60 protein-coding genes (1 of these 60 running past the window's edge) are annotated in these 54068 nt (G+C 68.3%); 39 read left to right on the top strand and 21 right to left on the bottom strand.

Annotation, left to right across the window (positions count from 1 at the left end; translation table 11 throughout):
• The first annotated feature begins 233 nt into the window (after positions 1-233).
• The 14 genes from rplN (at position 234) to ACYVKA_RS02265 (ending at position 10954) form a co-directional block, all read left to right on the top strand.
• On the top strand, positions 234-602 hold the full coding sequence (rplN, locus tag ACYVKA_RS02330) for a 50S ribosomal protein L14 (RefSeq protein ID WP_394277687.1): 369 nt from the start codon (positions 234-236) through the stop codon (positions 600-602).
• 1 nt (position 603) lies between these two features.
• On the top strand, positions 604-975 hold the full coding sequence (gene rplX, locus ACYVKA_RS02325) for a 50S ribosomal protein L24 (protein WP_394277688.1): 372 nt from the start codon (positions 604-606) through the stop codon (positions 973-975).
• Positions 975-1604, top strand: coding sequence for a 50S ribosomal protein L5 (rplE, locus tag ACYVKA_RS02320; protein ID WP_394277689.1), 630 nt, complete (start codon positions 975-977; stop codon positions 1602-1604). The genes rplX and rplE overlap by 1 nt, the downstream gene beginning before the upstream one ends.
• Before the next feature lie 11 nt (positions 1605-1615).
• Entirely contained in the window at positions 1616-1801 is a 186-nt protein-coding gene (locus ACYVKA_RS02315; protein ID WP_394277690.1) for a type Z 30S ribosomal protein S14, read from the top strand.
• 185 nt (positions 1802-1986) lie between these two features.
• Positions 1987-2394: a 30S ribosomal protein S8 gene (gene rpsH, locus ACYVKA_RS02310; RefSeq protein ID WP_394277691.1), complete on the top strand. Its 408-nt coding sequence runs from the start codon at positions 1987-1989 to the stop codon at positions 2392-2394.
• Between the two features lie 27 nt (positions 2395-2421).
• Complete coding sequence (gene rplF, locus ACYVKA_RS02305) at positions 2422-2964, top strand: 50S ribosomal protein L6 (RefSeq protein WP_394277692.1); 543 nt, start codon at positions 2422-2424, stop codon at positions 2962-2964.
• A 2-nt stretch (positions 2965-2966) separates the two neighbouring features.
• A complete protein-coding gene (gene rplR, locus ACYVKA_RS02300; RefSeq protein WP_460702660.1) occupies positions 2967-3350 on the top strand; it encodes a 50S ribosomal protein L18 in 384 nt (127 codons plus the stop codon).
• Positions 3351-3373: 23 nt separating this feature from the next.
• Entirely contained in the window at positions 3374-3985 is a 612-nt protein-coding gene (gene rpsE / locus ACYVKA_RS02295) for a 30S ribosomal protein S5 (RefSeq protein WP_460702658.1), read from the top strand.
• Positions 3985-4167: a 50S ribosomal protein L30 gene (gene rpmD, locus ACYVKA_RS02290; RefSeq protein WP_394277695.1), complete on the top strand. Its 183-nt coding sequence runs from the start codon at positions 3985-3987 to the stop codon at positions 4165-4167. Before rpsE ends, rpmD begins: the two co-directional genes overlap by 1 nt.
• 1 nt (position 4168) lies before the next feature.
• Positions 4169-4609, top strand: coding sequence for a 50S ribosomal protein L15 (rplO, locus tag ACYVKA_RS02285; protein ID WP_394277696.1), 441 nt, complete (start codon positions 4169-4171; stop codon positions 4607-4609).
• A gap of 275 nt (positions 4610-4884) precedes the next feature.
• Positions 4885-5868 carry an ABC transporter permease gene (locus ACYVKA_RS02280; protein ID WP_394277697.1) on the top strand — a complete coding sequence of 328 codons (984 nt, stop codon included), beginning with the start codon at positions 4885-4887 and terminating at the stop codon, positions 5866-5868.
• Between the two features lie 10 nt (positions 5869-5878).
• The gene (locus tag ACYVKA_RS02275) at positions 5879-6883 is read left to right on the top strand and encodes an ABC transporter permease (RefSeq protein WP_394277698.1); all 1005 of its coding nucleotides are present in this window, start codon (positions 5879-5881) and stop codon (positions 6881-6883) included.
• On the top strand, positions 6880-9015 hold the full coding sequence (locus ACYVKA_RS02270) for an ABC transporter ATP-binding protein (RefSeq protein WP_460702656.1): 2136 nt from the start codon (positions 6880-6882) through the stop codon (positions 9013-9015). Before ACYVKA_RS02275 ends, ACYVKA_RS02270 begins: the two co-directional genes overlap by 4 nt.
• 232 nt (positions 9016-9247) lie before the next feature.
• Positions 9248-10954 carry an ABC transporter family substrate-binding protein gene (locus tag ACYVKA_RS02265; RefSeq protein ID WP_460702654.1) on the top strand — a complete coding sequence of 569 codons (1707 nt, stop codon included), beginning with the start codon at positions 9248-9250 and terminating at the stop codon, positions 10952-10954.
• A 72-nt stretch (positions 10955-11026) separates the two neighbouring features.
• Here the strand turns inward: ACYVKA_RS02265 and ACYVKA_RS02260 are convergent, their stop codons facing one another.
• From ACYVKA_RS02260 to ACYVKA_RS02235, 6 genes are all read right to left on the bottom strand, one after another.
• Positions 11027-11641 carry a hypothetical protein gene (locus ACYVKA_RS02260; RefSeq protein ID WP_460702652.1) on the bottom strand — a complete coding sequence of 205 codons (615 nt, stop codon included), beginning with the start codon at positions 11639-11641 and terminating at the stop codon, positions 11027-11029.
• Positions 11642-11682: 41 nt separating this feature from the next.
• The gene (locus ACYVKA_RS02255; protein WP_460702650.1) at positions 11683-12708 is read right to left on the bottom strand and encodes an ABC transporter ATP-binding protein; all 1026 of its coding nucleotides are present in this window, start codon (positions 12706-12708) and stop codon (positions 11683-11685) included.
• The gene (locus ACYVKA_RS02250; protein ID WP_460702648.1) at positions 12701-13738 is read right to left on the bottom strand and encodes an ABC transporter ATP-binding protein; all 1038 of its coding nucleotides are present in this window, start codon (positions 13736-13738) and stop codon (positions 12701-12703) included. The genes ACYVKA_RS02255 and ACYVKA_RS02250 overlap by 8 nt, the downstream gene beginning before the upstream one ends.
• Positions 13739-13741: 3 nt before the next feature.
• Positions 13742-14722 carry an ABC transporter permease gene (locus ACYVKA_RS02245; RefSeq protein ID WP_460702646.1) on the bottom strand — a complete coding sequence of 327 codons (981 nt, stop codon included), beginning with the start codon at positions 14720-14722 and terminating at the stop codon, positions 13742-13744.
• On the bottom strand, positions 14715-15644 hold the full coding sequence (locus ACYVKA_RS02240; protein WP_460702644.1) for an ABC transporter permease: 930 nt from the start codon (positions 15642-15644) through the stop codon (positions 14715-14717). Before ACYVKA_RS02240 ends, ACYVKA_RS02245 begins: the two co-directional genes overlap by 8 nt.
• An 81-nt stretch (positions 15645-15725) precedes the next feature.
• On the bottom strand, positions 15726-17366 hold the full coding sequence (locus ACYVKA_RS02235) for a peptide ABC transporter substrate-binding protein (RefSeq protein WP_460702642.1): 1641 nt from the start codon (positions 17364-17366) through the stop codon (positions 15726-15728).
• Between the two features lie 345 nt (positions 17367-17711).
• Between ACYVKA_RS02235 and secY the strand changes: the two genes are divergently transcribed.
• From secY to ACYVKA_RS02205, 6 genes are all read left to right on the top strand, one after another.
• Entirely contained in the window at positions 17712-19034 is a 1323-nt protein-coding gene (gene secY, locus ACYVKA_RS02230) for a preprotein translocase subunit SecY (RefSeq protein ID WP_394277048.1), read from the top strand.
• A complete protein-coding gene (locus ACYVKA_RS02225) occupies positions 19031-19606 on the top strand; it encodes an adenylate kinase (protein ID WP_394277049.1) in 576 nt (191 codons plus the stop codon). The genes secY and ACYVKA_RS02225 overlap by 4 nt, the downstream gene beginning before the upstream one ends.
• Positions 19606-20445: a type I methionyl aminopeptidase gene (map, locus tag ACYVKA_RS02220; RefSeq protein WP_394277050.1), complete on the top strand. Its 840-nt coding sequence runs from the start codon at positions 19606-19608 to the stop codon at positions 20443-20445. Before ACYVKA_RS02225 ends, map begins: the two co-directional genes overlap by 1 nt.
• A gap of 100 nt (positions 20446-20545) precedes the next feature.
• Positions 20546-22252, top strand: coding sequence for a formate--tetrahydrofolate ligase (locus ACYVKA_RS02215; RefSeq protein WP_460702640.1), 1707 nt, complete (start codon positions 20546-20548; stop codon positions 22250-22252).
• 76 nt (positions 22253-22328) lie between these two features.
• Positions 22329-24431, top strand: coding sequence for a prolyl oligopeptidase family serine peptidase (locus ACYVKA_RS02210; RefSeq protein ID WP_460702638.1), 2103 nt, complete (start codon positions 22329-22331; stop codon positions 24429-24431).
• A gap of 9 nt (positions 24432-24440) precedes the next feature.
• Positions 24441-24818 carry a DUF1707 SHOCT-like domain-containing protein gene (locus ACYVKA_RS02205; RefSeq protein WP_460702636.1) on the top strand — a complete coding sequence of 126 codons (378 nt, stop codon included), beginning with the start codon at positions 24441-24443 and terminating at the stop codon, positions 24816-24818.
• Positions 24819-24851: 33 nt separating this feature from the next.
• On the opposite strand, the gene ACYVKA_RS02200 is transcribed toward ACYVKA_RS02205, so the two are convergent.
• Complete coding sequence (locus tag ACYVKA_RS02200) at positions 24852-25142, bottom strand: YciI family protein (RefSeq protein ID WP_460702634.1); 291 nt, start codon at positions 25140-25142, stop codon at positions 24852-24854.
• A 188-nt stretch (positions 25143-25330) separates the two neighbouring features.
• Here ACYVKA_RS02200 and infA point away from each other — a divergent pair, with 188 nt between their 5' ends.
• The 9 genes from infA to ACYVKA_RS02155 all read left to right on the top strand — a co-directional run bounded on the left by infA (position 25331) and on the right by ACYVKA_RS02155 (position 31148).
• Positions 25331-25552, top strand: coding sequence for a translation initiation factor IF-1 (gene infA / locus ACYVKA_RS02195; RefSeq protein ID WP_094763903.1), 222 nt, complete (start codon positions 25331-25333; stop codon positions 25550-25552).
• Positions 25553-25650: 98 nt separating this feature from the next.
• Positions 25651-25764 (top strand): 50S ribosomal protein L36, encoded by a 114-nt coding sequence (gene rpmJ, locus ACYVKA_RS02190; protein WP_002514836.1) that lies wholly within the window; start codon positions 25651-25653, stop codon positions 25762-25764.
• Positions 25765-26086: 322 nt separating this feature from the next.
• Positions 26087-26461: a 30S ribosomal protein S13 gene (rpsM, locus tag ACYVKA_RS02185; RefSeq protein ID WP_394277058.1), complete on the top strand. Its 375-nt coding sequence runs from the start codon at positions 26087-26089 to the stop codon at positions 26459-26461.
• A gap of 47 nt (positions 26462-26508) precedes the next feature.
• Positions 26509-26916, top strand: a complete 408-nt coding sequence (rpsK, locus tag ACYVKA_RS02180) for a 30S ribosomal protein S11 (protein WP_394277059.1) — start codon at positions 26509-26511, stop codon at positions 26914-26916.
• A gap of 31 nt (positions 26917-26947) precedes the next feature.
• Complete coding sequence (gene rpsD, locus ACYVKA_RS02175; protein WP_394277060.1) at positions 26948-27553, top strand: 30S ribosomal protein S4; 606 nt, start codon at positions 26948-26950, stop codon at positions 27551-27553.
• 127 nt (positions 27554-27680) lie between these two features.
• On the top strand, positions 27681-28700 hold the full coding sequence (locus ACYVKA_RS02170; RefSeq protein ID WP_460702632.1) for a DNA-directed RNA polymerase subunit alpha: 1020 nt from the start codon (positions 27681-27683) through the stop codon (positions 28698-28700).
• Positions 28701-28734: 34 nt separating this feature from the next.
• Entirely contained in the window at positions 28735-29286 is a 552-nt protein-coding gene (rplQ, locus tag ACYVKA_RS02165) for a 50S ribosomal protein L17 (RefSeq protein WP_394277062.1), read from the top strand.
• Positions 29287-29376: 90 nt separating this feature from the next.
• Positions 29377-30525 (top strand): glycosyltransferase, encoded by a 1149-nt coding sequence (locus ACYVKA_RS02160; RefSeq protein WP_460702630.1) that lies wholly within the window; start codon positions 29377-29379, stop codon positions 30523-30525.
• Positions 30525-31148 (top strand): hypothetical protein, encoded by a 624-nt coding sequence (locus ACYVKA_RS02155; protein WP_460702628.1) that lies wholly within the window; start codon positions 30525-30527, stop codon positions 31146-31148. Before ACYVKA_RS02160 ends, ACYVKA_RS02155 begins: the two co-directional genes overlap by 1 nt.
• 105 nt (positions 31149-31253) lie before the next feature.
• Here the strand turns inward: ACYVKA_RS02155 and ACYVKA_RS02150 are convergent, their stop codons facing one another.
• The 8 genes from ACYVKA_RS02150 to ACYVKA_RS02115 form a co-directional block, all read right to left on the bottom strand.
• Complete coding sequence (locus ACYVKA_RS02150; protein WP_460702626.1) at positions 31254-32498, bottom strand: ubiquitin-like domain-containing protein; 1245 nt, start codon at positions 32496-32498, stop codon at positions 31254-31256.
• 197 nt (positions 32499-32695) lie between these two features.
• Complete coding sequence (locus ACYVKA_RS02145) at positions 32696-33298, bottom strand: superoxide dismutase (protein ID WP_460702625.1); 603 nt, start codon at positions 33296-33298, stop codon at positions 32696-32698.
• A 192-nt stretch (positions 33299-33490) separates the two neighbouring features.
• Positions 33491-34180 carry a hypothetical protein gene (locus ACYVKA_RS02140; RefSeq protein ID WP_460702623.1) on the bottom strand — a complete coding sequence of 230 codons (690 nt, stop codon included), beginning with the start codon at positions 34178-34180 and terminating at the stop codon, positions 33491-33493.
• Positions 34181-34250: 70 nt separating this feature from the next.
• Entirely contained in the window at positions 34251-34880 is a 630-nt protein-coding gene (locus ACYVKA_RS02135; protein WP_460702620.1) for a class I SAM-dependent methyltransferase, read from the bottom strand.
• The gene (gene truA, locus ACYVKA_RS02130) at positions 34877-35746 is read right to left on the bottom strand and encodes a tRNA pseudouridine(38-40) synthase TruA (protein WP_460702722.1); all 870 of its coding nucleotides are present in this window, start codon (positions 35744-35746) and stop codon (positions 34877-34879) included. Before truA ends, ACYVKA_RS02135 begins: the two co-directional genes overlap by 4 nt.
• Positions 35747-35756: 10 nt before the next feature.
• On the bottom strand, positions 35757-36554 hold the full coding sequence (gene trmB, locus ACYVKA_RS02125; RefSeq protein WP_460702618.1) for a tRNA (guanosine(46)-N7)-methyltransferase TrmB: 798 nt from the start codon (positions 36552-36554) through the stop codon (positions 35757-35759).
• A gap of 9 nt (positions 36555-36563) precedes the next feature.
• The gene (locus tag ACYVKA_RS02120) at positions 36564-37280 is read right to left on the bottom strand and encodes an MOSC domain-containing protein (RefSeq protein ID WP_460702616.1); all 717 of its coding nucleotides are present in this window, start codon (positions 37278-37280) and stop codon (positions 36564-36566) included.
• Positions 37277-38644, bottom strand: a complete 1368-nt coding sequence (locus tag ACYVKA_RS02115; protein WP_460702614.1) for a glycoside hydrolase family 125 protein — start codon at positions 38642-38644, stop codon at positions 37277-37279. Before ACYVKA_RS02115 ends, ACYVKA_RS02120 begins: the two co-directional genes overlap by 4 nt.
• 119 nt (positions 38645-38763) lie before the next feature.
• Between ACYVKA_RS02115 and treZ the strand changes: the two genes are divergently transcribed.
• The 5 genes from treZ (at position 38764) to ACYVKA_RS02090 (ending at position 44258) form a co-directional block, all read left to right on the top strand.
• Positions 38764-40539 (top strand): malto-oligosyltrehalose trehalohydrolase, encoded by a 1776-nt coding sequence (gene treZ, locus ACYVKA_RS02110; RefSeq protein ID WP_460702612.1) that lies wholly within the window; start codon positions 38764-38766, stop codon positions 40537-40539.
• A gap of 141 nt (positions 40540-40680) precedes the next feature.
• On the top strand, positions 40681-41124 hold the full coding sequence (gene rplM / locus ACYVKA_RS02105) for a 50S ribosomal protein L13 (RefSeq protein ID WP_394277073.1): 444 nt from the start codon (positions 40681-40683) through the stop codon (positions 41122-41124).
• 44 nt (positions 41125-41168) lie between these two features.
• Positions 41169-41696, top strand: coding sequence for a 30S ribosomal protein S9 (rpsI, locus tag ACYVKA_RS02100; RefSeq protein ID WP_394277074.1), 528 nt, complete (start codon positions 41169-41171; stop codon positions 41694-41696).
• Between the two features lie 131 nt (positions 41697-41827).
• Positions 41828-43180, top strand: a complete 1353-nt coding sequence (glmM, locus tag ACYVKA_RS02095; RefSeq protein ID WP_460702610.1) for a phosphoglucosamine mutase — start codon at positions 41828-41830, stop codon at positions 43178-43180.
• A gap of 76 nt (positions 43181-43256) precedes the next feature.
• Positions 43257-44258: a bile acid:sodium symporter family protein gene (locus tag ACYVKA_RS02090; protein WP_460702608.1), complete on the top strand. Its 1002-nt coding sequence runs from the start codon at positions 43257-43259 to the stop codon at positions 44256-44258.
• Positions 44259-44265: 7 nt separating this feature from the next.
• Here the strand turns inward: ACYVKA_RS02090 and ACYVKA_RS02085 are convergent, their stop codons facing one another.
• The 5 genes from ACYVKA_RS02085 to coaA form a co-directional block, all read right to left on the bottom strand.
• Positions 44266-44721, bottom strand: coding sequence for a hypothetical protein (locus tag ACYVKA_RS02085; RefSeq protein WP_460702607.1), 456 nt, complete (start codon positions 44719-44721; stop codon positions 44266-44268).
• Between the two features lie 293 nt (positions 44722-45014).
• Positions 45015-45545: a M15 family metallopeptidase gene (locus tag ACYVKA_RS02080; RefSeq protein ID WP_460702605.1), complete on the bottom strand. Its 531-nt coding sequence runs from the start codon at positions 45543-45545 to the stop codon at positions 45015-45017.
• A complete protein-coding gene (locus tag ACYVKA_RS02075) occupies positions 45521-45844 on the bottom strand; it encodes a hypothetical protein (protein WP_460702603.1) in 324 nt (107 codons plus the stop codon). The genes ACYVKA_RS02080 and ACYVKA_RS02075 overlap by 25 nt, the downstream gene beginning before the upstream one ends.
• A complete protein-coding gene (locus ACYVKA_RS02070; protein WP_460702601.1) occupies positions 45844-46158 on the bottom strand; it encodes a hypothetical protein in 315 nt (104 codons plus the stop codon). The genes ACYVKA_RS02075 and ACYVKA_RS02070 overlap by 1 nt, the downstream gene beginning before the upstream one ends.
• Positions 46159-46238: 80 nt before the next feature.
• Positions 46239-47234, bottom strand: a complete 996-nt coding sequence (coaA, locus tag ACYVKA_RS02065; RefSeq protein ID WP_460702720.1) for a type I pantothenate kinase — start codon at positions 47232-47234, stop codon at positions 46239-46241.
• A gap of 133 nt (positions 47235-47367) precedes the next feature.
• On the opposite strand from coaA, the gene glmS reads away from it, so the two are divergent.
• The 4 genes from glmS to ACYVKA_RS02045 all read left to right on the top strand — a co-directional run bounded on the left by glmS (position 47368) and on the right by ACYVKA_RS02045 (position 51590).
• On the top strand, positions 47368-49215 hold the full coding sequence (glmS, locus tag ACYVKA_RS02060) for a glutamine--fructose-6-phosphate transaminase (isomerizing) (RefSeq protein WP_460702599.1): 1848 nt from the start codon (positions 47368-47370) through the stop codon (positions 49213-49215).
• Between the two features lie 105 nt (positions 49216-49320).
• Positions 49321-49818, top strand: coding sequence for a hypothetical protein (locus ACYVKA_RS02055; protein ID WP_460702597.1), 498 nt, complete (start codon positions 49321-49323; stop codon positions 49816-49818).
• 3 nt (positions 49819-49821) lie between these two features.
• A complete protein-coding gene (locus ACYVKA_RS02050; RefSeq protein WP_460702595.1) occupies positions 49822-50178 on the top strand; it encodes a holo-ACP synthase in 357 nt (118 codons plus the stop codon).
• Complete coding sequence (locus ACYVKA_RS02045; RefSeq protein WP_460702592.1) at positions 50175-51590, top strand: NAD(P)H-hydrate epimerase; 1416 nt, start codon at positions 50175-50177, stop codon at positions 51588-51590. The genes ACYVKA_RS02050 and ACYVKA_RS02045 overlap by 4 nt, the downstream gene beginning before the upstream one ends.
• Positions 51591-51665: 75 nt before the next feature.
• Here ACYVKA_RS02045 and ACYVKA_RS02040 read toward each other — a convergent pair whose 3' ends face one another.
• Entirely contained in the window at positions 51666-52811 is a 1146-nt protein-coding gene (locus ACYVKA_RS02040) for a glycosyltransferase family 4 protein (protein WP_460702590.1), read from the bottom strand.
• A gap of 756 nt (positions 52812-53567) precedes the next feature.
• Between ACYVKA_RS02040 and ACYVKA_RS02035 the strand changes: the two genes are divergently transcribed.
• A protein-coding gene (locus ACYVKA_RS02035; protein ID WP_460702588.1) for a DEAD/DEAH box helicase crosses the window boundary here: on the top strand, positions 53568-54068 show its 5' end (the start). 1872 nt of this gene lie beyond the right edge of the window; the window shows 501 of its 2373 coding nt (coding positions 1-501); it begins with the start codon at positions 53568-53570; its stop codon lies beyond the right edge, outside the window.

Genomic DNA, 54068 nt, shown 5'->3' with positions numbered 1-54068 from the left:
ACCCTCGATTGGTGCTCAAGTCCCGTCTGGTTTAGACTTGAGAAGTTGGCTTGGAGACTGTCGTGCCCAAATTTCCCTCGGGGATTCGGGTCCTCGATCTCTCGGCCCAGGGCCTGGGGCCCATTGCCTGCGGGCTTCGGCCCGGGGTTGTCCACCCCTCCTGGCAAAATCCAGGGGGACCAGATCAAGCTTCATCAGGCCCTCACGGGAACCGGTGAAGCGAAGGAGAATCAATGATCCAGCAGGAGTCGCGGCTCAAGGTCGCCGACAACACTGGTGCCAAGGAACTCTTGTGCATCCGTGTTCTCGGTGGCTCGAAGCGCCGCTACGCCGGTCTCGGCGACACCATCGTGTGCACCGTCAAGGATGCCATCCCCGGCGGCAACGTGAAGAAGGGTGACGTCGTCAAGGCCGTCATCGTTCGCACCGTCAAGGAAGCCCGTCGCGTCGACGGTTCCTACATCAAGTTCGACGAGAACGCGGCCGTGATCCTGAAGAACGACGGGGAGCCCCGCGGCACCCGCATCTTCGGCCCGGTTGCCCGTGAGCTGCGCGACAAGAAGTACATGCGCATCGTCTCGCTCGCCCCGGAGGTGATCTGACATGAAGTCGCTCCACGTCAAGAAGGGTGACCGCGTCAAGGTCATCGCTGGCAAGGACAAGGGCACCATCGGCGAGGTCATCGCCGTCGATGTCGAACGCGAGCGCGTGACCGTCGAGGGCGTCAACATCGCCAAGCGTCACCTGCGCGACCAGGCCAATGCGGCCGGCCAGCAGACCAAGGGCGGCATCATCGCGTCCGAGGCCCCCATCCACGTCTCCAACGTCCAGCTGGTCATCGGTACCGGCAAGGACGCCCAGGTGACCCGCGTCGGCTACAAGCGCGTCGAGGTCTCCAAGCGTCGTCCCGACGGCTCGGAGTACACGACCACCCGCAGCGTCCGCATCGCTCGCAAGACGGGGGAGGAGATCTGATGAGCACCGAGACCACCACCACCCGTGAGCTGCCTCGCCTGAAGCAGAAGTACCGCGAGGAGATCCGCCCCGCGCTGCAGGACGAGTTCGGCTTCGCCAACCCGATGCTGATTCCCGGCCTCACCAAGATCGTGGTGAACATGGGTGTCGGCGACGCCGCCAATGACTCCAAGGTCATGGACGGCGCCATCCGCGACCTGACCGCCATCACCGGCCAGAAGCCGCAGGTGACCAAGGCCCGCAAGTCGATCGCCCAGTTCAAGCTGCGTGAGGGCCAGCCCATCGGCTGCCACGTCACGCTGCGTGGCGACCGGATGTGGGAGTTCGCCGACCGTCTGCTGACGCTGGCCCTGCCGCGAATCCGCGACTTCCGCGGCCTCAACGGCAACCAGTTCGACGGTCTGGGCAACTACACCTTCGGCCTCAACGAGCAGGTCATGTTCCTGGAGATCGACCAGGACAAGATCGACCGCGTTCGTGGCATGGACATCACCTTCGTGACGACCGCCTCGAACAATGAGCAGGGCAAGGCGCTGCTCAAGCACCTCGGCTTCCCCTTCAAGGAGGTCGACGACCCCAAGGCCAAGAAGGTGCGTCGCGGTCCGGCGTACTACAAGAAGAAGAAGTGAGGCGCTGAACCATGGCCAAGACAGCCCTGAAGGTCAAGCAGGCTCGTACCCCCAAGTTCGGCGTCCGCGCCTACACCCGCTGCCAGAAGTGCGGTCGACCGAAGTCGGTCTACCGCAAGTTCGGTCTGTGCCGCGTGTGCCTGCGCGAGATGGCCCACGCCGGCCAGCTGCCCGGCGTGACCAAGTCATCCTGGTGACGCTGAACCGCTGAACCCGGCGCCGACGGTGGGTTTCGACCCACCGTCGGCGCACACCGCGCATGGCCTCGCCGAGGCACAGTGCGCACCAGATCTTCCCGGCCGCCGGTCGGGACAAAGCGCGAAAGGTCATGTCTGGGTGTACCCGGGCATGAAACCGTCGCGAGAAAGAAGTGCAAACAGCCATGACAATGACTGATCCGATCGCAGACATGCTCACGCGTCTGCGCAATGCCAACCAGGCATTCCACGACGAGACCTCGATGCCGAGCTCGAAGATCAAGGTGGGTATCGCCGAGATCCTCAAGGCCCAGGGTTACATCAGTGACTTCGAGGTCGTCGAGCCCGGTGAGGGCGAGGTCGGCAAGACCCTCAAGATCACCCTGAAGTTCAGCGAGGACCGCAAGCGCGCCATCGCTGGGCTCCGTCGCATCAGCAAGCCCGGCCTGCGCGTCTACGCCAAGTCGACTGCGTTGCCCAAGGTTCTGGGTGGGATGGGCATCGCCATCATCTCCACCTCGCAGGGTCTGCTGACCGACGGCGAAGCACATGCCAAGTCCGTGGGCGGCGAAGTCCTCGCCTACGTCTGGTGACCCGGCGAGACTGATAAGGAGAATTTGATGTCACGTATTGGCAAGCTCCCGATCACCGTCCCGTCCGGTGTCGAGGTGAAGCTGGATGGCCAGAACGTCGAGGTGAAGGGTCCCAAGGGAACCCTGAGCCACGTCGTCCCCGAGCCGATCAAGATCACGAAGAATGACGAGGGCCTCCTGGAGGTCGCTCGCCCCAATGACGAGCGTGAGAGCCGCTCGCTGCACGGCCTGACCCGCACCCTGGTGAACAACATGGTCATCGGTGTCACCGAGGGCTACGAGAAGAAGCTCGAGATCGTTGGCGTCGGCTACCGCGTCATCTCCAAGGGTCCCAAGCAGCTGGAGTTCGCGCTCGGCTTCTCGCACCCCGTCATCGTCGATGCCCCCGAGGGCATCACCTTTGCCGTCGAGAAGCCCACCGCCTTCAGCGTGCAGGGCATCGACAAGCAGGTGGTCGGCGAGGTCGCGGCCAACATCCGCAAGCTCCGCAAGCCCGAGCCGTACAAGGGCAAGGGCGTGCGTTACGCCGGCGAGCAGGTTCGCCGCAAGGTCGGAAAGGCTGGTAAGTGACCATGGCTATCTCTCTGGCAGTCCGCAAGGGACTGGCTCCGAAGACTGCGTCGCGTCTGCGTCGCCAGGCTCGTGGCCGCAAGAAGATCGCAGGTTCGGCCGAGCGTCCGCGCCTGGTCGTCACCCGTTCTGCGCGCCACATCGGCGTGCAGGTGATCGACGACGTGAAGGGCCACACGCTGGCCCAGGCCTCCAGCATGGAGGCTGCCGTCCGCGGTGCGGAGGGCGACAAGTCGGCCAAGGCCAAGAAGGTCGGCGAGCTGATCGCCGAGCGTTCCAAGGCTGCAGGCATCGACCAGGTGGTCTTCGACCGCGCCGGCAACAAGTACCACGGCCGCATCGCTGCGCTGGCTGACGCCGCGCGCGAGGCTGGCCTCGGGTTCTGATCACGACTGAAAGGCAAAAGACGATGAGTGAAACTCAGCGCCGCGGTGGCGGTGCAGGAGGCGGCGAGCGTCGGGGTCGTGAGGACCGTCGAGGCAACAACCGCCAGCAGGAGGTCAAGTCCGAGTACCTGGAGCGCGTGGTTGCGATCAACCGTGTCGCCAAGGTGGTCCAGGGTGGCCGTCGCTTCAGCTTCACCGCACTGGTTGTGGTGGGCGACGGCGAGGGCACCGTGGGCGTCGGCTACGGCAAGGCCAAGGAGGTGCCCGCGGCGATCGCCAAGGGTGTCGAGGAGGCCAAGAAGCACTTCTTCAAGGTGCCGCTGGTCCAGCGCACGATCCCGCACTCCGTGCAGGGCGAGAAGGCTGCCGGTGTCGTGATGCTGCGTCCGGCTTCGCCCGGTACCGGTGTCATCGCCGGTGGCTCGGTCCGCGCCGTGCTGGAGTGCGCTGGCGTGCACGACATCCTGGCCAAGTCCCTGGGCTCGCCCAATGCCATCAATGTGGTCCACGCCACGGTCGAGGCACTGCAGAGCCTGGAGGAGCCCGAGCAGATCGCGAAGCGTCGCGGCATGTCCGTCGAGGACGTGGCCCCCGCCGCCCTGCTCAAGGCCCGCAAGGAAGGGGCGTCCAACTGATGGCTCGTCTCAAGGTGACCCAGCTGAAGTCTGGCATCGGCAGCAAGCAGAACCACAAGGAGACCCTGCGCACGCTGGGTCTCAAGAGGATCGGCGACGTTGTGGTGAAGGAAGACCGCCCCGAGATTCGTGGCATGGTCAAGTCCGTTCAGCACCTCGTGGCCGTGGAAGAGGTGGAGTGACATGGCGTTGAAGGTTCATCACCTGCGTCCTGCCCCCGGCGCGAAGACCGCCAAGACCCGTGTTGGCCGCGGTGAGGGCTCGAAGGGCAAGACCGCTGGCCGCGGTACCAAGGGCACCGGTGCACGCAAGAACGTGCCCGAGTCCTTCGAGGGTGGCCAGATGCCGATGCACATGCGTCTGCCGAAGGTCAAGGGCTTCAAGAACCCCTTCCGCACCGAGTACCAGGTCGTCAACGTCGGCACCATCGGCGAGCTCTTCCCCGAGGGTGGAGCCGTCACGGTGGCCGACCTCGTGGCCAAGGGCGCTGTCCGCAGCGGCCGTCTGGTCAAGGTCCTGGGCAGCGGCGACCTGCAGGTTGCCGTCCAGGTGAGCGCTGACGCGTTCACCGGCTCGGCCAAGGAGAAGATCGAGAAGGCGGGCGGTTCGGTCACCGAGCTGTGACCCTCGCCGTCTGACGCAGCGGGGCAGCACCTTCGGGTGCTGCCCCGTTCTGCATGCCCGGTTGCGCAGCTCATGCCGGTGGGGCAGTGGTGGGACGTGAAGGTTCCACGGGATCAATCCTTGTGAGGGGCTCCTGCGGCAAAGGTCATTCTTCGGTCACAACTGGGTCACCGTTGCCCCAATTCCTTGACTGGTGCTCGAAGCGGGAGGCAATGTTGCCGACGCGACGAGGGTCCATGCCGGTGGGCCACGTGCACCTCACAGAAAGGACGTCCGTGCTCCGCTTCCTGCTTCGGCGTCTTGCCAACTACGCGGTGCTGCTGTTCATCGCAGTCTCGTTGGCCTACCTGATGGCGTCGGTCACGATGGACCCACGCAATGCCTTCGACTGGTCGAATCCCGACCTGAACCGTGATGCGGTCAACGCCACGCTCACGAGTTACAACATCAACCCGGACACCTCGCCGCTGCTGCGCTACAGCCGCTGGCTGAAGGAGGTCTTCGGCCACTGGAACTGGGGCTACACGCCCAAGGGTGAGGCGGTCAACGAACTGATGTCCACGAAGGTGTGGGTCTCGGTGCGCCTGGTGAGCATCGGCACCCTGCTGGGCATGGTGGTCGGCGTCAGCCTGGGCGCCTGGACTGCGGTGCGCCAGTACTCCTTCGCCGACCGCGGCTTCTCGCTGCTGGCCCTGCTGCTGATCTCCACGCCCACCGTCGTGCTGGCCGTGACGCTGCAGATGATCGCCACCTGGATCAACACGGCCGCGGGCTACCCGGTCTTCGAGTTCATCGGCGAGACCGGCCAGTCCGCTCCCGGCTTCTTCCCGCGCCTGCTCGACCGCCTGCAGCACCTGCTGCTGCCGACGCTCTCGCTCTCCCTGATGCAGATGGCCAGCTACTCCCGCTACCAGCGCAACCTGATGCTGGACACGCTGGGTGCCGACTATGTGCGTACCGCTCGAGCCAAGGGCCTGCGCAAGGGCAAGGCCATCCGCCGTCACGCCTTGCGCAATGCCATCATTCCGATGGCCACGCAGCTGGCCTTCAGCGTCGCCCTGGTCTTCACCGGCGCGGCCATGACGGAGAAGATCTACGGCTGGCACGGCATGGGTGCCTACTCGGTGGAGGCCATCGGCGCCCAGGACATCAACGGTTCGGTTGCCGTGGCTGCCTTCTCGGGCGTGTGCGTGCTCACCGGCGCCGTGCTGTCCGACATCCTCATCGCCGCCATCGACCCGCGCGTGCGCACGAACTAGGAGCTCCGACATGACGAACATGGAACCGGAAGTCGGCCCCAAGTCCGAGGTGGATGCCACCGCCAAGACGGCCCAGCTGCTGGGCGATGTCGAGAAGCACGAGATGCGCAAGCCCGACGACGAGCAGCCGGTGCTCGACAAGGGCGAGAAGCAGATGTCGCGCGGCCGACTCATCATGAAGCGCTTCTGGCGCCCGTTGAGTGCCAAGCTCGGCGTCATCGGGCTGGGCTTCATCCTGCTCCTGGCCCTGGTCGGGCCCCACATCGGCCAGTGGAAGTACGACGACGTCGACAGCGACTGGTTCCTGTCACCTCCGTCGAACCTGCACTGGTTCGGCACCACCCAGGGCGGACGCGATGTCTTCGCGATGAGCATGGAGGGCCTGCGCAAGTCACTGATGATCGGCTTCAGCGTCGCCATCCTGCAGGTGATCATCGCCTCGCTCGTGGGGGCCTCGGCCGCCTACTTCGGCAAGCGTGTGGAGAAGACCATCCTGTGGATCATCGACCTGATGCTGGTGATCCCCTCCTTCCTGCTGATTGCCATCCTGAGCCAGACCCTCGGCGGCCGCCAGGGTGCGACCTGGGTCTTCATCCTGATGCTGGTGGCCTTCAGCTGGATGCTGAGCGCCCGTGTGGTGCGCGCGATGACGCTGAGTGTGGTGAACCTGGACTATGTCAACGCGGCCAGGTTCATGAACGTCCCCTCCTGGGTGATCATCACCAAGCACGTCATCCCGAACATCTCCTCCTACCTGATCATCGATGGCACCCTCGCGGTGGCCTACGCGATCATCAGCGAGACGGCGCTCAGCTACTTCGGCTTCGGCGTCCAGCCCCCCGACACCTCGCTCGGCACCCTGCTGGCCGAGGGCAACCAGACGGCCACCACCTTCCCGTGGGTCTTCCTGGCGCCCGCAGCCCTGCTGGTGCTCACCCTGGTGTCGGTCAACTTCATCGGTGACGCCCTGCGCGACGCCATCGATCCGTCCTCGAAGTCCGGAGGCAAGGCATGAGCCACCCCGCACCCACCACGAATCCCTCGGCCACCCAGGTGGGAGGGCACGACCTGCCCACCGCCCAGGCTGGGGTCCCGGTCCTCAAGGTCAGCGACCTGAACGTCCGCTTCCCCTCCGAGGACGGCATCGTGCATGCCGTGCGCGGGGTCAACCTGTCGGTCAACAGCGGCGAGGTGCTCGGCATCGTCGGTGAGTCCGGTTCCGGCAAGTCCGTGACCTCCATGGCGGTCATGGGCCTGCTCGACGAGAACGCCCGCATCGACGGTTCGGTCCAGCTGCACGGCACCGAGCTGGTCGGCCGTGACGACAACTGGATGAGCAACATCCGCGGCCGCAAGGTGGCGATGGTCTTCCAGGACCCGCTGTCGGCGCTGACCCCCGTCTACACGATCGGGGACCAGATCGTCGAGGCACTGCAGATCCACAACAAGATGTCGGACGCCGACGCCCACGCCAGGGCGCTGGAGCTGCTCGGCATGGTCGGCATCCCCAATCCGGAGGTGCGCGCCAAGGCCTTCCCGCACGAGTTCTCCGGCGGCATGCGCCAGCGCGTGGTCATCGCCATGGCGATCGCCAACAATCCTGACCTGATCATCGCCGACGAGCCCACCACTGCCCTCGACGTGACCATCCAGGCCCAGGTGATCGACCTGCTGAAGGTGGCCCAGCGCGAGACGGGCGCCGCGGTCGTCATGATCACCCACGACCTGGGCGTCGTGGCGGGCATGGCCGACAAGGTGGCCGTGATGTATGCCGGGCGGATCGTCGAGGCCGGCACGGTGGACGAGATCTTCTACCGATCCCGCCACCCGTACACGATCGGCCTGCTGGGTTCGCTTCCGCGTCCGGACCAGAGCCGCGACGAGATGCTCACCCCGGTGGATGGGAACCCGCCGTCGCTGCTGAACCTGCCGCAGGGCTGCCCCTTCGCGCCCCGTTGCCCGATGGAGACCGAGCGCTGCCGGGTGCAGGAGCCGGCCTTGGCGAGCACCGACGAGCCGGCACACCTGGCGGCCTGCGTGCGGACCCACGAGATCGCCGAGCAGGACCTGCACTATGCCGAAATCTACCCAATTCCGAAGAAGCGGGCCCACTCCCTGCTGGAGATCCCGCGCGAGGAACGCGAGGAGGTCCTGCGGGTCGAAGGGCTGGTCAAGACCTTCCCGTTGACCAAGGGTGCGGTCTTCAAGCGCCAGGTGGGCACGGTGCACGCGGTCGATGCCATCGATCTGGACATCCGAGCCGGTGAGACCCTGGGGCTGGTGGGGGAGTCAGGCTGCGGCAAGACCACCACCATCATGAGCATCCTGGGCCTCAAGGCGCCCGAGCAGGGCAAGGTGGTGGTACTGGGCAAGGACGTCGCCGAGCTCAACGGTGCCGGACGCAAGCTGGTTCGCGAGGACCTGCAGGTGGTCTTCCAGGACCCGATGGCCTCGCTCGACCCGCGCATGCCGATCTTCGACATCCTGGCCGAGCCGCTGAAGTACAACGGCTACCCGAAGGACAAGATCCAGGCCCGGGTGCGGGAGCTGATGTCGCTGGTGGGGCTGGAACCGGCACACGCCAACCGCTACCCGCGCAACTTCTCCGGTGGTCAGCGCCAACGCATCTGCATCGCCCGCGCCCTGGCGCTGGAGCCCAAGCTGCTGGTGCTCGACGAGCCCGTCAGCGCCCTGGACGTGTCCATCCAGGCGGGTGTGCTGAACCTGCTCGAGCAGTTGCGCTCCGAGCTGGGCCTGAGCTACCTGTTCGTCGCCCACGACCTGTCGGTGGTGCGCCACATCGCCACCCGCGTCGCGGTGATGTACCTGGGGCACATCGTGGAGATCGGCGATGTCGACGACGTCTTCGACGCCCCGCAGCACCCCTACACCGCGGCCCTGCTGTCGGCGATCCCGGTGCCCGATCCGGCCAAGGAGCGCCAGCGTGACCGGATCGTGCTGAAGGGGGACCTGCCCAGCCCGGCCAACCCGCCCGCGGGCTGCCCCTTCCACACCCGATGCCCGCGCTACCAGACGCTGGATGCCGCGAACCAGAACCGGTGCAGCCAGGAGCGGCCGGCGCTGCTGGTGCAGGGCGCAGACCAGGAAGTGGCCTGCCACTTCCCGAAGGCCCTGCAGGTCTTCTGAGTGCCGCCGGAGCCCGTAGCCGGACGTGAGCGAAGGCCGGTGCGGGATCACATGATGTGATCCCGCACCGGCCCCTCGTCGTCCTTGCACAGACCTCCCGCCCGTCACGGTGAGATAACGATGTGGTATCGGCGGTGAGACAGCCATTCCCGACCACTGGAAATTGGCATAGCTTTCGAGCAACCGGATGTCCCCACCGTGGTTGGACATCGATGAACCCTCGGAGGTCACTGTGCGCAAGTCCGCATCGGCGGTTGCCGTCCTCGCCGTGGGAGCCCTCGCCCTCTCGGCCTGCGGCGCCCCCAAGTCCAGCTCCGGCACTGAGTCCGGCAACGGCTCCGGCCCCACGCTGTCGGATCTGAACATCAAGCCGCGTTCCGAGCTCAAGGAGGGTGGCTCGGTCCGCTTCTCCGTGAGCCAGCTGCCCACCAACTGGAACTACCACGTGGTGACCGGCACCTCCGTGGACCAGGACCGCATCATGCAGTTCACGATGCCGCGCAACTGGATCTACGCCGAGGATGCGTCCTTCAAGGAGAACCCGGACTACATCGAGAGCTACGAGGTCACCGAGCCCAAGGACGGCAAGGGCCAGGTGGTCACCCTCCACCTGAACCCGAAGGCCAAGTGGAACTCCGGCCGTACCATCGACTGGACCGACTACGAGGCGACCTGGAAGGCCTGCAACGGCACCAACAAGGCCTTCGACGTCAGCTCCACCGACGGCTTCAACGAGATCGTCAGCGTCACCCAGGGCGAGAAGCCCACCGACGTGGTGGTCACCTTCAAGGCGGCCTACCCGGACTGGTCGAGCGCGCTCAGCGATGTCTGGCCCAAGGAGGGCATGAGCGACCCCGAGGTCTTCAACAAGGGCTGGAGCACCTTCAAGCCCGAGTGGCACACCGGCCCCTTCACCTTCGACAAGATCGACACCTCGCAGAAGGTGCTGCACCTCAAGCGCAATGACAAGTGGTGGGGCGACAAGGCCCTGCTCGACAAGGTGAGCTTCCGCCAGCTGGAAACCCCGGCCGATGTCAATGCCTTCGCCAACAACGAGATCGACGTCGTCGACGCCATGATCAACTCCACGGCCGTCAACACCGCCAAGAAGCGTTCTGATGCCGAGATCCGCTCCGCCGGCTCCCGTCAGTGGCGCCACTTCACCTTCAACTCCAAGGCCGGTGCCCTGGCCGACCTGAACGTGCGCCAGGCCATTGCCAAGGCCGTCAACCGTGAGGCCATCGCCAAGTCCGACCTGGTCGGCCTGCCGATCAACCCCACTGAGCTGATGCTCGGCAACCACTTCTACCTGCCGGGCCAGGAGGGTTACAAGGACAACTCCGCGGACTTCGCCTACGACCCCGAGGCCGCCAAGAAGCAGCTCGAGGAGGCGGGCTGGAAGCTCCCCGAGGGCAAGACGATCCGCGAGAAGGACGGCAAGCCGCTCAGCATCAAGTACACGATGCTCACCGGTGTCCCCACCAGCGAGAACGAGGGCAAGCTGCTGCAGAAGGACCTCGCGGCGGTCGGCATCGAGGTCAAGATGGTCAACACCGCGCCCGATGACTACCAGAAGGTGCTGCAGGCACGCTCCTTCGACGTGATCGCCTTCACCTGGCAGGGCACCAACTACCCGGTGGCCAATGTCCGCCAGATCTACGGCGCGAAGGTGGAGGGCTCGAAGGAGCCCTCGGGCTCGAACTACGCCCAGCTGATCAATCCCGAGATCGAGAAGCTGATCCCGCAGATCGCCCGTGAGACCGACAAGACCAAGCGTGCGGAACTGGGCAACCAGGCCGACAAGCTGATCTGGGACGAGGTGCACACGCTGCCGATCTACCGCCGGATCGACTACACCGCGACCCCGAAGAACCTCGCCAACTACGGCTCGGCCACCTTCCAGACGGTCGACGCCGAGGACATCGGCTACACCAAGTGAGCTGACAGGCTCCACGCGCACGAGGCCCCGCCTGGCATCAGGCGGGGCCTCGTGCGGTCTGCGGCGCGGCGGTCACAGGGTCGTGACGGCGCACAGGACGGCCAGCGCGACCAGCACACCGAGGCGTCCCCAGTGCAGGGTGCGCTGCACGCTGGCTCCCGCATCATCCTGGCGCGGGGAGCGCAGCGGCAGCTCCTGGCGGATCAGCTCTGCAGCGGCACCAGCCCCGAGGCTCAGGTGCACGGCGGGGCTGTCGGGCGAGCGGGATCCGAGTTCGGGGGCGTTCTCGAGGGAGAGGCCGCCCATCACGGTCGTGTGTCCGTCGAAGGACGTGGAGACCATGGAGTGGCCGGCCTTGGAGGGCACCGCCCAGGCGCGCACCTCACGCCCCGCGGCCTCCACCACCAGTCCCCATTCGGCACGGGCGCCGGTGACCTGGGGCCACGGCAGGGTGGTGCGGGTCAGTGGGTTGTCCACGACCAGCCGGTCGGCGAACAGCCGGACGCTGGACAGTCCCCACAACAGCCAGCAGGCCATTGACACGACCCCCAACCAGGCACCCGAGCGCAGCATCTGCCCGGCGCCGCCAGTGATGCCCTCCACCACGAGCAGGGCGACGGCGAGCACGGAGACGGCGATGGCACCCCAGCGGGACCGGCTGGGGCGCAGGACGATGGCGGGGCGCATGGGGACATTCTTCCCCATGCGCCCCACCCGTGGTTCGAGCGTCAGTCGGCTGCCAGCACCTGCCGCACCTCGGCGTGGTGGCAGGCGCTGGCGTGGGTGTCCACACCGTCCGGACGCGCCTCCAGCAACGGCTCCTGCTGGGAGCAGAGCTCGGTCGCCTTCCAGCAGCGGGTGTGGAAACGGCAGCCCGACGGCGGGTTGGCGGGGCTCGGGACGTCACCGGTCAACACGATCTGGTCGCGTTGGCCGCGCAACTGGGGATCGGGCAGCGGCACCGCAGACAGCAGGGCCTGCGTGTAGGGATGGGTGGGGCGTTCGTAGATCTGTTCCTCGTCGCCCACCTCGACCATCCGGCCGAGATACATGACGCCCACCCGGTCGGAGATGTGGCGCACCACGGCCAGGTCGTGCGCGATGAAGACATAGGCCAGGCCCAGCTCATTCTGGAGCCGTTCGAGCAGGTTGACCACCTGGGCCTGCACCGAGACGTCCAGCGCGCTGACCGGCTCGTCACAGACCAGCACCTTCGGATTGAGGGCGATGCCGCGGGCAATCCCGATTCGCTGCCGCTGCCCGCCCGAGAACTGGTGCGGGTAGCGGTTGATGTGCTCCGGGTTGAGCCCCACCAGCTCCAGCAGCTCCTGGACGCGGGCCCGCCGCTTGGCCTTGGGCAGCACGTCGGGGTGGATGGCAAAGGGCTCGGCCACGATGTCACCGACGGTCATGCGGGGGTTCAACGACGTGTACGGGTCCTGGAAGACGATCTGCACGTCGCGTCGCAGCCGCCGCATGGCAGCACCCGACTTGTCGTGCACGCTCTCACCCTGGAAGTGCAGGGTGCCCTCGGTGGGCTCCTCCAGGCGCATCAGCAGCCGCCCCAGGGTCGACTTGCCGCAGCCGGACTCGCCGACGATGCCAAGCGTCTCGCCCGGGTACAGGTCCAGGTCCACGCCGTCGACCGCCTTGACGTGGCCCACGGTGCGTCGGATCACCCCGCCCTTGATCGGGTAGTGCTTCTTGAGGCCCCTGGCGCTGAGGATCGGGGTGCCGGGGATCGTCTCAGCCATGGAAGACCTCCAGTACGTGGTGGCAGGCGCTGGTGCGCCCAGGGGTGGCGGCCTGATCGGGCACCGGCAGCAGGGCCGGGGGAGCCCCGGTCCGGCAGACCTCCGTGGCCCGGGGGCAGCGGGGATGGAAGGCGCACCCGTCGGGCATCGCCAGCAGGTTGGGCGGCAGCCCGCCGATGGCCTGCAGGGTCTGGCCCTTCTGGTCGAGGCGGGGGATCGAGTCGATCAGGCCCCGGGTGTAGGGGTGCGCCGGCCGGGAGTAGATGTCGTGCACGTCGGCCTGCTCCACCATGCGACCCGCGTACATCACGTTGATCCGGTCCGCGACGTCGGCGACCACCCCGAGGTCGTGCGTGATCAGGATCAGGCCCATGCCGCTGTCGCGCTGCAGGTCCTTGAGCAGGTCCATGATCTGGGCCTGGACGGTGACGTCAAGCGCCGTGGTGGGCTCGTCGGCGATCAGCACCTTCGGGTCGAGCGCGATGGCCATCGCAATCATGATGCGCTGGCGCATGCCGCCCGAGAACTGGTGCGGGTAGGCGTCGACGCGCTCCCGGGCGGCGGGGATGTGCACCCGGTCCATCAACTCGATGGCGCGCTTCTTCGCCTCACCGCGACCGAGGCCGCGGTGGATGCGGAACATCTCGGCGATCTGCCAGCCCACCGGGAAGACCGGATTCAGCGAGCTGAGGGCGTCCTGGAAGATCATCGCGATCTCGGCCCCGCGCACCTTCTGCCGCTTCTTCTGCGGCAGGGTGAGCAGGTCGGTGCCCCGGTAGAGCACCTGGCCGGACGGGATCCGCGCCGGCGGGGAGTCGAGGATTCCCATGATCGCCTGGGCCGTCACTGACTTGCCCGAGCCGGACTCGCCGAGGATCGCGAGGGTCTCGCCCTCGTCGAGGTGGAAGTCGACGCCATTGATGGCATGGGCGATGCCGCCGCGGGTGTGGAAGTCCACGTGGAGGTCACGCACCTCCAGCAGGTGCGAGCCGGCATCGGAGAGGGGAGCCTGGCTGGTTCTCGTGCTCATGGGTCACCGCAGCTTCGGGTCGAGGGCGTCCCGGATGACCTCGCCGAGCATGATGAAGGCCAGGACGGTCAGGGACAGGAAGAGTGAGGGGAAGGCCAGCATCCACGGGGCGGAGGCGATGTAGCCCAGGCCGGAGGCCTCGCTGATGGCGATGCCCCAGCTGATCACCGGCGGGCGCAGGCCGATGCCGAGGAAGCTCAGCGTGGCCTCCACCGCGATGTAGCTGCCCAGGTTGATGGTGGCCACCACCAGGACCGGTGCCAGGGCATTGGGCAGGATGTGCTGGGTGATGATCCGCCACGGGCTGGCGCCCAGGGCGCGGGCCGCCTGCACGTACTCGTTGGGCTTGACCTGCAGCACCGAGGAACGCATCAGTCGCGCGATGCTCGGCCAGCCGAGCACCACCAGCGCGGCCACCACCTTGGCGACGACCACGAGGTAGGGCGTGCTGCTGGTGCTGGGGTAGGAGTAGAGGATCACGATGCCGCCCAGCAGCAGCGGGATGGCGAAGAAGACCTCGCCGAGGCGTGAGAGCAGCGTGTCGACCCATCCGCCGGCGTAGCCGGCGATGATGCCGATCACCGAGCCGAGCAGGGTGGTGCCGAGCGTGGTGAGCAGGCCCACCAGGATCGAGGACCGGGCCCCGTGGATGGTACGCGCGTAGACGTCGCAACCCTGCAGGTCGGTGCCGAAGACGTGCCCGGCGCCGGGTGCCTGGCGTGAGATGGCCATGTCGCAGGCATAGGGATCGGTGCGGGTGAACAGCCCCGGCACCAGGGCCATCGCCACCAGCACCGCGATCAGCAGGACCGAGAACCAGAACAGGGGGCGGTGGCGCATCTCGTACCAGGCATCGCGCCACAGCGAGTTGCCGCGGTCTGTAGTGGCCTGGGCGCCGGTCTGGTCGGCGGCCGGGAGCCCGTCGGCGGCCATGGCGCCGGCGGCACCCTCAACCGTGAAGGGATTGGTGGTGGGTTCAGTCATGGGAGATCCTTGGGTCCAGGACGCCGTAGAGGATGTCCACGATCAGGTTCATCAGCAGGTAGACCAGCACGAGGCAGGTGACGGCGCCGACGACCGAGATGCCGTCGCGTTGGTTGATGGAGCGGAAGATGAAGCCGCCGATCCCGTTGATGTTGAAGATGCGCTCGGTGACGATGGCCCCGCCCATCAGGGCGCCGAAGTCGTAGCCCATGAAGGTGATCACGGGGACCAGCGAGTTGCGCAGCGCGTGCACGCTGATCGTGCGGCTGGGCGTCAGCCCCTTGGCCTTGGCGGTGCGCACGTAGTCGGCGCGCAGGTTCTCCACCAGGTTGGTACGGGTCAGGCGGGCCACATAGGCCACCGACAGTGAGCCGAGGACCAGTCCGGGCAGGATCAGCTCCTTGAGGGTCCCGGTGCTGGCAGTGACCGGGATGACGTCGTTGGCGCCGCTCTTGAGCACGGCGAACTGGGCCATGCTGCCGATGACGAAGACCGGGACCGAGATGACCACCAGGGTGGAGACGGTGACGAGGCTGTCGATGAAGCGGCCCCGGCGGATGCCGGCCAGCACACCGGCAGCGATACCCACGACGGCCTCGAAGACGAGGGCCACCAGGGCGAGCTTCAGCGTCGTCGGGTAGCGCAGGGCCAGTTCAGAGGCGACGGTGTTGTTGTAGAAGTTGGTGCCGAGGTCGCCCTGCAGCAGCTTGCCCAGGTAGAGCACGTACTGGACCAGGACCGGCTTGTCGAGGTTGTACTCGGCCTTGAAGGCGGCGATGTAGGCGGGGGTGCAGTCGCGCTCCCCGCAGCGCCCCACCCAGGGGTCACCGGGCAGGGCGAAGACGAGCAGGTAGAGCAGGAAGGTGGCGCCGATGATGACCGGCACCATCTGCACCAGCCGTCGCAGGACGTACTTGAACATGGTTCTCCTTGGACCACGGCCCGGTGGCGCCCCCGTGCAGGGGTGCCACCGGTCGAGGAGTGGGTCAGGTGGTCTGGAGGATCACTTGAGTGTGATGGCGCTCAGGTCGAGCGTCCCGAAGGGGGTCACCTTCACGTTTGTGACCTTCGAGGACCAGGCCGCCGGGGTGGACTGGCTCCACAGCGGGATGGCCGGCAGGCCGTCATTGAGCATGGCCTCGGCCTGCTGGTACTGCTGGTTGGCCTCGGCAGGGGTCTTGGCGGCGGCGGCCTTGACCAGGAGGGCGTCGAAGGCGGGGTTGTCGTACTTGCCGTCGTTCGAGGCAGCTCCCTTGGTGTAGATGGGGGTCAGGAAGTTCTCGATCGACGGGTAGTCCATCTGCCAGCCGGAGCGGAAGGCGCCCTTGAGCTCCTGGGCCTTGATCTGGGTGCGCAGGGTCTTGAAGTCGGGCGTGGTGTTCACCTGGCAGTTCATGCCGAGGTTGGTCTTGAGCTGGTTGCAGACGGCATCGGCCCACAGCTTGTGGCCGCCGTCGCCGTTCACCGAGATCTGGAAGACGCCCTTGTAGCCGCCGGCGGCGTCGTAGGTCTTCTTGGCGGCCGCCGCGTCGAAGGTGCAGGCATCGGTGCAGGCGCCGGCCTTGTAGCCGTCCACCACGGGGGCGACCCAGCTGTTGGCGGGGGTGCGGGTGCCGTTGAAGACCTTCTCGGTGATGGTCTTGCGATCAATGGCCTGTCCGATGGCCTTGCGGATCTCGGGATTCTTCAGCTGCTCGTCGACGGGGCTGAAGGTCAGCGTCTGGTTGACACCGGACTCGGCGACGACGGTGCGGTCGGCGCCGAGCTGGGCCTTCCACTGGTCCCCGACGAGCTGGTCGGAGGGGATGATGTCGGTGAAGTCGAGCTGGTCGGCCTGCACCTCGGTGAAGGCGGCGGCGGCATCGTTGTAGATGCGGTAGGTGACCTTGTCGACGTGCGCCGGGAACTTGCCGGTGTACTTGGTGTTCTTCTCCATCACGATCTCGGTGGCCGTATTGGAGGTGATGGTGAAGGGTCGGGCGCCGATGGGCATCTTGCCGAACTGGTCCGACTTGGGGTCGGAGAAGAAGGACCCGGGCTGCGGCACGAAGGCCGAGTAGCCCAGGCGCACCGGCAGGTTGGAGACGGCCTCGCCGGTGGTGATGGTGAAGGTCTGGTCGTCGACGACCTTCAGGCCGCTCATCTGCTTGGCCTTGGGCTGGGTCTTGCACTCCTCGTCGGGGCACTGGAGGTCTGCGTAGCCGGCGATGGGCTCGAAGAAGTAGCCGTTCTGCTGGCCATTGGGGGCATAGGCGGCGTAGTTCCACGCGTCCACGAAGCTCTTGGAGGTGACCGGGCTGCCGTCGCTGAAGGTGCGGCCCTTGGCGAGCTTGACGGTGAAGACCTTGTTGTCCTTGGTGTCGATGGACTGGGCGAGGTCCATCTCGGGCGCGGCGGTGTCGCTGTTGTAGCGCACGAGCTTGGCGGTGACGGCGTCGATGACGTTGCCGCCACAGACCTCGGTGGTGTTCGACCCGATCAGCGGGTTCTCGGGGGTGCAACCGCGGATGATGATGTTGCCGCCGCTCTTGGCAGCGGTGTCTCCTGATCCGCCGCCACCGCCGGAGTCGGAGCCGCCGCCGCAGGCGGTGGCCGTCACGGCCAGTGTGGCCATGGCCACGGCGAGGGTACGTGAACGTCGCATGGGGGTTCTCCTTGTTCTCGTGGGTGGCGCACAGTGCGCCACGGCTCCGCAGGCGCGGGCGTCCTTGCCGGGTGCCTGCGGAGTGAGAGAACCGGAAACCACGTGTCTCGCCGGTGGACCACGTGTTCATTCCGTGGTCCCGTGACTTGTGATCTGGTGCTGACTGGGATATAGGCGGTTGGTGCCAAGTCCTGGTCGATGGGCCATTCACCGTGGGACGGATGGACGGATTCGTGGCCGGCGCTTGATAGGCTGGCGCAGCTGCACTTCTGTTGTCTGCAGTGTGCCTCACGATGCCGACGCGTCCCCGCGTGGGAGCAGAACGAACGAAGAGAGTCAGTCTCAATGCTTTCAGCCTTTGCCAACGCGTTCAGGTCGCCGGATCTTCGCAGGAAGATCCTGTTCACGCTGTTCATCCTGGCCGTCTACCGGGCCGGGACCACCGTGCCGACGCCGAACGTGAACCTGGTGCGCATCGACCAGTGCCGTCGGCTGGCGGAGGACGGCGACCAGGCAGGCCTCTACTCGATCATCAACCTGTTCTCCGGTGGTGCGCTGCTGCAGCTGTCCATCTTCGCGCTGGGCATCATGCCGTACATCACCAGCTCGATCATCCTGCAACTGCTGACCGTGGTGATCCCCAAGCTCGAGGCACTGAAGAAGGAGGGTGCCTCGGGCCAGCAGCAGATCACCCAGTACACCCGTCGCCTCACCCTGGTGCTGGCGGTGCTGAACTCCACCGCCTTCATCACCATGGCGCGCAATGGCCAGCTCTTCCAGGGCTGTGACGGGATCATGTACGACGAGGGCATCTTCCCGATCGTCGTCATGATCCTGACGATGACCGCCGGCACCTCGATCATCATGTGGATGGGCGAGCTGATCACCGAGCGTGGCATCGGCAATGGCATGTCGATCATGATCTTCACCTCGATCGCTGCCCAGTTCCCCACTTCGCTGTGGTCGATCAAGCAGGCCCGCACTGGCGCCAATGCCTGGCTGATCTTCGGCCTGGTGCTGGCCATCGGCCTGCTGGTGATGGCCGGCATCATCTTCGTCGAGCAGGCCCAGCGACGCATCCCCGTGCAGTACGCCAAGCGCATGGTGGGGCGTCGCCTGTTCGGCGGGACCACCACCTACATCCCCCTCAAGGTGAACCAGGCGGGCGTGATCCCGGTGATCTTCGCCTCCTCGATGCTCTACCTGCCCGTGCTCTTCGCGACCTTCCAGCCCGAGAGCAAGGCCGGAAAGTGGATCAATGCCAACTTCACCGGTGCTGGTGGCGCCGGGGGAGCGCAGCCGATCTACAACGCAGTCTTCTTCCTGCTCATCATCGCCTTCACCTACTTCTACGTCGCGATCACCTTCAACCCCGTGGAGATCAGCGACAACATGAAGAAGTACGGCGGCTTCATCCCGGGTATTCGCGCGGGCAAGCCGACCGAGGACTACCTCGCCTATGTTCTGTCCCGTCTGACGGCGCCCGGTTCTCTCTACCTGGCCCTGATCTCGCTCATCCCCACGGTTGCCTTCATCGCGCTCGGAGCCCAGCAGAACTTCCCCTTCGGCGGTACCTCAATCCTGATCATCGTCGGTGTGGCCCTCGACACCGTCAAGCAGATCGAAAGCCAGCTCCAGCAACGCAACTACGAAGGATTCCTGAAGTGAGACTTCTCATCATGGGCGCCCCGGGCGCCGGCAAGGGCACCCAGGCCAAGCTGATCGCCAACCACTTCCGCATCCCGGCGGTCTCGACCGGTGCGATCTTCCGCGCCAACATCGCAGCCAAGACGCCGCTCGGCCTGCGCGTGCAGCAGCTGATCAGCGAAGGCAAGTTCGTGCCGGACGTCATCACCACCGCCGTGGTGGCCAAGCGCCTGCTGGAGAACGACGCCACCGACGGCTGGCTGCTCGACGGCTACCCCCGCACCACCGACCAGGTGGAGGCGCTGGACATCATCCTCGAGGACGCGCACCGGCACATCGACTGCGTGCTCTCACTCGAGGTCGATCCCGAGCTGCTGGTGGACCGCCTGGTCAAGCGTGCCGAGATCGAGGGCCGCGAGGACGACAATGCCGAGACCATCAGGCACCGGATGGAGGTCTACCGGACCGAGACCGAGCCGCTGATGGAGATCTACCGCGAGCGGGGATTGCTGGTGAGTGTCGACGGCCAGGGCACCGTCGACGAGGTGGCCGAGCGCATTTTCGCCGCCATCAACGAGTTCACCCAGCGTTGATGTTCTCCCGCGGCATCGAGATCAAGACCCCGGAGCAGCTGTGCCGGATGCGCACCGCCGGCCTGGTGGTGGCCCGCACCCACGAGGAGCTGGCACGCCACGCAGTGCCCGGCACCACGACCGGCGAGCTGGACCAGATCGCCCGCGAGATCCTGGCCCAGCACGGTGCCACGTCGAACTTCCTCAACTACGGCGCCGAGTGGGGCTACCCGCCCTACCCGGGCGTGGCCTGCATCTCGGTGAACGAAGTGGTGGTGCATGGCATTCCCGGCGAGCGCGTGTTGGCAGATGGTGACATCGTCAGCGTCGACTTCGGCGCGATCGTCGACGGTTGGCACGGCGACGCCGCCCGCACCTTCCTGGTGGGGCAGGTGGGCGATCGTGCCCGCCAGCTCAGCGAGGACACCCGCGAGTCCATGTGGGCCGGTATCGGTGCGGCACGCCTGGGCGGGCGCGTCGGTGACATCTCGAATGCGGTGCAACGCAGTCTGGAGTCCACGGGCCGCGGCTACGGCATTGTGCGCGAGTACACCGGTCACGGGATCGGGACCGCGATGCACCAGCCGCCGGACGTGCCGAACTTCGGCAAGGCCGGCAAGGGGCCGAAGCTGGTTGAGGGCATGGCCCTGGCCATCGAGCCGATGGTCACCCTGGGCAACGAGGACACCGCCACCCTGGACGACGAGTGGACGGTGGTGACGGTCGACGGCTCGTGGGCCTCGCACTGGGAGAACACGATCACCGTCACCAAGGACGGTCTGTGGGTTCTCACCGAGCTGGACGGCGGTGAGGTGGAGCTGACCGCGCGTGGCCTGCCCTTCGGACCGCTGGCGGACTGAGGCTGCCCGGACGGTTCGGCAGGTGGACTCGTGGAGGGGTGGGGTGCCAGGAGGCACCCCACTCCTTCCGTATTCGGGCCGGGCCCGGTTGAATGCGGGCATGAACCCCACCGCCCTGCCCAGCGACCTCGAGATCGCCCGCGCCGCCCACCTGGAACCCATCGAGAAGGTGGCACGCTCCGCCGGGATCGACGCCGAGCACCTCGTACCCCACGGCCGCCACGTGGCGAAGGTCTCGCTGAAGGCCATCGATGACCTGGCCAGCCGGCCCGACGGGAAGTACGTCGTGGTGACCGCGCTGACGCCCACGCCGCTGGGGGAGGGCAAGACCACCACTGCCGTGGGGCTCGCACAGGGCCTGGGACAGTTGGGCAAGCGGTCGATGCTGGCGCTGCGCCAGCCGTCGATGGGCCCCACCTTCGGGGTGAAGGGCGGTGCCGCGGGCGCCGGATACTCCCAGGTGGTGCCGATGGAGACGCTGAACCTGCACCTGACGGGTGACTTCCACGCCATCACGGCGGCACACGACCTGCTGGCCGCCATGGTGGACAACCACCTGCACCACGGCAACGAGCTGGGCATCGACCCGCACTCGATCAGCTGGCGACGGGTGGTGGACGTCAACGACCGGGCGCTGCGCAATGTGGTGCTGGGCCTGGGCGCCCGGCTCGACGGGGTGCCGCGCCAGAGCGGCTTCGACATCACCGCCGCCAGCGAGGTGGGGGTGTGCCTGTCGCTGGCCACCTCGCTGCACGACCTGCGCGAGCGGCTGGGACGCATCGTGGTCGGGTACACGCGCGAGGGTGCGCCGGTGACGGCCGAAGACCTGAAGGCCGCCGGGGCCATGACCGTCATCATGCGCGAGGCGATCATGCCCAACCTGATGCAGACCACCGAGAACACCCCGGTGCTGGTCCATGCAGGCCCCTTCGGCAACATCGCCACCGGCAACTCGTCGGTGATCGCCGACCAGGTCGGCATCAAGGCCTCCGACTACCTGCTCACCGAGGCCGGTTTCGGTGCCGACATGGGAGCCGAGCGCTTCTTCAACGTCAAGTGCCGCGTTTCCGGGCTGCGACCCGATGCCGCGGTGCTGGTGACGACGGTGCGGGCGCTCAAGACGCACTCCGGCCGGTTCACGGTGGTCGCGGGACAGCCGCTACCGCCACAGATGCTGCAGGACTCTCCCGAGGACGTGTTCGCCGGCGCGGACAACCTGCGCAGGCACATCGAGATCGTGCGTGGCTTCGGCGTGGCCCCGGTGGTAGCGATCAACGTCTTCCCCAGCGACCATCCCGACGAGATCGAGGCGGTCCGCGAGATGGCCGAGGCCGCCGGGGCGAGGGTCGCGGCCTCCACCCACGTCGCCGACGGCGGGGCGGGGGCGCAGGAGCTGGCCCGGGTGGTGGCGGCGGCCTGCGAGGACAAGACGGACTTCCGCTTCAGCTACGACGAGCAGGACTCGCTGGTGGACAAGGTCACGAAGGTGGCCACGGGTGTCTACGGTGCCGATGGCATCGAGCTCAGTGCCCAGGCCCGACGGGAGCTGGCGCACTTCACGGAGCTCGGCTTCGGTCACCTGCCCGTCGTGATCGCCAAGACCCACCTGTCCATCTCCCACGATCCGGCGCTGCGCGGCGCCCCGACGGGATGGATGCTGCCGGTGCGCGAGGTGCGGCTGGCCGCCGGCGCGGGCTACGTCTACGCGATCTGTGGTGAGATGCGCACCATGCCAGGCCTGGGCAGGCACCCGGCCGCGGAGTGGATCGACATCGACGAGAACGGCGACATCGTCGGGCTCTTTTGAGGAGGCTGCCCGGGGCTTGGCCCGCCACCACTCCAAGGGGGTGGCCGGTGCCGCGTCGAGCTGCTTGGGTGGAAGCATGACCCCCACACCCCAGACCCGTGCCGACGACCTGACCGAGACCCTGCACGGACACCAGGTGGCCGACCCCTACCGGTGGCTGGAGGGCCCTGACCAGAAGGCCGTCGACGACTGGGTTGCCGAGCAGCGAGGCCACGCCGACAAGGTGCTGGGCGGCCTGCCCATGCGCGAGTGGTTCACCGAGGTGATGCGCCGCATCGTCGAGCGACCCCGGATCGGAACCCCCTGGAGGCAGGGTGGGCTCTACCTCCAGGAGCGGCGACTGGTCGGACAGAAGCAGTCGGTGGTCCACGTCGCCGACAGCCTCGAGGAGCTGCTGACCGGGGGACGGGTGCTGGCAGATCCCAACCAGTGGGACGAGTCGGGAACCACTTCGGTCTCCTTCGTGTGCGTCAATCCGCAGGGCAGTCTGGTGGCGCTGGGCCGCAGCGAGGCCGGCTCTGACTGGACCCATGTCAGCATCGTCGACGGTGACGGGGCGGTGGTGGAGGCCGATGCCGTCACCACCCGTTTCGCCGATGTCGTGTGGCTCCCCGACGGCCAGTCCTTCGTGCACCAGGCCTATCCGGGTGCCGCGGGAACCGACGGCACCAGCACCGCGCAGGCGACCGCCGCGCACCTGCGGGTGCACCGCGTCGGCACCTCCGTTGACGAGGACCTGGACTTCTTCGACTTCGAGCAGGACCCCCGTCAGCTGTGCTGGTTGGAGCTCAGCGACGACGACCAGTGGCTGGTGGCCCACGTCTCACGGGGGACCGAGCGCACCAACCAGCTGTGGCTCTTCCACGTCCACGGCGAGACCGACCCCGACGGCACCACCCGCAGCACGGTGGGGCAGCGGGTCCGGGTGGTCGAGCACGACGAGCAGGTGTGGCACTACCTCGGATCGGCCCACGGCGAGATCTACCTGCTCACCGACGACGACGCGCCCAACTCGCGCATCGTCGCCCTCGACGAGCAGGACTGGGAGCTGCGCGAAGTGGTGGGTGAACGGCAGTGGCCGTTGCGCCACGCGGTGCTCGCCCATGACGCCCTGGTCTGCTTGCACCTGGAGGATGCCCAGCCGGTGGTGCGCCGGCACGACCTGTACGGGGCGCAGAAGCAGGTGGTGGAGCTGCAGGCAGGGGCGGTCACCGCGCTGAATGCCACTGCCGACAGCGAAGAGGTCTTCCTGGGTGCCAGCACCATCGACGACCCGCAGGCCTCCTGGTGCCTGGACTGCGGCACCGGCGAGCTGCGCGAGCTGGAGGTGGCAGGCATCGACAAGGAGGCCTTCACCGTCGGTCACGGCGTCGAACGCCACCAGGCGACCAGCGCGGACGGCACCGAGGTGCCCTTCTTCCTGGTGCGTCCGCAGGGGGCGCCTGCCGGCCCGCTGCCGATGATCGTCTACGGCTACGGCGGTTTCGACGTCGAGGTGCTGGCCGACCACCGGCCGATCTGGCCAGCCTGGCTGGCAGCCGGGGGCGGCATCGCGATCGCGAACCTGCGCGGTGGCGGCGAGTTCGGGCGCGAGTGGTACGAGGGTGGCATCAGGGAGAACAAGCAGAAGGTCTTCGACGACATGATCGCGGTGGCCGAGACCCTCATCGCCGAGGGGCACACCACGGCGCAGCAGCTGGCCGTGTACGGCAAGAGCAACGGGGGACTACTGGTGGGTGCGGTGATGACCCAGCGTCCGGAGCTCTTCGCCGCCGCCCTGCTGCACGTCGGGGTGCTGGATGCCGTGCGCTTCCACCGCTTCACCATCGGCCATGCCTGGACCAGCGACTACGGCGACCCCGAGGTCGAGGCGGACCTCGGACGGATCCTTGAATGGTCGCCGCTGCACAATGTCCGTTCCGGGGTGACCTACCCGGCCACCCTGGTGATGACCAGCGACCACGACGACCGCGTGGTTCCGGCGCACTCCTACAAGTTCGCGGCGGCCGTGCAGGCGGCGCAGGCGGGTCCGGCGCCCGTGGTCTGCCGGATCGACGAGGCGACCGGGCATGGCCTGGCCAATCGCAGCCCGGAGGCGCTGGTGGCCGAGTCCGCCGACATGCTGGCCTTCGCCGCGCAGGCCACCGGCCTGGACAACCCGCCGCGCTCCCGCGGCTAGGCTGGAGTGGTGAGCAACCTGCCGATCTCGTCCAAGTACCGCAGCACGCCCGAGGCGGCCGTCGACGAGGTGGAGCGCGAAGATGTCGCGGCCCGCCTCAATGACGCCTTCACCCGCGGTGACGTCTCCAGTGACGACTACCGGGCGCTGCTGGACCAGGTTTATGCTGCCGGCACCCTCGGGGAGCTGGCTCTGGTGGTCGAGAAGCTGCCCGCAATGCAGACCCACCGCCAGCCGGACCTCGTGCGGCAGGACTCGCACGCGGCACCGGGCCAGCTGCGGCCGGCCGGGATGGACCGGCGCATGATGCGGATGGTGACGCTGGCGATGGCCTCCTCGGGCCTGCTGGTGCTGGCGCTTCTGGTGCTGGCCGTGGTCTTCGACTGACCACCCGCCCAGCGCCAGCACCCGTCGCGAGGCTCAGGAGCCGGCGAGGATTCCGATGACGGGATTCCACTCGGTCACGTCGGCACGCGCCACCTGGCCGAGCTTCTGGAAGGGGTCGTCGGCCAGGAGTCGACGAACCTCGTCCTCGTCGGTGGCCTTGAAGACCAGCAGCGCTGTGGCGGGGCTGGTGCCCAGCAGCGGGCCGGATGCGACGAGCGAGCCGGCTTCGGCGAGCTGCCCCAGGTAGGCGCGATGCTCGGGACGATGCTCGTCCTGCAGTGCCTTGTCGTCGGTGTAGGTGTAGATGACTGCGTAGTGGGCCATGTCGCGAGCCTAGCGAGGGGGCCGGGCCGCCGGAAGAGGAAGGGTGGCGCGCTGGACCGCCGCCGCGGGCTGGTGATTTGGCCCGTGCTGGCTGCTGGCGTAAGCTTTGTTGTCGGTCACCTGTGCCCAGGCGATCGAACGTGTCCTCGTCCAGACGGCCGAGGTCCAGTCGAACAGATTGAGAGTCAATGGCCAAGAAAGAGGGAGCCCTCGAACTCGAGGGAACGGTGGTCGAGTCGCTGCCGAACGCGATGTTCCGCGTGGAGCTGGTGAACGGTCACAAGGTGCTCGCCACGATCAGTGGCAAGATGCGTCAGCACTACATCCGCATCCTGCCGTCCGACCGCGTGGTCGTCGAGCTGTCCCCCTATGACCTGACACGCGGACGTATCGTCTACCGCCACAAGTGATCCACCGGGCGATCAATCGCCCAGCAGACACATCCACCACAGAACCGGGGAGCACTGTGCCCAGTGCCGCCGGTTCGCTGATCGAAAGAGACTCTCGAATGAAGGTTCAGCCGAGCGTCAAGAAGATCTGCGACAAGTGCAAGGTGATTCGCCGGCACGGTCGCGTGATGGTGATCTGCGACAACCCGCGCCACAAGCAGCGCCAGGGCTGACCAGCCAGGCTTTGCGGCTCCTCCGACAGGTGGGGCCATGGGCGGTGACTCGCAGAACATCGCAGGTGTTCCGGTCACCCATCGCCGCCAGGCGATGAGGCACCTGCCAGACAACTCCACAACGTGAACGCAAGGCCGGAGATGAATACCGGTCACACCCCTGGACGAAGGCCAGGGCCCCGTCGGTGGCACGAGCCACCAGAAGGCAACGGGGACGCGTCACGCCACACACCTTCGTGGCCCACGACCACACTCCACCACCCGTTGGAAACGGGGGAGTCCCCCTGACGGGGAAGGGCCAGAAATGAAAGGTAACCGCCTGATGGCACGCCTCATTGGTGTCGACCTCCCGCGCGAGAAGCGTCTCGAGGTCGCACTCACCTACATCTTCGGCATCGGCAAGACCCGTGCCGCCGAGACCCTGGAAGCCACTGGCATCAGTGGCGACCTTCGTGTCCACACCCTGACCGACGACCAGCTGGTGGCCCTGCGCGACCACATCGAGGCCAACTACCAGACCGAGGGTGACCTCCGTCGCGAGGTGGCCGCCGACATCCGTCGCAAGATCGAGATCGGCACCTACCAGGGCCGTCGTCACCGCTCCGGCCTGCCGGTGCGCGGTCAGCGCACCCGCACCAATGCCCGCACCCGCAAGGGCAAGAAGAAGGCCGTCGCCGGCAAGAAGAAGGCGCGCTGACCCCCGGGTTGGTGCAGACACGACAGATTCCAGGAGAGAACTGACCCATGGCTACTGCAGGCCGTAAGGGCGCCGCCAAGACCAAGGTGCGCCGCAAGGAAAAGAAGAATGTGGTTGCCGGACAGGCCCACATCAAGAGCACGTTCAACAACACGATCATCGCCATCACCGATCCCACCGGTGCTGTGATCTCGTGGGCCTCCGCCGGCACCGTCGGCTTCAAGGGCTCGCGCAAGTCGACCCCCTTCGCCGCCCAGATGGCCGCCGAGTCGGCCGGTCGTCGTGCGATGGACCACGGCATGAAGCGCGTGGACGTCTTCGTCAAGGGACCCGGCTCCGGCCGTGAGACCGCCATCCGTTCGCTGGGAGCCGTCGGGCTCGAGGTCGGCGCCATCGCCGACGTCACCCCCGTGCCCCACAACGGATGCCGTCCGCCCAAGCGCCGTCGCGTCTGATCCCGAGAACACAGAAAAGGACTGATCAACAATGGCCCGTTACACCGGCCCCATGACCAAGAAGTCCCGTCGTCTCGGGACTGACCTGGTCGGCAACGACAAGGCATTCGAGAAGCGCCCCTACCCGCCGGGCGTGCACGGCCGCGGCCGCACCAAGGACTCCGAGTACTCGCTGCAGCTGCGCGAGAAGCAGAAGGCGCGTTTCGCCTACGGCGTGCTGGAGAAGCAGTTCCGTCGCTACTACGCCGAGGCCGACCGCGTGCCCGGCAAGACCGGTGACGCCCTGCTCCAGATCCTCGAGAGCCGTCTGGACAATGTCATCTACCGCGCCGGCTTCGCCTCCACGCGTCGCCAGGCCCGTCAGCTGGTCGTGCACGGCCACTTCCTGGTCAACGGCCAGAAGGTGAACATCCCCAGCTTCCGCGTCAGCCAGTACGACGTCATCGACGTGCGTCCCAAGTCGATGGACCTGCACCCGCTGGTCATCGCCCGTGAGACCCACGGCGAGCGCGAGGTTCCCGCCTGGATGGACGTGCGTCCCAACAAGATGCGCATCCTGATCCACCAGCTGCCCACGCGTGAGCAGATCGTGGTGGACGTCCAGGAGCAGATGATCGTCGAGCTCTACTCGAAGTAAGCAGCACCGGTCTCCAGCGTCGAATCCTCGGCGCTGGAGACCTGCCTGCCCCCTCGCGTCGGCACTGCCGTGGCGGCGCAGCCACATGGTCCTCAAATAGCGGGGGACCTGGAGAAAAGGAAAGTACATGCTCATCGCACAGCGTCCGACCCTGTCGGAAGAAGTGATCAGCGACTACCGCTCGCGCTTCGTCATCGAGCCCCTGGAGCCCGGCTTCGGCTACACCCTGGGCAACTCGCTGCGCCGCACCCTGCTGTCGTCCATCCCGGGCGCGGCCGTGACCAGCATCAAGATCGAGGGGAACCAGCACGAGTTCTCCACGATCGAGGGAGTCGTCGAGGACGTCACCGAGCTGATCCTCAACCTCAAGAGCCTGGTCCTGTCCTCCGAAGAGGACGAGCCCGTCACCATGTACCTGCGCAAGCAGGGCGCCGGTGAGATCACTGCGGCCGACATCCAGCCCCCGGCCGGTGTGGAGATCCACAACCCGGAGCTGCACATCGCGACGCTGAACGACAACGGCAAGCTCGAGATGGAGCTGGTCGTGGAGCGTGGCCGCGGCTACGTCTCCAGCTCGCTGAACAACAACCCGGACGCCGAGATCGGCCGTGTGGCCGTGGACTCGATCTACAGCCCCGTGCTGAAGGTCACCTACAAGGTCGAGGCAACCCGAGTCGAGCAGCGCACCGACTTCGACAAGCTCGTCGTCGATGTCGAGACCAAGCCCGCCATCCGCCCGCGCGATGCCGTCGCCTCCGCCGGACGCACCCTGGTGGAGCTCTTCGGCCTGGCCCGTGAGCTGAACCTCGACGCCGAGGGCGTCGAGATCGGCCCCTCGCCCGTCGACGAGCAGCTGGCCCAGGACCTGGCCATGCCGGTCGAGGACCTGAACCTGACGGTTCGCTCCTACAACTGCCTCAAGCGTGAGGGCATCCACACCGTGGGTGAGCTGGTCTCGCGCAGCGAGCAGGACCTGCTGGACATCCGCAACTTCGGCTCCAAGTCCATCGACGAGGTCAAGCTGAAACTGCACGAGATGGGCCTGGCGCTCAAGGACTCGGCCCCGGGCTTCGACCCGCTGGCCGCTGCCGAGAGCTTCGACGAGGGCGAGGCCGACGAGGACTTCGCCGAGACCGAGCAGTACTGATCCGCTCTGATCCACAAGAACCTGGAGAACTGACATGCCTACACCCACCAAGGGTCCCCGCTTCGGCGGCAGCCCGACGCACGAGCGGATCATCCTGGCCAACCTGGCCCGGCAGCTGTTCGAGAACGGTCGCATCACCACCACCGAGGCGAAGGCCAAGCGCGTTCGTCCCCTGGCGGAGAAGCTGATCAGCAAGGCCAAGCGCGGCGACCTTCACAACCGTCGTCTGGTGCTGAAGACCATCACCGACCAGAGTGTCGTGCACACCCTGTTCACCGAGATCGCCCCGGCCATGGCCGAGCGCGAGGGTGGCTACACCCGCATCACCAAGATCGGCAACCGCAAGGGCGACAACGCCCCCATGGCCATCATCGAGCTGGTGACCGAGGCCGTCGTGAAGAAGCCGTCGCGCTCCAAGGCCGCCAAGGCCGAGGATGTGAAGGCCGACATCGCCGCCGCGAACACGGCCGGCGAAGCCAAGGCTGAGGAGGCCCCCGTCGAGGAGGCCGCCACTGAGGCTCCCGCCGAGGAGACCGCAGCCGCGGAGACCGTCGAGGCTCCGGCCGAGGAGAAGGCCCAGGCCTGAACCCCACCGCACGCCAGCAGGGCGTCCCACCTCATGGTGGGGCGCCCTGCTGCATGTCTGGCCCCATGGGCCTGTCGCTAGGCTTGGCCCATGACCTTGCGGATCGCCCAGCTCGCCAACTTCGTCGGACCCGTCTCCGGCGGGATGCGCGTGGCGATCAACGAACTCGGCAAGGGCTACGTGGCCGCGGGCCACGAGCGGATCCTGGTGATCCCCGGCGAGCGCGACCGCACCGAGGAGACCGACGAGGGCATCGTCGTCCAGGTGAAGGCTCCGCGCGTCTCGCGCGACTACCGCATGATCGCCACCCCCTGGCGGGCCCTCGAGGTGCTGGACCGCTTCTGCCCCACCTCCATCGAGGTCAGCGACAAGTGGACGCTCTCACCGGCGGCACGCTGGGCCGCCCGCCGCGGCATCGGCTCGGCCCTGTTCAGCCACGAACGCCTCGACGACATGCTCTCGGGATGGGTCCGGGCCCAGTTCGGCGTCGAGAGCGCCGTCGGCGCTCTCAACCGGCGTCTGGTCAAGGAGTTCGACGCCGTCGTGGTCACCAGCGACTATGCCGCCGCGGAGTTCGCCGACCTCGACGCCACCCTGCGCAAGGTGCCGCTCGGGGTGGACCTCGAGACCTTCAACCCCTGCCTGCCGGGGCCCGTCGACAACGGCCTGGTGACGCTGTGTTACGTCGGGCGGATGAGCCACGAGAAGAACCCTGAACTGGGGGTGGCCGCCGCCGTCGAGCTGCACCGCAGGGGAGTGCCCATCCGCCTCGACATGTACGGAGTCGGCCCAGACCTGGAGAAGATGAGGGAACAGGCCGGGGACGCACCGGTGGTCTTCCACGGCTTCGTCAAGGGACGTGACGAGGTGGCACGCTGCTTCGCCCGCTCCGACATCTCCCTGTCGGTCTGCCCGTCCGAGACCTTCGGTCTGGCGGTGCTGGAGGCCCTGGCCTGTGGCACGCCGGTGGTCACGGCCAATCGCGGGGGAGCGCACGAGCTGGTGGATGCGACCAGCGGAGAGTACGGCACCCCGGACCCGGTTGGCATCGCCGATGCCATCGAGCGCCTGATGGCACGGCTGGGGCCAGACCTCAGGATCGCCGCCCGGCGGCGTGCCGAGCAGTACAACTGGCAGTCGAGCGTCGACAAGATGCTGGACCTGCACACCTGGCTCGCCCGGGACCGCACACCGACGCCACCCAACAGACTGTTCGGCACCACCCCGAAGGAGCGTTGATGCGCACCCCGACCCGACTGCTGGCCACGGGCGCCGCGCTGGCCGTGCCCGCCGCCCTCTTCGTTGCCCCTGCGGTGCTGACAGCCCCCAGCGACGGTGGCGGCCCCGGCATCGACGAGCTGGTGGCGCACTGCCGTGCCTCAGGGCTGGAGGGTTGGGCCCTGGTGGACCATGCCACCCTGCTGGTGCACCACAGCTACCGCAAGCACTCCCTGTGGCACCTGTGGGACAGCCCCGAGAGTTCGCTGCGCCATGCCCACGGCTGGTCGGCGCAGTACAACGGTGCGCTGGCCCGGGTGCTGACGGCCCTCGGTTTCCAGGTGGTGGAGGTGCACGCGGCGCGGGTGCGCGGTCTGGGCCGCAACCCGTGGTGGCAGGCCGGCCACACCTGGCTGCGCGTCACCCACGAGGGCAGGACGCTGGACGTGAGCGCCTCCAGCGCGAGCAACCGGGCGGGGGAGCTGGACGTCGATCCCCGCTCCGAGGTGAGGCCGGTGCGCCGCTGGACCCGCAGCGTCGTCTCGCTGGCCCTGACGCCGGTGGTGGCGGTGCAGGCCTGGCGCCAGCTGCTCGGCGCCGACGTGCCCGGCTGGCTGCACCGCGACTTCGACCAGCGCCTCTGAGCGGCCCTTCGCGTCGTGGGTGCACGGCGCGAGGCAGGCTCCTCGAACGCACGGCGGCCCGGATTCCCACGGGGGATCCGGGCCGTCGAGGCTCTGCGTCAGCGATCAGGCGGCGTGGCCACAGCCCCAGGGCTGCAGGCCGCGCTCGGCGTAGACCTTGTTCGCGATGGTGATCTGCTGGGCCTTGGAGGCCAGGTTGGCGGTCGGCGCATAGGCGCCGCCCCCATTGGCCAGCCAGGTCTGGCGGTCGAACTGCAGGCCGCCGTAGTAGCCGTTGCCGGTGTTGATCGACCAGTTGCCGCCCGACTCGCACTGGGCGATGCGGTCCCACATGGCGGTGTTGGCGGTGTTGGTGCCCGCCGAGGAGCTCTTGGGGCGTGAGGCGGTGGTGGACTTCGACGCACTGGGCTTCGAGGTGGTCGAGCTGCTGGAGCGGGTGGAGCTCTTCGAGCTCGTGGACCCGGCCTGGGAGGACTCCGACTGGCTTGCCTCGGGCTTGCTGGCCTCGGGCTGGGGGGCCTCCTCGCGGGTGCCCACGACGACCTTCTCGGTGATCGGCTTGGTGGTGACCTTCTCCGTGAGCAGCTGCTTCTTGGTCACCTTGCCGTCGACGACGGTGAGCTTCCAGGTCTGGGTCTTGACGCCGTCCTTGCCCTCCACCTCGACCTTGCGCTCACCCTCGTCCAGCGAGGAGCTGCGGGTGGTCTCGGTCTCGTGCTCGATCGGGACGGTGGTGTTCTGCTGCTTGTTGCCCACGCGGGTCAGTGCGATGGTCTGCTTCTCGGCCAGCACGGTGTGCGCGGCCGGGGTGAGCTTGTCGTCGGAATCGACGCTCAGCTTGCGCTCCTTGAGCAGCTCACCGACCGTCGCGGCGGTGCTGGTGACCGAGGTCTTCTTGCCGCCGTCCACCAGGGTGACCGTCTTGGGGGTGATGGCCTCCACGGCCAGCCCCTCGCGGCCCAGCGGGGTGGAGCGGCTCACCGACAGGCGGGAGCCCTTCTCCAGCACGCCCAGCTGCGTCAGGGCGCTGTCCAGGTTGGTGGCGGTGGTCCACAGCGTGGTCTTCTTGCCGTCCACGGTCAGGGTGATGGGACGCCCGTAGTTGACGGTGATGCGGGTGCCGTCGCTGATCCGGCTCGAGGCGGAGGGAACGACGGTGTCGCGCTCGCCGACCGTGATGCCCTTGGTCTGCAGGGCGTCCGCGACGGTGCCGCCGAAGGTCTTGACGGTGCTGGTCTGGCCGTCGACGGCCACCTGCACCTCCTTCTCGGCAGCCTGCCAGCCGGCGGTGCCGGCGGCTGCTGCCAGGGCGGTGGCGCCTGCGATCAGGCCAATGGTCTTGTTGTTCACGCTGCTCCTCGAGGTGCTCAGGCCTCCATCATGCCGCCGCAGCTGAGAAAACCCACAATCGCAGTGCCGACTTTCTCAGGAACTTCAGCAGGTCCACCATCAGGCGCAGACGCGACGCTGCCCCGCCACCGTGGGGTGGCGGGGCCATCGGGCCTGGGCAGAAGGGGTCACGCAGTGCGTAGCCCTCCGGCGCGGGCTCAGGCCTGGCGTGCCTTGGCGAGGCGTTCGGTGACGTCGGCCCAGTTGATGACATGCCACCAGGCCTCGACGTAGTCGGCCTTCACGTTCTTGTACTGCAGGTAGTAGGCGTGCTCCCACATGTCGAGCTGCAGGATCGAGGTCTGGTTCAGCGGGATGTTGCCCTGCTGGTCCTGCAGCTGCAGGACGTTGAGGCGCTGGCCCAGCGAGTCCCAGGCGAGCACCGACCAACCCGAGCCCTGGATGGCCTTGGCATTCTCGTTGAAATGCTTCTGGAAGCCGTCGAAGGAACCGAAGAACTCGTCGATGGCGCTGGCCAGCTCACCCTCGGGGCGACCGCCGGCGTTGGGGGCCATGTTCTTCCAGAAGATGGAGTGGTTGACGTGGCCGCCCAGGTTGAAGGCCAGGTCCTTCTCCAGCTTGCCGATGGTGCCGAAGTCACCCTTGGCGCGGGCCTCCTCCATCTTCTCCAGCGCGGTGTTGGCGCCGGCCACGTAAGTGGCGTGGTGCTTGGAGTGGTGGAGCTCCATGATCTCGGGAGCGATGTGCGGCGCCAGGGCGCTGTAGTCGTAGTCGAGTTCGGGCAGGGTGTAGACAGCCATTCGGTCCTCTTTCCGTCTTCGCCGGGCGTCACGGGCCCGGGGGCCCCAGTCGCGGGGCCTGTACAGGGACAACTCCGACCATAGGGGCTTTCTTCCCCCGATCCAGACTTTTTCGCCGCCGACTGAACTGGGGCAGGCCTTTGTGCAGGTCGCAAGGGCCTGCCCCGGCTTCAGACGGGCCGTCGTCGTGGCTCAGTGGCGCTCGTCGCGCGGGGCCGCGTGGGCACCGCCGTCGCGCTGCTCCCCGTCGTGACGGACCGCGTCGTGCTGGACGGGTGCCCCGGCGGCCGGCTTGCGGTTGCGGCGCGACAGGTACCAGGCGCCCAGCGCCGCGAGCGCCAGCGGCAGCCAGGCCCAGGGGCTCTTCTTGTCCTCGCTGGCGGGTGCAGCAGCGGGGGTGGGGGTGGCCGACGGGGTGGGGGCCGACTGCCCGGCCTTGCCGGGGGTGCACTCCTTGCCATAGCACCAGCCCTCCATCGTTCCGGGCTTGGGCTTGGACTCGTTGGCGCCGACCTGGCTGTAGACCCACTTCCCGTCCTTGCCGGCGGTGTAGTAGTGCCAGTAGTTGCCGTCGAACTTCGTCGGGCAGGTGGCGGGTTCCCCGGCGATGGTGCAGATCATCTGGCCCTTGGCATCCTTGCCCACCTGCAGGCCGGCCTCGGTGAGCAGCTTCTCGCCGGAGGCGGCGACATCGGTGCAGGTGTCGGCGAGCATCTTCCCGGCAGAATCCTGCACCACCAGCCAGACCTTGCCCTGCGCGAGGCAGTCGTCGGTGGCCTGGGCAGGCATCACGGGAGCTGCGGAGGCAACGGCAGCGGGGCCGAGGGCCAAGGCGGCCGAGGCGGCCGCGATGGCCAGGGCAGAGCGGGACAGACGAGGCACGATGGTCCTTTCCGTGCGGCGCCAGGACGGGCCGCGTCGGGTCATGAAGGGTGGATGGGCAGTCGGCAGGCTACTGCATCGGCTGTTGCGCCATCGGCTGTGCCGCACCGTCCGGACGCACCTCCAGCACTCGGAAACCCTTGTGGGAGGCCAGCCGGGTGCAGTCGTAGCCCTGGTCCTCCAACCAGCGCGCCAGCGAGTCGGCGCCCAGGTTCTTGCCCACCACCATCACCGCCCTGCCCGTCGGGGCCAGCCGGGGGAGCCAGGTCAGCAGCAGTTCGTGCAGCGCAGGCTTGCCGATCCGGATCGGCGGATTGGACCAGATCTCGTCATAGCGGGTGGCCGGGTCGGCCTGCTCGGGCAGCAGGGCCCGCACCCGCTGGCCTGCGCCGATGCGTCGGGCATTCTCGGCCGCAAGGCCCAGGGCACGCTGGTTGACGTCGACGGCATCGACGAGGCTGGCGGGGCAGTGGTCCGCCAGAGCGACGGCGATCGGGCCATAGCCGCAGCCCAGGTCGAGCAGCCGGGCGCCGTCAGCCGGCGGCGGCACCTCCCGCAGCAGGATGGCGGTGGCCGGGTCCAGCCGCGCGCCGGAGAAGACCCCATTGGCGGTGGTGAAGGTGTACTCGCGCTCCCAGATGGTGGCGCCGATCTCGCGGCGCTTCTCGGGTCCGTCGGGGGTGGTGAAGTAGTGGCTCATCGCTGCTCCTCGGGCAGTGCGGCGTCTGGCAGTGCGGCGTCTGGCAGTGCTGGGGCGGCCAGTTCGTCCGGGCTGCGCATGCTGCGCGAGAGCTCGGCCCGCTCGGCCAGCCGGTCCTCGTCGGGATAACCGACCTCTTCGAGGCACAGCCCCTTGGCGGGCATCACCAGCACCCCGTTGTGGCGCTTGGGGCTGGCCTTCACCTCGGCAAGCCAGGCCTCGTCCTGGCGGCCGGTGCCGACCGCCGTCATGGCTCCCATCAGGGACCGCACCATCGAGTGGCAGAAGGCATCGGCCACCACTGTGTACTCGAGCATCCCGTCCTTGAGGCGCTGCACCTGCAGACCGGTGAGGGTGCGGATGGTGGTGGCCCCGTCGCGGGGCCGGCAGAAGGGGGCGAAGTCGTGCAGGCCCAGCAGCATCAACGCGGCCTGGTTGGTGGCCTCCACGTCGACGGTTCCCCGCACCTGGGCGACGTGGTTGCGCAGCAGCGGGTCGGGGCGGCTCTGCTCGTCCCAGAGCCGGTAGACATAGCGACGCCAGATCGCCGAGAAGCGCGCGTCAAAGCCCTCCGGCGCTCGGCTCACGTCCGTGACGCGCAGGTCCTCGTCCAGGACACGCTGCAGACGGTGCAGCAGGCGGCCGGTGTCGACCTCCCTGGGCAGGTCGACGTGGGCAACCTGCCCGCGGGCATGGACGCCGGCATCGGTGCGTCCTGCCACCGTCAGCTGCACCGGCTCGGCCAGCCGCAGCACCTGCGTGGTCCACTTCTCCAGCTCGCCCTGCACCGTGCGCAGCCCCGGCTGCGCGGCCCAGCCGGAGAAGCTGGCGCCGTCATAGGCGATGTCCAGGCGCCAGCGGGTCAGGGCCGGGGTCTCACTCATCGACGGCCACCGCCCGGTAGGTCAGGTCGCGGATGGTGCGCCCTGCCTCCAGTCCCTTGCGCTCGTACTTGGTCACCGGGCGCAGGTCCAGCCGCGGCGCCCAACCCGAGTCGGGATCGTCGGCGTCCAGATGCTCATTCGTCCAGCCGGGGGCGACGTCGAGCACCTCGCGCATCCACTCGGCATAGTCCTGCCAGTCGGTGGCCAGCCGCCACCGGCCACCGGTCACCATCCGGGAGCGCACCAGGGCGGCGAAGTCGGTGCTGACCAGGCGACGCTTGTGGTGGCGGGTCTTGTGCCAGGGGTCGGCGAAGAAGAGCCACAGCTCACTGATCGAGCCCTCGTCGAAGAGCCGCTCCAGCCCCTGCTGGCCGTCGGCCATCACGATGCGCACATTGTCGACGCCCTCGCGGGCCAGCTTGCCCAGGGTGTTGGCAACGGCTGGCTGGAAGACCTCGAAGGCCACCACATTGGCCTCGGGGTGGGCCTTGGCCATCGGCACCAGCGAGTCGCCGGTGCCCGAGCCGATCTCGACCAGCAGCGGCGCGGTGCGACCGAAGACCTCGGACCAGTCGACGCGCGCGTCGGCGGCGAGCGAGGTGTCCGTCTCGCCCTGCGGGAGCCGCACCACGCGGCTGGTGCTCCACTGCTCCCAGGCCCTGCGCTGGGAGTCGTTCATGCGGGCGCTGCGGCGCACGAAGCTCACCACATCGCGGTGGACGCGGGCAGGACGCTGCGGACCGGACTCGAAGGAGGGCAGGGTGGTGGCTGGGGACTGCGGATCTGGCACCCGGCAAGCCTAGTCTCTGCCCGCCGCCACACCGCCCAGCGAGTCGCCCCAGACCTCCTGCACGCCGGCCCCGAGCTCCAGCTCGCCCGGGTGCACCACGCGGCAGCCGTGCGCCAGCAGCGCTCCCGGCCGCAGCCGTCCAAGCAGGGAGTGGTCGCGACGGCCCGTGACCGGGTCGTGGTTGATCACGATGCAGCGGTCCAGCGGCCGCTCCACCTGCAGCACCACCGGGCCGATCCGCAGCCGCTGGCCGGGAGCCGGTGCCAGCGGGGCCTTGCGGTCGTCGACGACCACATTGGCGCGATAGCGCGCCAGGTCCTGCGGCAGCCCGGCCTCCTCGAGCTCGCTGCGCAGCAGGAGGCTCACCGGGCTGGACCAGATGAAGCGCTGCCCGTCACGGCTGCGGGCCAGGCGCACCGGCACTCCGGCGGCCGCACTGAGCGCCTGTGCCAGTGGCCCGTCGTGGACGCTGGCACGGACGGCCCGGTCGTAGTAGTGGACGGTCTGGTCCCTGCCGGGGCCAAGGGCGTCCAGGGCACTTCGCGGCGCCTCCAGCCCCACCAGCTCGGGCATCCCGGTGGCGCGCAGGCAGTGCAGATTCTCGTCGACCGGCGACCACAACCGGTCCTCGGCCAGTCCGTCGACTCCCGCCTCGACGCGCTCCAGCGGCTGCCAGGTGCAGCCCTTGACCAGGCAGCGGCCCAGCGCCTCGACGACGGCGCTCACAGGTCGGCCACCTGGCCGAGCAGTTCGCAGAAGGCCATGTCGGCCCAGGCGAACCAGTTGCGGGTGAAGCGGGTGGCGTCATCGACGTGGAAGCTCTCGTGCATCCGGTCGGTGCCTCCGGTGGTGCGGGCCATCAGCAGTGCCAGGCGCACCTTCTCGTCACGGTCGTTGCTGGTCAGCCCCTGGGTGGCCAGGGCCAGCGGCCACACCCTCGGCCCCGGCGTGTGCGGGCTGCCGATGCCACTGGCGACGGCGCCCTGGTGCCACCACGGGTTCTGGGACGACAGAATGCGCCGCCGGGTGGCCAGGTAGCGCGGGTCCTCGGCGCCGACGTCGCTGAGCAGGGGCAGCGAGAGCAGGCTGGGCAGGTTGGCATCGTCGACGGCCAGCACCCCGCCCAACCCGTCCACCTCGTAGGCATAGGAGTCGTCATCGAGCAAGCCGTGCTGCTCCACTCCCGCGGCAATCTCGGCGGCCAGTTCGCGTGCCTGGTTGGCCAGGGTCGCATCGGACCACAACTGCTGGCACCAGCCGGCGATGATGCCCAGGGCGCGCACGGCGAGCAGCTGGGCGGGAATGTTGTAGCCGAAAGCGCAGGCATCGTCGCTGGGGCGAAAGCCCTGCCAGGTCATGCCGGTACGGGCCACCGGAGTGCCCCGACCGCCGCGGGGCAGGCTGTCATGGTGGCGGCGCGTCATGACGGCGGGCAGTCGCACGAAGCGGTAGGCGCTGTGCTCGTGGTCCTGCTCACGCCGCCACAGCGCCACCACGTCCGAGACCGCCGCGTGGGCGCCCCAGTCGAGATGGCCGTCGTCGCCGGTGGCCCGCAGCAACCCGTCGCCCAGCAGGACCGGCAGGCCCAGTGAGTCCAGCTCATACTTGCGCTCCCAGATCCAGGGGTCCAGCGGCCTGGCGATCTGGTGGTTGTCCAGCGGGTGGCGCAACGCGGGCAGGCGATGGCCCGGCATCCGGAAGGCATTGGCATAGGGGTCGTGGCGGACCATGCGCCACTGCAGGTGGTTCACCCCTGCCACCACCTCGGCCACGCCGCGGTCCAGCCGTGCCAGGGCGAGCCAGGGACGCATCTGCATCGACGAGTCCCGCAGCCACATGGCGTCGATGTCGCCGGTGCGCACGAAGACCCCCTCCGGGGTGGGGGCCAGGGTGCGCTGCCAGGCATCGGTCATCAGCTCGGTGTGCATCCGGCCCAGGTGCGCGTGCCCGGCGGCCCGGGCCACCTGGGCGGAGCGCTCCTCGACCAGCCCGGCCGGCAGTGCCGGGGGCCGGGGGCGATCATTCATGCGCCAAGGCGTGTGACGATCCATGCCCAGGGGCGTGCGACGGGTCGGGCGCGTGAGGGCCATGGCGACAGTATGGCCCCGCTGTTCGTCCAGCGCACAGATGTGGCCGGTGTCACACGAGCCGGTAGTTTGGAGAAGGTCCGCGTCCCACCCCGTCGCCACCAACCGCACAGGAGCCGTCCATGCCGATCTCCCTCGATGTCTGGGCCCCCCTTCCGCAGTCCGTCTCCGTCGTCGTCGACGGGGTCGAGATCCCCCTGGACCAGGGCGAGGAGGGGTGGTGGCGCCTGCCCGAGGACCGGAGTGACGTGGCCGTCCCCGGGGCCTCCTACGGCTACCGTCTCGACGGGGCCGCCACGCTGGTGCCCGCTCCGCGCTCGCGCTGGCAGCCCGACGGCGTGCACGGCCTGTCGCGCCTCTACAACCCGGCCGAGTACCAGTGGAAGGACCAGGACTGGACCGGCCGCCAGCTGGCCGGCGCCATCATCTACGAGCTGCACGTGGGCACCTTCACCCCCGAGGGCACGCTGAGTGCCGCCATCGACCGGCTCGACCACCTGGTGGAGCTCGGCATCGACCTGGTGGAGCTGATGCCGGTCAACGCCTTCAACGGTGAGCACGGCTGGGGCTATGACGGTGTGGGCTGGTTCGCGGTGCACCACGCCTATGGCGGCCCCAAGGCCTACCAGGAGTTCGTCGACGCCTGCCACGCCCGCGGCATGGGCGTCATCCAGGACGTCGTCTACAACCACTTCGGCCCCAGCGGCAACTACCTGCCACAGTTCGGCCCCTTCCTCGACGACTCGGTGCAGTCTCCCTGGGGCAGTGCGATCAACCTGGCCGGCGAGGGATCCGACGAGGTGCGTCGCTTCATCATCGACAATGCCCTGATGTGGCTGCAGGACTACCACGTCGACGGCCTCCGGCTGGATGCGGTGCACGCGCTGGTCGACACCCGCGCCATCCACATCCTGGAGGAGATGGCGGTCGAGGTGAATGCGCTGAGCGCCTTCCTGGGCCGGCCGCTGTCGCTGATCGCCGAGAGCGACCTCAACGACCCGCGCCTGATCACCCCGCGCGAAGCGGGCGGCTACGGCCTGGACGCGCAGTGGAGTGACGACTTCCACCACGCCCTGCTGGCCAACCTCACCGGTGACGCCTCCGGCTACTATGCCGACTTCGCCGAGCTGGAGGCGCTGGCCAAGGTGATGGAGACCGGCTTCTTCCACGACGGCACCAAGTCGAGTTTCCGCGGGCGCCGCCACGGCCGTCGCCTGGACACCCCGACGATCCCCACCTGGCGGCTGGTGGTGTGTTCCGACAACCACGACCAGATCGGCAACCGCGCCGATGGTGCCCGCCTGGCCACCCGCCAGAGTCCCCGCCAGCTGCAGATTGCCGCGCTGATCACGTTGCTGAGCGCCTACACCCCGATGGTCTTCATGGGGGAGGAGTGGGGCGCCAGCACCCCCTTCATGTTCTTCAGCTCGCACCCGGAGCCGGAGCTGGGCCGGGCGGTCAGCCAGGGCCGCCTGGAGGAGTTCAGCAAGATGGACTGGGACCCGTCGACCATCGTCGACCCGCAGAGCCCCGAGGCCTTCACCGGCTCCAAGCTCGACTGGTCGGAGCTGGAGGGTGAAGTGCACGCCGAGCTCCTGCAGACCTACAAGGACGCCATCGCCCTGCGTCGCACCTACCCGGACCTCACCGACCCGCGCTTCGAGTGGGTCTCGGCCAGCTTCGATCCCGAGTCGCACTGGTTCATGCTCGAGCGCGGCGAGACGATCTCGGTGGCGGTCAACTTCGACATGGACCCCGTCGAGATCGAGCTGGAGGACGAGCACGAGGTGCTGCTGCACGTCGGCGAGGTGGAGATCGTGGACGGCGCGCTGCAGTTGGGGCCCCAGGCCGCCGCCGTGCTGCACTTGACCCGCGAGAGCCTGCCGGCACGCTCCTGAGCCTCGTTTTGACCCTGCCCGCCCCCGCGAGGTAGCCTGAATCGCTGTTGCGCGCTGGAAGTTTCCGGTGGGGGCGTCCACCGACCCCGTGCGCCGCTCAAAACTTGTTCGAATTCTCTAACGGAAGATGGTCTGCGACCCGTGTCTACGTACAGCCCGAAGCCTGGGGACATCACCAGGAATTGGCATGTTATTGATGCCGAGAACGTCGTCCTCGGACGCCTCGCGGTGACCGCCGCCACCCTGCTGCGCGGCAAGCACAAGGCCACGTTCGCCCCGCACGTCGACGGTGGCGACTTCGTCATCATCGTCAACGCCTCCAAGATCGCCCTGACCGGCAACAAGCGCGCAGCCTCGCTGCGCCACCGCCACTCGGGTCGTCCCGGCGGCCTGACCAGCACCCCGATCGGCGAGCTGCTGGCCAAGGACCCCCGCAAGGCTGTCGAGCTGGCCGTCTGGGGCATGCTGCCCAAGAACAAGCTGAGCCGCCAGATGATCAGCAAGCTCAAGGTCTACGCAGGCCCCGAGCACCCCCACGCCGCGCAGCAGCCGCAGGCGTACGAGATCACCCAGATCGCCCAGTGAGCACGCCCAGCATCGTGACGAACGACCTGAATCAAGGAATCAATGTGTCTGAGACCGTAGAGCACGACGAGAACGTCGAAACCGAGGCTGCTCCCTTCACCGAGGGTGACCGCGAGATCGCCTACCGCACCGACTCGAACCCCACCCCGGCCACCAACCCGTCGGGTCGCGCAGCGATGATCGCCGCCGGTGGTGCCACGGGCCGTCGCAAGGAGGCCGTCGCCCGCGTGCGTCTCGTGCCCGGCAGCGGCCAGTTCTCGATCAACGGTGGCCGCAGCCTCGAGAACTACTTCCCGAACAAGATCAACCAGCAGCTCGTCAACGAGCCCTTCGTCACCGCCGGTGTCGAGGGTGCCTATGACGTCATCGCCCGCATCCACGGCGGCGGCGACAGCGGCCAGGCCGGTGCGCTGCGCCTGGGCATCGCCCGTGCGCTGAACGCGATCGACGAAGAGGCCAGCCGTCCCGCCCTGAAGAAGGCCGGCCTGCTGTCCCGCGACGCCCGCATCAAGGAGCGCAAGAAGGCCGGTCTCAAGAAGGCCCGCAAGGCTCCGCAGTACAGCAAGCGCTGATCCTGCTGGGCGGCAGTGCCCCGGTCAAGAGCCGTCACCCATCGTCGGGTGGCGGCTCTTGCCATGTCCGGCGACGACTTGCCGGGCAACGAGTGCCGGTCTGCCTCTGCTGCGCGCTAGGGTGGTTTGCCATGGCTCGACTATTTGGCACCGATGGGGTGCGCGGACTCGCAAACAAGGACCTGACGGCTGAACTGGCCCTCGAACTCTCGGTGGGAGCAGCCCACGTGCTGGGGGAGGCAGGGGCCTTCGACGGGCGCCGTCCCCTCGCGCTGGTCGGGCGCGACACCCGCGCCTCGGGCGAGTTCCTGGAGGCGGCCGTGGTCGCCGGGCTGGCCAGCGCCGGCGTCGACGTGGTGCGGGTGGGCGTCGTGCCCACCCCTGGCCTGGCCTTCCTGGTCAATGACCGCAATGCCGACCTGGGCGTCATGCTCTCGGCCTCGCACAATCCCATGCCCGACAACGGCATCAAGTTCTTCTCCCGCGGAGGAGTGAAGCTCGACGACGTCATCGAGGACGCCATCGAGGCCCGCCTCGGCGAGGAGTGGGAGCATCCCACCGGCGCGGATGTCGGGCGCGTCACCGACGACCATTCTGCCGTCGAGGCCTACGTGACCCACCTGGTGAGCAGCCTGGGCACCGAGGGCAGCCTGCACGGGCTCAAGGTGGTGCTCGACTGCGCCAACGGTGCCAGCTCGATGACGGCCGTGGCCGCCTTCGAGACCCAGGGCGCCGAGGTGGTGGCCATCCACAACACGCCCGACGGCGAAAACATCAACGAGAACTGCGGCTCCACCCACATGGGTGACCTGCAGGTCACCGTCGTCAAGGAGGGGGCCGACCTGGGGCTGGCCTTCGACGGCGACGCCGACCGCTGCCTTGCCTGCGATGCCGACGGCGAGCTGGTGGATGGTGACCAGATCCTGGCGATTCTGGCGCTGGCACTCAAGGAGGGCAGCAAGCTGCACTCAGACACCGTGGTCGCCACCATCATGAGCAACCTCGGCTTCGTCAACGCCATGAAGGCCCACGGCATCCAGGTCGACACCACCAAGGTGGGAGACCGCTACGTGCTGGAGAGCATGAATGCCAACGGCTTCACCCTCGGCGGCGAGCAGTCGGGCCACATCATCATGAGCGAGTTCGCCACCACTGGCGACGGCGTGCTCACCGGCCTGCACATCGCGGCCCGCATGAAGCAGACCGGCAAGAGCGCCGCCGAGCTGGCCGCCGTGATGACCCGCCTGCCGCAGGTGCTGATCAATGTCCGCGATGTCGACAAGCTGCGCGCCGGCATCGACCCGCAGATCCAGAGCTCGGTCAGCGCCGCCAACAAGGAGCTGGGCGACACCGGCCGCGTCGTGCTGCGCCCCTCGGGCACCGAGCCGGTCGTGCGCGTCATGGTTGAGGCCGCCACGCAGGACAAGGCGCAGGAGGTCGCCGAGGAACTGGCCGCGATCGTCAAGGACCGCGTCAGCCTCTGAGGCAGCAGCCACGCCTGTAGTTCCACACAGCGGGATGCCCATCTCACACGATGGGCATTCCGCTATTTTTCCTCCCATGCCCACCGCACTCCAGGACACCCCCACGTCCGCACGCCCCGACGCGCCACAGCCTTCGGCAACCAGCGGCGATGACCGCAATGCTCGCATCGCCGTCACCGTCTTCCCCGTCCTGATCCTGCTCGCCGCGGCAGTCGGCTTCTGGGCGCCGGGCGCCGCCAGCAGCATCACTCCGCACGTGACCACGCTGCTCACGGTGATCATGTTCGGCATGGGCCTCACCCTGACCATCCCCGACTTCGCGCTGGTGGTGAAGCGGCCGATGCCCGTGGTGCTCGGCGTGCTGGCCCAGTACGGCATCATGCCGCTGATGGGCTGGCTCGTCGCCCGACTGTTCCAGCTGCCGCCAGACCTGGCTGCGGGCGTCATCCTGGTGGGCTGCGCCCCGGGCGGGACGGCCTCGAACGTGGTCAGCTACCTCTCGCGCGCCGACACGGCGCTGTCGGTGACCATCACCTCCATCTCCACCCTGCTGGCGCCCCTGCTGACCCCTCTGCTGACGCTGTGGCTGGCCGGCACCTACATGCCGGTCGACGGGGCCAAGATGGCAGGCGACATCGTCTCCATCGTCCTGCTCCCCGTCCTCGGCGGCCTGCTGGTCCGGCTGGCGCTGGGGCCTTGGGTGCAGCGCCTTCTGCCGGTGCTGCCCTGGATCTCGGTGCTGGCCATCTCGGGTGTGGTGGCGGGCGTCGTCGGCCCCTCAAGCGAGCGCCTGGCCCAGGCCGGCGGCATCGTCCTGCTGGCCGTGGTGCTGCACAACGGCCTGGGTTACCTGCTGGGCTACGGCCTGGCCCGGGCCACGGGACAGTCCGTGCGCACCGCCCGCACCATCTCGATCGAGGTCGGCATGCAGAACTCCGGCCTCGCCGCGGGCCTGGCCGCCGGCTACTTCGGCCCGGTGGCGGCCCTGCCCGGCGCCGTCTTCTCGGTCTGGCACAACGTCTCCGGGGCGCTGCTGGCGATGGTCTACCGGCGCACCGCCGACCACCACCAGTCCTGAACCGGCCTCAGCGGCCCGCGGCCAGCTCCTTGAGCTCGGCGGCGGACAGCTCGCCGGCGCCCTGGTCGGCGATCACCAGGCGCACCCGGTCGTCGTCCACCCGCACCGCCTCGACCCACCGGCTCTGGTCGGTGACCAGCACGCGACGGGCCGTGAAGGGATCGGTCGAGACCACCGTCGCGGTGAACAGGCCGCCAGGGGTGCGGCAGGTCTCCACATTGGCGCGGTAGTTCTGCGCGAAGCTGCGGGCGGTGGCCGGTGAGTCGAAGGAGAGCAGCTGTCCGATGGCCCTGGCCCCCGACGGGTCCTTGTAGTCGGAGGCCAGCACGGCGCCTGGCACCGGCAGCCGCTTGGCCTCGCCACAGGCCTGCAGCTGCAGGTTGGTGGCGGTTTCCTGCGGGTCGAGGGCGTGCACCCAGGTGCCATTGGGTTGGTAGGTGTCCTCGTCGCCCTCCCCGGCCACCGGCCTCCAGCGCAGGATCTGGCTGGGGAAAGTCGGCCGCGGAGAGCTCCCCGGCCGTGCTGGGTGCCGGGCTGGGCCGGACGGTGGTGGCCTCGGGGACGGCTGCCGACCCGGTTGGCGCCACCGACGGGCGCGACGGCTGGGCGTTCGCGCTGTTTGGCGACGAGGACGCCGTCGCCGCCGGGATGGTCGTGGCCGCAGAGGTCGTGGTGGCGGGGTCGGAGCAGCCCGCCAGCGCCAGCGCCACTCCGAGCAGCACCCGGCCGGCGACAGTGCGAGGTGAGCGGTTCACGTCAGCGCACCTGGAAGTGCTGCCAGTCGAAGCCCGAGAGCCACGTGAAGTCATTGGCGATGTAGGCCTTGGTCATGGCGGAGTCGCTGAACAGCATCCCGGGACGGCGCTTCGAGCGGTCGACATAGGGCAGCCCGTTCGGGGGAGACCAGACGCCATTGGGCTTGCGGTAGGGGTTCACGTCGACGGCACGCCCATAGCTGTGCGGGCTCATCACATAGGGATTGCCGTTCACCTGGCGGCAGAAGAAGGCGTAGTTGTTGTCCGCGGCCACGGAGTTGTCGTCGGTTCGGTAGGAGCTGGGGTCCTTCATCACCCGCATCGGGAAGTGGGAGGTGAAGGCGGCGGTGTAGACATTGCGGAAGCGCTGCACCTCGGTGGTGTGCACGATCATGTGCCCGGCGTGCATGCGGCCGTCGAAGCCGAAGTGGTTCATGCTGATCCGGGTCAGCTGCGAGGGCACCACGGGGCATCCGGACCGGTAGGTGTGCGGGACCATGGCGGCGGTCACCGGGCCGGTGGTGAAGTCCATCCTGGCCGCCTTGTACTCGTTCGTGCTGGTGGAGAACAGGGCATTGGGATGCTGGCGTAGTTGCTCTCCACCCGCCAGGTGCGCTTGCCGATGAAGCCATTGTCGAAGGACAGCACGGTGCTGAAGGTGCCGTCACGGCCGGTGGTGACGGGGTGGGCGTAGGACCAGCGCGAGATCCTCTCGCGCGGGAACCAGGCCCAGACCGCCAGGCGCACCGTGCGCCCGGCCATGCCCGTGCTGACCCGTCCGGAGACGGGCGTGCCCTTCATCGACGATGCCGTGAAGCTCGAGGCAGACATCACCACCGCCGGGCGGCGACGCTCTGCGACCAGCCGGTCGAACGAGTCGAGCCATCGGCCATCTGGGCGGTGAGGGTGACCCGCCCGGTGTGCAGCACCGGGACCTGCAGGGTGGTGGTTCCGTGCACGCGGTAGGAACCGAAACCCGCCTGCAGGCCGGTCGGGGCACAGGTACCGACGCAGCGCACGGAGCCGATGGTGATCGAGCGGCCTGCAGCCGCGCTGGCACGGGGCGACGGACCTGCGCGGGTGGCTGCACCGCCCAGCGTCCCGAGTTTCGGCTGTGCCGCCGTCGCCAATGCCAGTGCGGCCATCTGGCGGCGGGGGGACGACTGGGACAGTGGTGCCCCTGGGGGGCAGCGGGAGAGGAATCCCGGATGGCCCGGGGCGGTGCTCAGATCTTGCGGATGAAGACCTCGTCGATCTCGTGGTTGGCACCCTTGCGCAGGATCACGGTGGCACGAGGACGGGTGGGGGCAACATTGGCGCGCAGGTTGGGGCCGTTGATGTCGTGCCAGATCGTGTTGGCGAAGGCGATCGCCTCGTCATCCGACATCGTCGCGTAGCGCTTGAAGAAGCTGCGGGGGTCGCTGAAGGCGGTCTTGCGCAGCTGCAGGAAGCGGCTCAGGTACCAGGAACGGATGTCCTGCTCGGAGGCATCGACGTAGACGCTGAAGTCGAAGAAGTCGCTCACCGCCAGGCCACTGGTGCCGTCCGAGCGCTTGCGGGCCGGCTGCAGCACGTTGAGGCCCTCGACAATGAGGATGTCGGGGCGGTGCACCACGACCTTCTCGTCGGTGACGTCATAGGTCATGTGGGAGTAGACCGGGGCCTCCACCTCGGGCTTGCCGGACTTCACGTCGGTGACGAAGCGGACCAACGCCCGACGGTCATAGCTCTCCGGGAAGCCCTTGCGGTCGAGGATCCCGCGCGCCTCCAGCTCCGCATTGGGATAGAGGAAACCGTCGGTGGTCACCAGCTCCACGCGCGGCCGGCCGGGGGAGCGCGAGAGCAGCTCCTGCAGCAGACGGGCCGTGGTGGACTTGCCGACGGCCACGCTCCCGGCGATGCCGATCACGAAGGGGGTGCGGCGCACGTCCAGGCCCAGGAAGGCATAGCTGGCGCGGTACAGGTGGCCGGTGTGGCGCATGTGCAGGTGGATCAGCTGCGTCAGGGGGACGTAGACGGCCTCGACCTCGGCACGGTCGGTGGGGTCACCGAGGCCACGCAACCGGTCCAGGGTCGGTTGGTCCAGGTCGATGTCGGTGTGGTCGGCGAGGTCCGCCCATGACTGGCGGTCCAGCTGCACCCAAGGCCCGTCCGGTTCGTCCACATCGGCCTGACGAGTTGTCTCGGAAGCCTTGGTCTCGCTGCTCTCGTGCGTCACGATCGATGTACGCCGCGTCCTGGCCGGCGTCTCCTCCCCGGAAAGACTCACACGTGGGCGCGGCGGGTGTCCATCCCACAGCCCGTGCCCAGCGCGTCATTCGCGTATCGCTCATGAGTTTTGTACGCTTCTTGCCATGTGTGGAATTGTCGGATATATCGGGCCGCGAAGCGCCCAGACCGTTGTCGTCGAGGGGCTGCGTCGCCTCGAGTACCGAGGCTATGACTCTGCCGGGATCGCCGTCGAGTCCAATGGGGTCATCTCCTACCGCAAGAAGTCGGGCAAGATCACCAACCTGGACGACGAGATCCTGGGCAACCCGCTGCCGGAGAGCAACCACGGCATCGGCCACACCCGCTGGGCCACCCACGGCGGACCCACCGACCAGAACGCCCACCCGCACGTGAGCCAGTCCGGCCGCGTCGCGCTGGTGCACAACGGCATCATCGAGAACTTCGCCGAGCTGCGCGCCGAGCTGGAGGCCCAGGGCGTCGACTTCAAGAGCGAGACCGACACCGAGGCCGCCGCCCAGCTGCTCGGCAAGATCGTCGACGCCGGCACCCCCATCACCCAGGCCATGCACGATGTCGCCAACCGGCTGCAGGGTGCCTTCACCCTGGTGGCCATCGACGCCCAGAATCCCGACGTGGTCGTCGCCGCGCGTCACGACAGCCCCCTGGTGGTCGGCGTCGGCGAGGGCGAGAACTTCCTCGGCTCCGACGTCGCCGCCTTCCTCGAGTTCACCCGCGAGGCCATCGAGCTCGGCCAGGACCAGGTCGTCGAGATCACCCGCGACAGCGTCACGATCACCAACTTCGACGGCACCGAGGCCACCGCCGTCAAGCCCTACCACATCGACTGGGACATCGCCGCCGCCGAGAAGGGCGGTTACGACTGGTTCATGCGCAAGGAGATCTACGAGCAGCCGCAGGCCGTCGCCGACACCCTGCTGGGCCGCTACGACGCCGACGGCCAGTTGACCCTGGACGAGGTGCGCATCTCGCCCGAGGAGCTGCGCCGCATCAACAAGATCATCATCGTCGCCTGCGGCACCGCCTACCACGCCGGCATGGTGGCCAAGTACGCCATCGAGCACTGGACCCGCATCCCCTGCGAGGTCGACATCGCCAGCGAGTTCCGCTACCGCGACCCGATCATCGACCCCAACACCCTCGTGGTCACCATCAGCCAGTCCGGCGAGACCGCCGACACCCTGATGGCCATCCGCCACGCCCGTGAGCAGCACGCCAAGGTGATCGCCATCTGCAACACCAACGGCGCCACCATCCCGCGCGAGTCCGATGCCGTCATCTACACCCACGCCGGCCCCGAGCGCGGCGTCGCCTCCACCAAGGGCTACCTGACCCAGGTGGTGGCCTGCTACCTGCTGGGCCTCTACCTGGCCCAGGTGCGCGGCATGAAGTATGGCGACGAGATCAAGGCCGTCACCGACGAGCTGGCCACCATGCCCGAGAAGATCCAGGCCATGCTGGACAACGACCAGCAGATCCTCGACCTGGCCCGCGAGCTGAAGGACGAGCCGGCCTTCCTCTTCCTCGGCCGCCACGTCGGTTACCCCTCGGCCCTCGAGGGTGCGCTGAAGCTCAAGGAGATCGCCTACAAGCACGCCGAGGGCTTCCCCGCAGGCGAGCTGAAGCACGGCTCCATCGCCCTGGTGGAGAAGGACATCCCGATCTTCATCGCCGTCCCGCCGCGCGGCCGCGACCAGCTGCACGACAAGGTCGTCTCCAACATCCAGGAGGTGCGTGCCCGTGGCGCCCGCACCATCGTCCTGGTGGAGGAGGGCGACGACGAGGTGACGCCCTACGCGGACGTCATCATCCGTCACGCCAGGACCTCGACCCTGCTGCAGCCGCTGCTGTCGATCATCCCGCTGCAGCTGTTCGCCTGCGAGCTGGCCACCCAGCTGGGCAATGACGTCGACCAGCCCCGCAACCTGGCCAAGTCCGTCACGGTTGAATGAGCAGGGGCGCCTGCGGCCCCACACAATGAGCAGGTAGCCACCGCCAAGGCCCCCTCGGAGTCCTCCGAGGAGGCCTTGGCTGTCTGCGGGGGCTATCGTCAAGACGTGACCAGCACGCCCGACCTGCCCGACGCACTGCCCAGCGGCCCCGGATGGGAACTCCACCCCGAGACCCTGCGGGCGCACATCACCGACCTCGACGCCTTCCGCGCCGACCGCGCCGACGACCCCTGCTCGCAGGCCCTCGAAGCCCTGTGGGGCGGCAACCCCGCCCGTGCCGCCGACCTGTTGACCGGGACAGCGCAGGACTTCCGCACTCGCACCCTGCACGCCGACGCGCTGTGCGCCCAGGGCAGGCACGGCGAAGCACTGGCCGCCTTCGGCCAGCTGCTCGCGGAGGTCCGCGACGGCGCCCGCACCACCTTCCTGCGCGAACACCGGGCCAGGACCCTGCTGACAGCCGGACGCCATCGCGAGGCCGAGGAGGCCTTCCTCGAGGTGCTCGCCGCCCGCACCATGGAAGCCGCCGAGCCAGCGAGCATCGCCGCGGCCGCCCGGGGCGTCGCCCTGGCCCGCCACCGCGCCAGCACCCGGGGCCTGTGAATCGTGGCCATCATCGGAATCGGGGTCGACCTGTGCAGCATCGAACGCTGGCAGCAGGCCTGCGAGCGACGACCCGGCCTGCGTGAACGTGTGCTGTGCCCGGACGAGGCCGCGCTCCCGATCGCCTCCCAGGCTGGCCGGTGGGCCGCCAAGGAGGCACTCACCAAGGCGCTGGGCGCACCCGCCGGGATGGTCTGGCTCGACTGCGAAGTGCTGCGCGGCGCCGACGGTGCCCCGAGCTTCCGACTCCGTGGCACCGTCCAGGCACGGGCCGACGAGCTCGGCATCACCACGATCCACCTGTCCATCTCCCACGACGGTGGCCTGGCCACCGCATATGTCATCTGTGAGGCACGATGATCCCCGTCCACACCGCCCAGGAGATCCGCGATGCCGAGGAGGCCTTCTTCGCCGCCCGGCCCGAAGTCGACCTGATGCGCCGCGCCGCCCAGGGTGTCTCCCGCAGCGCGCAGGAGATGCTCGGCGACGACGCCCCCGCCAGCTCCCAGTCGGTGCTGGTGGTGGTCGGCGCCGGCAACAATGGCGGCGACGGCCTGTTCGCCGCCGCCGACCTGGCCGCGGCCGACCTGTCGGTCACCGTCTGGCCCGTCACCGAACAGGTGCACGAGGCCGGCATGGCAGCCGCCATCACCGCCGGCTGCACCATCATCGACGCCATCGAGGCCGCCCGGCAGCTGCCACAGACCGCGCTGGTGATCGACGCCGTCTACGGGCTGAGCGGACGGCTGGGGCTGGACCAGGTGCTGGCCACCTTCGCCGCCGAGGTCGAGACACTGCGGGTGCCGGTGCTGGCCGTCGACATCCCCAGCGGCCTGCAGACCGACAGTGCGGTGCTGCCCGAGCACTGCCTGCGGGCCACCCGCACCGTCACCTTCGCCGCCCACAAGCCCTGCCACGTGCTCAAGCCAGCCGCCACCGCCTGCGGCGAGGTCGAGGTCGTCGACATCGGCCTGACCATGCCGCAGCCGACGCTGTGGCAGGCCAGTGAGAGCGACATCGTGCGTCGCTGGCCGCTGCCCGGCCCCACCAGCCACAAGTACAGCCGCGGAGTGGTGGGCATCGACACCGGCTCGGCCCGTTTCCCCGGCGCGGCCCTGCTCGGCACCATCGGCGCCGTCCACGCCGGTGCGGGGATGATCCGTTTCGTCGGCCCGGAGCAGGCCGCGGGCCTGGTGCGCCACCAGCTGCCCTCGGTCACCCACGGCGAGGGGGCGGTGCAGGCCTGGCTGCTCGGTTCCGGCTGGGGCCAGACCGAGGCCAACCGCGATCGTCTGTCCGCCCGCCTCGGCCCCAAGGTGCCGGCGGTCATCGACGCCGACGCCTTGGTGACGCTGCCCGACACCCTGCCGCCGAACTGCCTGCTCACCCCGCATGCGGGGGAGCTCTCCCGGATGCTGAACGTCGACCGCGAGGTGGTCGAGGCGGACCCGCTGACCCACGGGCGGATGGCCGCCGAGCGCTGGAACTCCGTGGTGCTGCTCAAGGGCGCCACCCAGTACGTCATCAAGCCCGAGGGGGTGGTGCTGCTGGCCGTGCCCGGCCCGTACTGGAGCGCCCAGGCCGGCTCCGGGGACGTGCTGGCCGGCATCTGCGCCACCCTGCTGGCCAGCGGACTTCCCGCCTGCGACGCGGCCCTGCTCGGCGCCTCGGTGCAGGCCATGGCCGCCGCCCGTCGCATCGGGCCGTGGCCGCCCGACATAATCGGACGCGAGGTGGCATCCGTGGTGGGGGAGTTCACCCGCTACTGGTGAGCACTTGGGCGCAGCGACAGGGGCCCCGCCTGCCAGCGGGGCCCCTGTCGTCGTCTCGGCACTGTGCCGGTTGGGCTATCGGGTCGAATTGGTCAGGCGGGGGATGGTCACACCGGTGCGGATTGCGGTGCGGTAGTGCCCCACCAGCTCCTCGCAGATGTGGGGCCAGGTGCGGTACTCCACCGACTCGCGGGCCTGATTGCCCATGGCGCGACGCTTGAAGTCATCACCCACCAGGTCCAGGACGTGGCCTCGCAGCTGGTCCAGACGGCCCGGTTCGTAGAGCCAGCCGGTGCGTGAGGGGTCCACCAGGTCGATCGGTCCGCCGCGACGCGGGGCGACCACCGGCAGCCCGGAGGCCTTGGCCTCCTGGATCGTCTGGCCAAAGGTCTCCAGCTCGCCGGTGTGGACGAACAGGTCGAAGGAGGCCAGGCAGCGGGGCAGCTCGTCGCCGGTCTTGAGGCCCAGGAAGATCGCCTCGGGCAGCTTCTCCTCCAGCTCGGGGCGGCTGGGGCCGTCGCCGACGATGACCAGCTTGATGCCGGGGATGTCGGCGATCACGGTGAGGTCCTGAACCCTCTTCTCGGCGGCCAAGCGCCCCATGTAGCCGACGATCCGCTCGCCCTCGGGCGCCCACTGGCGACGCAGCGACTCGTCACGGCGGCTGGGGTGGAAACGGGCCGAGTCGACGCCGCGGGCCCAGATGCCGACCCGCGGGATGCCCTGTTCCTCCAGCTGGCGTTGGGCATAGGTGGAGGGGGCGAAGTTCAGGGTGGCCAGCGAATGGGCCTGGCGCAGCCGGTACCACAGCACCGGCTCGAGGGCCGGGAAACCGTACTGGGCGGCGTAGGTGGCGATCTCGGTCTGGTAGATGCCCACCGTGGGGATGTTCAACCGGGCCGCGCTCAGCGCCGCCTTGTAGCCGACTGCGAAGGGGGCGGCCAGGTGCACCACGTCGGGGCGGAAGTCGGCCAGCGCCCGCTCGATGACGAAGCGGGGCGCGGTGTTGACCCGCACGTCGCTGTAGCCGGGCAGCCCGACCGAGGCCAGCGGGACGACGGGGAAGCCTGCGTACTCGCGCGGGACGCGCCCGCCGTCATTGGGGGCCAGGACCATGGCCTCGTGACCTGTGGCCTGGAGGTGCTCCAGCATCCGCAGGATGGAATTGGTGACGCCATTGATCTGGGGGAGGAAGGACTCAGCAGCAAAGGCAACTCGCACACCTCGATGGTAACCACGCCCCTCCCGGCTCCTGCCACGCAGAGGGGTTGGGAGCGGTGAAGCCTTGGTGACGATTGGGCACCCGGCGCGTCACACGGTGTTCACCGGGTGCCGGGTGGCTTGTCCGCTCGGCATTGGGCGGCTGCTCGCCGGGGCATCCAGCGGCCCATCCACTGGGCACTTCCGACACTGGGCACTTCCGAGGGTGACTGGGCACGTGGTGCGCCACGTGCCCGGTGAGGCGTCGACGTGCCCGGTGAGGCGTCGACGTGCCCGGTGAGGCGTCGACGTGCCCGGTGAGGCGTCGACGTGCCCGGTGAGGCGTCGACGTGCCCGGTGAGGCGTCGACGTGCCCTGTGCTCTTCGGCGTGCCCAGGGGGCTGCTGGGCATCGCGACAGTGGGCACTGGGCCAGCCCGGCCCGGAACCGGCCGTCGCCCGGTGCCAAGCTGAGGCCGAGCTGGCAGCGAGATTCGTCACCCCTTGTGCATCGCTGGTAGTGTGGACCGCGTTGTGGGAGATTCGTGTCCGGAGTCCACACCGGCACGGTAGTCACCCGCGAGCGAATCAGTTGCAGCTTGGTTGAGGCGACACATTCGCCCCCCTGCGCCTGATGCCAGATGGCATTGATCGCCATGTTCCGCCGCCATCAATCTGCGTGAGAGATAGTGCATGTTGGTGCGCCGCGGTTCTTAGATGAACCAGCCGTGAAGGCTGCCCCAACGGGCGTCCTGCGCCCAGAGAAGTGAGTACCACCATGCCCCGTCCCACCCCGCACGGCCGCAAGGCTGCCAAGACCCCCGGTTTCAAGCCTGGCAAGAACCGCTGGAGCGACGACAAGCGCGCCGCCATGGGCAAGAATCCCCGCAAGAAGTGGGAGCCCCGCGAGGAGCGCCCCGCCCGTGACGATCGCGGCTACCGCAGCAATGACGACCGCGTCGAGCGCGGCTACCGCTCCGGTGAGGACCGACCCGAGCGCAGCTACCGCAGCGACGCCCCCCGCACCTCCGACTCCCGCGGCCGCAACTTCGAGCGCGTGGAGCGCCCCGCCCAGGGCGGCTTCGGCGGCCGCGCCCCGCGCAGCGTCGACCGCGGCCAGTTCGGCAATGACCGTGGCGAGCGCCGCGACAGCCGCAGCTTCAACCGCGACGAGCGTGGCCCGCGTCGTGACTTCGACGATCGCGGTCCCCGCAAGCCCTTCGATGATCGCGGTCCGCGTCGTGACTTCGACGTTCGTGGCCCGCGCAAGTCCTTCGAC

The sequence above is a fragment of the Luteococcus sediminum genome, from assembly GCF_054783495.1.
The sequence above is the reverse complement of the archived record's forward strand: the minus strand, read 5'-3'. Positions and strand labels throughout refer to the sequence as shown.

What these genes read in the sequence shown, in the direction of transcription:
- ACYVKA_RS02210 (WP_460702638.1), top strand. Translation starts at nt 22,329, where the DNA reads ATGACCCCCACACCCCAGACCCGTGCCGACGACCTGACCGAGACCCTG.
- ACYVKA_RS02215 (WP_460702640.1), top strand. Translation starts at nt 20,546, where the DNA reads ATGAACCCCACCGCCCTGCCCAGCGACCTCGAGATCGCCCGCGCCGCC.
- rplE (WP_394277689.1), top strand. Translation starts at nt 975, where the DNA reads ATGAGCACCGAGACCACCACCACCCGTGAGCTGCCTCGCCTGAAGCAG.
- glmM (WP_460702610.1), top strand. Translation starts at nt 41,828, where the DNA reads ATGGCTCGACTATTTGGCACCGATGGGGTGCGCGGACTCGCAAACAAG.
- rplX (WP_394277688.1), top strand. Translation starts at nt 604, where the DNA reads ATGAAGTCGCTCCACGTCAAGAAGGGTGACCGCGTCAAGGTCATCGCT.
- glmS (WP_460702599.1), top strand. Translation starts at nt 47,368, where the DNA reads ATGTGTGGAATTGTCGGATATATCGGGCCGCGAAGCGCCCAGACCGTT.
- rplF (WP_394277692.1), top strand. Translation starts at nt 2,422, where the DNA reads ATGTCACGTATTGGCAAGCTCCCGATCACCGTCCCGTCCGGTGTCGAG.
- ACYVKA_RS02270 (WP_460702656.1), top strand. Translation starts at nt 6,880, where the DNA reads ATGAGCCACCCCGCACCCACCACGAATCCCTCGGCCACCCAGGTGGGA.
- ACYVKA_RS02160 (WP_460702630.1), top strand. Translation starts at nt 29,377, where the DNA reads ATGACCTTGCGGATCGCCCAGCTCGCCAACTTCGTCGGACCCGTCTCC.
- ACYVKA_RS02045 (WP_460702592.1), top strand. Translation starts at nt 50,175, where the DNA reads ATGATCCCCGTCCACACCGCCCAGGAGATCCGCGATGCCGAGGAGGCC.
- ACYVKA_RS02155 (WP_460702628.1), top strand. Translation starts at nt 30,525, where the DNA reads ATGCGCACCCCGACCCGACTGCTGGCCACGGGCGCCGCGCTGGCCGTG.
- rplR (WP_460702660.1), top strand. Translation starts at nt 2,967, where the DNA reads ATGGCTATCTCTCTGGCAGTCCGCAAGGGACTGGCTCCGAAGACTGCG.
- rpmJ (WP_002514836.1), top strand. Translation starts at nt 25,651, where the DNA reads ATGAAGGTTCAGCCGAGCGTCAAGAAGATCTGCGACAAGTGCAAGGTG.
- ACYVKA_RS02200 (WP_460702634.1), bottom strand. Translation starts at nt 25,142, where the DNA reads ATGGCCCACTACGCAGTCATCTACACCTACACCGACGACAAGGCACTG.
- rpsH (WP_394277691.1), top strand. Translation starts at nt 1,987, where the DNA reads ATGACAATGACTGATCCGATCGCAGACATGCTCACGCGTCTGCGCAAT.
- rpsE (WP_460702658.1), top strand. Translation starts at nt 3,374, where the DNA reads ATGAGTGAAACTCAGCGCCGCGGTGGCGGTGCAGGAGGCGGCGAGCGT.
- ACYVKA_RS02080 (WP_460702605.1), bottom strand. Translation starts at nt 45,545, where the DNA reads ATGGACTTCACCACCGGCCCGGTGACCGCCGCCATGGTCCCGCACACC.
- map (WP_394277050.1), top strand. Translation starts at nt 19,606, where the DNA reads ATGTTCTCCCGCGGCATCGAGATCAAGACCCCGGAGCAGCTGTGCCGG.
- rpsM (WP_394277058.1), top strand. Translation starts at nt 26,087, where the DNA reads ATGGCACGCCTCATTGGTGTCGACCTCCCGCGCGAGAAGCGTCTCGAG.
- ACYVKA_RS02135 (WP_460702620.1), bottom strand. Translation starts at nt 34,880, where the DNA reads ATGAGCCACTACTTCACCACCCCCGACGGACCCGAGAAGCGCCGCGAG.
- ACYVKA_RS02240 (WP_460702644.1), bottom strand. Translation starts at nt 15,644, where the DNA reads ATGTTCAAGTACGTCCTGCGACGGCTGGTGCAGATGGTGCCGGTCATC.
- rpsD (WP_394277060.1), top strand. Translation starts at nt 26,948, where the DNA reads ATGGCCCGTTACACCGGCCCCATGACCAAGAAGTCCCGTCGTCTCGGG.
- ACYVKA_RS02255 (WP_460702650.1), bottom strand. Translation starts at nt 12,708, where the DNA reads ATGGCTGAGACGATCCCCGGCACCCCGATCCTCAGCGCCAGGGGCCTC.
- treZ (WP_460702612.1), top strand. Translation starts at nt 38,764, where the DNA reads ATGCCGATCTCCCTCGATGTCTGGGCCCCCCTTCCGCAGTCCGTCTCC.
- ACYVKA_RS02245 (WP_460702646.1), bottom strand. Translation starts at nt 14,722, where the DNA reads ATGACTGAACCCACCACCAATCCCTTCACGGTTGAGGGTGCCGCCGGC.
- ACYVKA_RS02315 (WP_394277690.1), top strand. Translation starts at nt 1,616, where the DNA reads ATGGCCAAGACAGCCCTGAAGGTCAAGCAGGCTCGTACCCCCAAGTTC.
- rplQ (WP_394277062.1), top strand. Translation starts at nt 28,735, where the DNA reads ATGCCTACACCCACCAAGGGTCCCCGCTTCGGCGGCAGCCCGACGCAC.
- ACYVKA_RS02090 (WP_460702608.1), top strand. Translation starts at nt 43,257, where the DNA reads ATGCCCACCGCACTCCAGGACACCCCCACGTCCGCACGCCCCGACGCG.
- rplO (WP_394277696.1), top strand. Translation starts at nt 4,169, where the DNA reads ATGGCGTTGAAGGTTCATCACCTGCGTCCTGCCCCCGGCGCGAAGACC.
- secY (WP_394277048.1), top strand. Translation starts at nt 17,712, where the DNA reads ATGCTTTCAGCCTTTGCCAACGCGTTCAGGTCGCCGGATCTTCGCAGG.
- ACYVKA_RS02235 (WP_460702642.1), bottom strand. Translation starts at nt 17,366, where the DNA reads ATGCGACGTTCACGTACCCTCGCCGTGGCCATGGCCACACTGGCCGTG.
- ACYVKA_RS02170 (WP_460702632.1), top strand. Translation starts at nt 27,681, where the DNA reads ATGCTCATCGCACAGCGTCCGACCCTGTCGGAAGAAGTGATCAGCGAC.
- ACYVKA_RS02070 (WP_460702601.1), bottom strand. Translation starts at nt 46,158, where the DNA reads ATGGCCGCACTGGCATTGGCGACGGCGGCACAGCCGAAACTCGGGACG.
- ACYVKA_RS02260 (WP_460702652.1), bottom strand. Translation starts at nt 11,641, where the DNA reads ATGCGCCCCGCCATCGTCCTGCGCCCCAGCCGGTCCCGCTGGGGTGCC.
- infA (WP_094763903.1), top strand. Translation starts at nt 25,331, where the DNA reads ATGGCCAAGAAAGAGGGAGCCCTCGAACTCGAGGGAACGGTGGTCGAG.
- ACYVKA_RS02250 (WP_460702648.1), bottom strand. Translation starts at nt 13,738, where the DNA reads ATGAGCACGAGAACCAGCCAGGCTCCCCTCTCCGATGCCGGCTCGCAC.
- rpsK (WP_394277059.1), top strand. Translation starts at nt 26,509, where the DNA reads ATGGCTACTGCAGGCCGTAAGGGCGCCGCCAAGACCAAGGTGCGCCGC.
- ACYVKA_RS02145 (WP_460702625.1), bottom strand. Translation starts at nt 33,298, where the DNA reads ATGGCTGTCTACACCCTGCCCGAACTCGACTACGACTACAGCGCCCTG.
- ACYVKA_RS02115 (WP_460702614.1), bottom strand. Translation starts at nt 38,644, where the DNA reads ATGGCCCTCACGCGCCCGACCCGTCGCACGCCCCTGGGCATGGATCGT.
- rplN (WP_394277687.1), top strand. Translation starts at nt 234, where the DNA reads ATGATCCAGCAGGAGTCGCGGCTCAAGGTCGCCGACAACACTGGTGCC.
- ACYVKA_RS02275 (WP_394277698.1), top strand. Translation starts at nt 5,879, where the DNA reads ATGACGAACATGGAACCGGAAGTCGGCCCCAAGTCCGAGGTGGATGCC.
- rpmD (WP_394277695.1), top strand. Translation starts at nt 3,985, where the DNA reads ATGGCTCGTCTCAAGGTGACCCAGCTGAAGTCTGGCATCGGCAGCAAG.
- ACYVKA_RS02075 (WP_460702603.1), bottom strand. Translation starts at nt 45,844, where the DNA reads ATGTCTGCCTCGAGCTTCACGGCATCGTCGATGAAGGGCACGCCCGTC.